The sequence below is a fragment of the Cupriavidus sp. genome, from assembly GCF_057315035.1.
The window spans coordinates 1-52650 of the sequence record NZ_DBHKYV010000052.1 but is presented as its reverse complement, the minus strand read 5'-3'; the positions used below and the strand labels follow the sequence as shown (position 1 = coordinate 52650).

Below are 52650 nucleotides of genomic sequence, written 5' to 3'. Positions count from 1 at the left end.
GCTCTTATACCCAGAACCCCCAAGCCCTAAAAGCTTGGGGGTTTTGCTTTTGGGCGAACGGTCTGCGAACAGCTCCCGCCGAGGCGCAAAAACCTTTCCCGGCAACCCCTATAGGGTGAGAGCGTCGATTTCAGATCGATGATTCTGGTCAGCAAGCACGGCCTGTACGGCGCGCTCGCAGGCCACCAGGGCAAGCCGCAAAGGCGCTAACCGCAACGGAAAGTGCTTGACAGCCCAGGTGAGCTAGACCATAATCACAAGTTCTCTGCGGAGAGGTGCCCGAGTGGCTAAAGGGGGCAGACTGTAAATCTGTTGGCTTACGCCTACGCTGGTTCGAATCCAGCCCTCTCCACCAGAATGCAATGCAGTGACCAGGCGAAAGCCGGTGAGGCAGGAAGAAGTAACCGGGCGGGTGTAGCTCAATGGTAGAGCAGAAGCCTTCCAAGCTTACGACGAGGGTTCGATTCCCTTCACCCGCTCCAGTACCTCGGTCGCCGTTGAAGAAGTAAGTCAAGTTTCGCCCATGTGGCTCAGTGGTAGAGCACTCCCTTGGTAAGGGAGAGGTCGGCAGTTCGATCCTGCCCATGGGCACCATCTATACCCGCACTGGCAATTGCTACCGAGACAGGAGTCACGAAATGGCAAAAGAAAAGTTCGAGCGGACCAAGCCGCACGTGAACGTTGGTACGATTGGTCACGTTGACCACGGCAAGACGACGCTGACGGCAGCGATTGCCACGGTGCTGGCTGCAAAGTTCGGTGGCGCCGCCAAGAAGTACGACGAGATCGACGCAGCGCCGGAAGAGAAGGCACGCGGCATCACGATCAACACCGCGCACGTGGAATACGAAACGGCGAACCGCCACTACGCCCACGTTGACTGCCCGGGCCACGCTGACTATGTGAAGAACATGATCACGGGCGCTGCGCAGATGGACGGCGCAATCCTGGTTTGCTCGGCCGCTGACGGCCCGATGCCGCAAACGCGTGAGCACATCCTGCTGGCCCGCCAGGTTGGCGTGCCGTACATCATCGTGTTCCTGAACAAGTGCGACATGGTGGACGACGCCGAGCTGCTCGAGCTGGTGGAAATGGAAGTGCGCGAGCTGCTGAGCAAGTACGACTTCCCGGGCGACGACACGCCGATCGTGAAGGGTTCGGCCAAGCTGGCGCTGGAAGGCGACAAGGGCGAACTGGGCGAAGTGGCGATCATGGCCCTGGCCGACGCGCTGGACACGTACATCCCGACGCCGGAGCGCGCTGTGGACGGTACGTTCCTGATGCCGGTGGAAGACGTGTTCTCGATCTCGGGCCGCGGTACCGTGGTGACCGGCCGTATCGAGCGCGGTGTGGTGAAGGTTGGTGAGGAAATCGAAATCGTGGGTATCCGCCCGACGGTCAAGACGACCTGCACCGGCGTGGAAATGTTCCGCAAGCTGCTGGACCAGGGTCAGGCAGGCGACAACGTGGGTCTGCTGCTGCGCGGCACGAAGCGCGAAGACGTCGAGCGTGGTCAAGTCCTGTGCAAGCCGGGCTCGATCAAGCCGCACACCCACTTCACCGGTGAGGTGTACATTCTGTCGAAGGACGAAGGTGGTCGTCACACGCCGTTCTTCAACAACTACCGCCCGCAGTTCTACTTCCGTACGACCGACGTGACTGGCTCGATCGAGCTGCCGAAGGACAAGGAAATGGTCATGCCGGGTGACAACGTGTCGATCACCGTCAAGCTGATCGCCCCGATCGCCATGGAAGAAGGCCTGCGCTTCGCAATCCGCGAAGGTGGCCGTACCGTCGGCGCCGGCGTTGTGGCAAAGATCCTCGACTAATTAACTAGTCGAACTGGCGAGCGCGGCACCAACCAGCCGCGTTCGTTTGCCAGAGGGGTTGGCATTAGCCGACCCCGAAGTTGTTTTAGGGGTATAGCTCAACTGGCAGAGCGTCGGTCTCCAAAACCGAAGGTTGGGGGTTCGATTCCCTCTGCCCCTGCCAAATCAATCAGCCGCGTCGCGAGGAATAATCGTGACGCGGCTTAGTCTCGTTTGCGAAACATGGCTAATCCCAATGTTGAAACCGTAGGCGCCTCGAGCGGCAAGTGGATGCTCGTCGTGGCCGTGCTCCTGGTGGTAGCCGGAGTCATCGGTTTCTACGCGCTGGCCCAGCAGCCTTCGTACGTACGTGGCGCTGCACTCTTTGCCGGGCTTGCGCTCGGCGTGGTCGTGGCGCTTGTCTCGGCTCCGGGCAAGGACTTCGTGGGATTCGCGCGTGAGTCGTATCGGGAAGTTCGCAAGGTCGTTTGGCCGACGCGCAAGGAAGCCGGACAAATGACGGGGCTCGTGTTTGCCTTCGTCGTGATCATGGCACTGTTCCTGTGGTCGGCTGACAAGCTCATCGAGTGGGTGATTTTCTCGCTCGTGCTGGGCTGGAAATAAGAGGTAGGACATGACGGATAACGCCCAGCAGGAAACCACGGCCTCGGAATCGCCTTCGTCGAAGAAGCGCTGGTACGTGGTGCACGCTTACTCCGGCATGGAAAAGAGCGTGCAGCGCGCTCTGCAGGAGCGCATCGAGCGCGCCGAGATGCAAGACAAGTTCGGTCGCATTCTGGTGCCCTCGGAAGAAGTCGTGGAAATCAAGGGCGGGCACAAGTCCGTGACCGAACGTCGTTTCTTCCCCGGCTACGTGCTGGTGGAAATGGAAATGACCGACGAAACGTGGCACCTGGTCAAGAACACCAGCAAGGTCACCGGCTTCGTTGGTGGTGCGCGTAACCGCCCGAGCCCGATTTCGCAACGCGAAGTCGACAAGATCATGACCCAGATGCAGGAAGGGGTCGAGAAGCCGCGTCCCAAGACGCTGTTTGAAGTGGGCGAAATGGTGCGCGTCAAGGACGGCCCGTTCACCGACTTCAATGGCAACGTCGAGGAAGTGAACTACGAGAAATCGCGCCTGCGCGTGACCGTAACGATCTTCGGACGTGCAACGCCGGTCGAACTCGAATTCGGCCAGGTCGAGAAGGTTTAAGGATCATGGTCGTCGCTGCCCTTAACGGGCGGCGGCGGGCAGACAGGGCAAGTCGGAAGACTCGCCCGAAGAGGAGCGTGAGGTCGTGTCTCGGCATGGCGATAGCGCGTTACGACTCAACAGGATCTGAATTCCGAAACAGGAACGGATCCGGATTGGAGTAAAGATGGCCAAGAAGATTATTGGCTTTATCAAGCTGCAGATTCCGGCTGGTAAGGCAAATCCCTCCCCGCCCGTTGGTCCCGCACTGGGTCAGCGCGGTCTGAACATCATGGAGTTCTGCAAGGCGTTCAACGCCCAGACCCAGGGTATGGAACCCGGTCTGCCGGTGCCGGTGGTGATTACCGCCTTCGCCGACAAGAGCTTCACCTTCGTGATGAAGTCGCCGCCGGCGACCGTGCTGATCAAGAAGGCAGCAGGCATCACCAAGGGTTCGCCGAAGCCCCACACCGACAAGGTTGGCAAGATCACCCGCGCCCAGGCTGAAGATATCGCCAAGGCCAAGAACGCTGACCTCACCGCCGCTGACCTCGACGCCGCCGTGCGTACGATCGCAGGTTCGGCGCGTTCGATGGGCATCACCGTGGAGGGTCTGTAAATGGCTAAGGTTTCCAAGCGCGTCGCCGCCAACAAGGCGAAGATCGAGCGTACCAAGTTCTACCCGATCGACGAGGCCCTGGGCCTGGTGAAGAGCTGCGCTTCGGCGAAGTTCGACGAATCGATCGACGTGGCCGTGCAACTGGGCATCGACGCCAAGAAGTCGGACCAAGTGGTGCGCGGTTCGGTAGTGCTGCCGGCTGGTACCGGCAAGTCGGTCCGTGTGGCCGTGTTCGCCCAAGGCGAGAAGGCCGAAGCCGCCAAGGCCGCCGGTGCTGACATCGTTGGCATGGAAGACCTGGCCGAGCAAGTGAAGGCCGGTAACCTGAACTTCGACGTCGTGATCGCTTCGCCGGACACGATGCGTATCGTCGGTACGCTGGGCCAGATCCTCGGCCCGCGCGGCCTGATGCCGAACCCGAAGGTTGGCACCGTGACGCCCGACGTCGCCCAGGCAGTGAAGAACGCCAAGGCTGGTCAGGTGCAATTCCGTGTCGACAAGGCCGGTATCATCCACGCCACCATCGGTCGTCGCTCGTTTGAAGACGCCGCGCTGAAGAGCAACCTGGCCGCCCTGCTGGACGCCCTGGTCAAGTCCAAGCCGGCAACGAGCAAGGGTGTGTACCTGCGCAAGATCGCCGTGTCGTCCACCATGGGCGTTGGCGTTCGCGTTGAACAGACCTCGCTGGCAGCCTGAGCTGACGGCAACCACCTGACCGGAACCCGATAACTCCGGCCAGGGCAGGAATTGAAGATCGCGGCGTTGCCGCGGTTGGCTCCCGATTCGAACAGATGACGGAGCAAGGCTTTGGGCAGTAGCACTCGCCACGCGATGACGCGAAGCAGGTGCTGCTGGTTATCAAAGACCGCTGGTGTTCACACCGCCCATGGCAGCGTGGACTTAATCGGTCGGCACATACGGGGTTCGCTCCGATGGCAGTCGGCCCGCCAGCGCAGATGGCGCACCCGAAGGGATTGATGAAGCCAGGTACTGCCTGGCCGATTCGGGCCAATCGGACGCCGTTCGTTTGGACTGATGTGTTTGCGCCGGTTTTTCCGGTGCGTTCGCATCGTTTTGGAGCTTAACCGTGCCACTTAATATTGAAGATAAGAAGGCCGTCGTTGCTGAGGTTTCGGCGCAAGTCGCCAAGGCCCAGACCATCGTCGTTGCCGAATATCGCGGCATTGCGGTTGGCGATCTGACCAAGCTGCGTGCTACCGCTCGTCAGCAAGGCGTGTACCTGCGCGTTCTGAAGAACACGCTGGCTCGCCGTGCCGTCGAAGGTACGCCGTTTGCAGGCCTCGCAGAGCAAATGACGGGTCCGCTGATCTACGGTATTTCCGAAGATGCAGTGTCCTCGGCCAAGGTTCTGAACGACTTTGCCAAGACCAACGACAAGTTGGTTCTGCGCGCTGGGTCGTACGACGGTAAGGTTCTCGATGCTGGCGCCGTCAAGGCCCTGGCTTCGATCCCGAGCCGTGACGAACTGATTGCTCAGCTGCTTGGCGTGATGCAAGCGCCGGTGTCGGGCTTTGCCCGCCTGCTGGCCGCACTGGCTGCCAAGAACGCCGAAGGCGCTCCCGCGGAAGCGGAAGCAGAAGCCCCGGCTGCCTGAGCTGTCTCATATACAGATCGCAATACCGATCCCGAATCAAATCTAGTAGGAGTAATCCAAATGGCAATCACTAAAGACGACATCCTGGAAGCCGTAGGCGCGATGTCCGTGATGGAACTGAACGACCTGGTCAAGGCGTTCGAAGAGAAGTTTGGCGTGTCGGCTGCTGCCATGGCTGTGGCTGCTGCCCCGGGCGCTGGTGCCGCCGCTGTTGAAGAAAAGACCGAATTCAACGTGATTCTGGCCGAAGTTGGCGCCAACAAGGTTGGCGTGATCAAGGCCGTTCGCGAAATCACCGGTCTGGGCCTGAAGGAAGCCAAGGACCTGGTCGATGGCGCACCGAAGGCTGTCAAGGAAGGCGTGGACAAGGCTGCTGCAGACGAAGCCAAGAAGAAGCTGGAAGACGCTGGCGCGAAGGTCGACGTCAAGTAAGTGGTACCGCGCGTGCCCCCGTGGCACGCGGAGGGGCTGGCAAAGGGAAATTCCCGGCGCCAGCCTTTTTGCGCTTCTGTGGGGTGTGTTTGAAGGTGCACCTGAAAGCGGCGCAATACGGCCCGGATGGGCGAGATGTGAAGTAAGCTATGCTTGGCGAGCGATAATCGATCGCTGCCTCAGCAGAAGCCAAACATCAGTGGCACACTAGGTGGTTGCTGATGTTTGTCTTCTGAACCGACTGCAGAAGACAAGTTTGGTCGGGTGCCCCCCGGACGTGTGCAGGCATTGCGCCGTGCAATGACCACACCGTCCGCAGCGTGCGGGTACCGTCAGCCAGAGGTTGGTAGCGGCCAACCGCCAAATCCCCTCCCAGTCGCTGAACACCTCAGGTGCCGGCCAGGTCCAGCCAGCCCTGCGATGATTCGGAGATCCCATGGCGTACAGCTTCACCGAAAAGAAGCGCATTCGCAAATCCTTTGCGAAGCGCGCGACGGTTCATCAGGTTCCATTCCTGCTTGCCACACAGATTGAATCCTACACCCAGTTCTTGCAAGCGGAAACGCCGACCGCGCGTCGCAAAAGCGAGGGTCTGCAGGCCGCTTTCAACGCGATCTTCCCAATTTCCTCCCATAACGGGCTTGCCCGTATGGAGTTTGTCTCGTATCACCTGTCCAACCCGCCGTTCGACGTCAAGGAATGCCAGCAACGTGGCCTGACGTTCCACTCGGCGCTGCGTGCGAAGGTTCGCCTGATCATCAACGATCGCGAGAACCCGGGCAAGGTAAAGGAAGTGAAGGAGCAGGAAGTCTACATGGGCGAAATTCCGCTCATGACCTCGACCGGTTCTTTCGTCATCAACGGCACCGAGCGTGTCATCGTCAGCCAGCTGCACCGTTCGCCGGGCGTGTTCTTCGAGCACGACAAGGGCAAGACGCACAGCTCGGGCAAGCTGCTGTTCTCGGCTCGGATCATTCCGTACCGTGGCTCGTGGCTCGACTTCGAATTCGATCCGAAGGACATCCTGTACTTCCGCGTCGACCGCCGCCGCAAGATGCCGGTGACGATCCTGCTGAAGTCGATCGGCCTGACGCCGGAACAGATCCTGGCTCACTTCTTCGTATTCGACAACTTCACGCTGCAGAGCGAAGGCGCGCAACTCGAGTTCGTGCCCGAGCGCCTGCGCGGTGAAGTCGCGCGCTTCGACATCGCCGACAAGAACGGCCGCGTCGTCGTGGAGAAGGACAAGCGGATCAACGCCAAGCACATTCGCGACCTGGACTCCGCCGGTACCAAGCTGATCAGCGTGCCGGAAGACTACCTGCTGGGCCGCGTGCTGGCCAAGAACATCATCGATCCGGATACCGGTGAAGTGATCGCCAACGCCAACGACGAGCTGACCGAAACGCTGCTGGAAAACCTGCGCGAAGCCGGTGTCAAGCAGATCCAGACGCTGTACACGAACGACCTCGACCAAGGTCCGTACATCTCGCAGACCCTGCGTGTGGACGACACCGCCGACCAGACCGCCGCGCGTATCGCCATCTACCGCATGATGCGTCCGGGCGAGCCGCCCACCGAAGACGCCGTGGAAGCACTGTTCCAGCGTCTGTTCTACAGCGAAGAATCGTACGACCTGTCGCGTGTTGGCCGTATGAAGGTCAACAGCCGCCTGTCGCGCCCGAGCGGCGAAGGCAGCATGGTGCTGCAGGACGAGGACATCCTCGAAACGATCAAGATCCTCGTCAACCTGCGTAACGGCAAGGGCGAAGTCGACGATATCGATCACTTGGGCAACCGTCGTGTGCGTTGCGTCGGCGAGCTGGCTGAAAACCAGTTCCGCGCGGGCCTGTCGCGCGTGGAGCGTGCTGTCAAGGAACGTCTGGGCCAGGCCGAGACTGAGAACCTGATGCCGCACGACCTGATCAACTCGAAGCCGATTTCGTCGGCGATTCGCGAGTTCTTCGGTTCGTCGCAGCTGTCGCAGTTCATGGACCAGACCAACCCGCTGTCGGAAATCACCCACAAGCGCCGTGTTTCGGCCCTTGGCCCGGGCGGTCTTACGCGCGAGCGCGCCGGCTTTGAAGTCCGCGACGTGCACCCGACCCACTATGGCCGCGTGTGCCCGATCGAAACGCCGGAAGGTCCGAACATTGGTCTGATCAACTCGCTGGCTCTGTATGCTCGCCTGAACGAATACGGCTTCCTGGAAACGCCGTACCGCAAGGTCGAGAACAGCAAGCTGACCGACCAGGTGGACTACCTGTCGGCCATCGAGGAAGGCAAGTACGTGGTGGCCCAGGCCAACGCGACTGTCGACGCCGACGGCACCCTGATCGACGAACTGGTGTCGTCCCGCGAAGGTTCCGAGCGTGAAACTCGTATGGTCACGCCGGACCGCGTCCAGTACATCGACGTGGCGCCGTCGCAGATCGTGTCGGCCGCTGCCTCGCTGGTGCCGTTCCTCGAACACGATGACGCGAACCGTGCACTGATGGGCGCGAACATGCAGCGTCAGGCCGTGCCTTGCCTGCGTCCGGACAAGCCGCTGGTGGGTACCGGCGTCGAGCGCACCGTGGCCGTTGACTCGGGTACGGCGGTGCAGGCGATGCGTGGCGGCGTGGTTGACTACGTCGACGCAATGCGTGTGGTGATTCGTGTGAACGACGACGAAGCCGTGGCCGGTGAAGTTGGCGTGGACATCTACAACCTGATCAAGTACACGCGTTCGAACCAGAACACCAACATCAACCAGCGTCCGATGGTGAAGGTTGGCGATATCGTTGCCCGCAACGACGTGATCGCCGACGGCGCTTCGACCGATCTGGGCGAGCTGGCTCTGGGCCAGAACATGCTGGTCGCGTTCATGCCGTGGAACGGCTACAACTTCGAGGATTCGATCCTGATCTCGGAGCGTGTGGTTGCCGAAGACCGCTACACCTCGATCCACATCGAGGAACTGTCGGTCGTCGCCCGCGACACGAAGCTCGGACCTGAAGAAATCACGCGCGACATCTCGAACCTGGCCGAAGCGCAACTGGCGCGTCTGGACGAGTCGGGCATCACGTACATTGGCGCCGAAGTGGAAGCCGGTGACGTGCTGGTGGGCAAGGTCACGCCGAAGGGCGAGACCCAGCTGACGCCGGAAGAGAAGCTGCTGCGCGCGATCTTCGGTGAGAAGGCTTCGGACGTGAAGGACACGTCGCTGCGCGTGCCGTCGGGCATGAGCGGTATCGTGATCGACGTGCAGGTCTTCACGCGTGAAGGCGTGACGCGCGACAAGCGCGCCCAGTCGATCATCGACGACGAACTGAAGCGCTACCGCCTGGACCTGAACGACCAGCTGCGTATCGTGGAAGGCGATGCATTCCAGCGTCTGGAACGCCTGCTGCTCGACAAGACCGTCAACGGCGGTCCGAAGAAGCTGGCCAAGGGCGCCAAGCTGACCCGCGAATACCTGGCCGACCTGGACAAGTACCACTGGTTCGACATCCGTCCGGCCGACGAGGAAGTGGCTGCCCAGCTGGAAGCCGTGAAGGAAGCCATCGAGCAGAAGCGTCACGAGTTCGACCTCGCCTTCGAGGAAAAGCGCAAGAAGCTCACGCAGGGCGACGAACTGCCGCCGGGCGTGATCAAGATGGTCAAGGTGTACCTGGCCGTCAAGCGCCGCCTGCAGCCTGGCGACAAGATGGCCGGCCGTCACGGTAACAAGGGTGTGGTGTCGAAGATCGTGCCGATCGAAGACATGCCGTACATGGCTGACGGTACGCCGGCAGACATCGTGCTGAACCCGCTGGGCGTGCCGTCGCGGATGAACGTGGGCCAGATTCTGGAAACCCACCTGGGCTGGGCCGCTCGCGGTCTGGGCCAGCGTATCGGCGACATGCTCAAGGCCCAGGCCAAGGCGCAGGAACTGCGTCCGCTGCTCGCGCAGATCTACAACGAGAGCGGCAAGGCCGAAGACCTGGACAGCCTGTCCGACGCCGAAGTGCTCGAGCTGGCCGGCAACCTGAAGAAGGGTGTGCCGTTTGCCACGCCGGTGTTCGACGGTGCGCACGAAGACGAAATCCGCCGCATGCTCGACCTGGCTTATCCGGACGAGATCGCCAAGGAGAAGGGCCTGACCGCTTCGAAGCAACAGGTCACGCTGCACGACGGCCGTACTGGCGAAGCGTTCGAGCGTCCGGTCACGCTGGGTGTGATGCACATGCTGAAGCTGCATCACCTGGTGGACGACAAGATGCACGCCCGCTCGACCGGCCCGTACTCGCTGGTGACGCAGCAGCCGCTGGGCGGTAAGGCCCAGTTCGGTGGCCAGCGTTTCGGTGAGATGGAAGTCTGGGCACTGGAAGCCTACGGCGCATCGTACGTGCTGCAGGAAATGCTGACGGTCAAGTCCGATGACGTGAACGGCCGTACCAAGGTCTACGAGAACATCGTCAAGGGCGAGCACTCGATCGATGCCGGCATGCCGGAATCGTTCAACGTGCTGGTTAAGGAAATCCGCTCGCTGGGTATCGATATCGACCTGGATCGTTACTGATCCGGTTGATCGGGGAGGCAGCCGCGGCCGCCTCCCACCAGCGCAGGTTTTCCACAGGATTGAATGCCGCTGTTCCGGACAGACTCCGGACCGGCGGCGATACAAGGAGTTGCAATGAAAGCATTGCTCGATCTCTTTAAGCAGGTACAGCAGGAAGAGCAGTTCGACGCGATCAAGATCGGCCTGGCCTCGCCCGAGAAGATCCGTTCGTGGTCGTACGGTGAAGTGAAGAAGCCGGAAACGATCAACTACCGTACGTTCAAGCCGGAACGCGATGGTCTGTTCTGCGCCAAGATCTTTGGCCCGATCAAGGACTACGAGTGCCTGTGCGGCAAGTACAAGCGCCTGAAGCACCGTGGCGTGATCTGCGAGAAGTGCGGCGTCGAAGTGACGCTGGCCAAGGTGCGCCGCGAGCGCATGGGCCACATCGAACTGGCCGCGCCGACCGCGCACATCTGGTTCCTGAAGTCGCTGCCGTCGCGTCTGGGCATGGTGCTCGACATGACGCTGCGCGACATCGAACGCGTGCTGTACTTCGAAGCATTCGTGGTGCTGGAACCTGGCATGACGCCGCTCAAGCGCAGCCAGATCATGTCGGAAGACGACTACATCGCGAAGTGCGATGAGTACGGCGAAGGCGAATTCGTGGCGATGATGGGTGCCGAGGGCATCCGTGAACTGCTGCGCGGCATCGACATCGAGAAGCAGATCGAACAGATCCGCGCCGAGCTGCAAGCCACTGGTTCCGAAGCCAAGATCAAGAAGTTCGCCAAGCGCCTGAAGGTGCTGGAGGCGTTCCAGCGTTCGGGTATCAAGCCCGAGTGGATGATCCTGGAAGTGCTGCCGGTGCTGCCGCCCGAACTGCGTCCGCTGGTTCCGCTCGATGGCGGCCGTTTCGCCACGTCGGACCTGAACGACCTGTATCGCCGCGTCATCAACCGTAACAACCGTCTGAAGCGCCTGCTGGAGCTGAAGGCCCCTGAAATCATCGTGCGCAACGAAAAGCGCATGCTGCAGGAAGCCGTCGACTCGCTGCTGGACAACGGTCGTCGCGGCAAGGCGATGACTGGCGCCAACAAGCGTCCGCTGAAGTCGCTGGCCGAGATGATCAAGGGTAAGGGCGGTCGTTTCCGTCAGAACCTGCTGGGCAAGCGCGTGGACTACTCGGGCCGTTCGGTGATCGTGGTGGGTCCGACGCTGAAGTTGCACCAGTGCGGTCTGCCCAAGCTGATGGCGCTGGAACTGTTCAAGCCGTTCATCTTCCACAAGCTGGAAACGATGGGCATCGCCACCACCATCAAGGCGGCGAAGAAGGAAGTGGAAAGCCAGACGCCGGTGGTGTGGGACATCCTCGAAGAGGTGATCCGCGAGCACCCGGTGATGCTGAACCGCGCGCCGACGCTGCACCGCCTGGGTATCCAGGCGTTCGAGCCGGTGCTGATCGAAGGCAAGGCCATCCAGCTGCATCCGCTGGTCTGCGCGGCATTCAACGCCGACTTCGACGGTGACCAGATGGCCGTTCACGTGCCGCTGTCGCTGGAAGCCCAGATGGAAGCCCGCACGCTGATGCTGGCTTCGAACAACGTGCTGTTCCCGGCCAACGGCGACCCGTCGATCGTGCCGTCGCAGGACGTGGTGCTGGGTCTGTACTACACGACCCGCGACAAGATCAACGGCAAGGGTGAAGGCATGACGTTCGCTGACATCAGCGAAGTCATCCGCGCCTACGAGAACAAGGAAGTCGAACTCGCTTCGCGCGTGAACGTGCGGATCACCGAGTACGAACTCGTCGACAAGGACGCGGTGGGCGATGCCCGCTTCGCGCCGCGGATCCGCCTGCAGGCCACCACGGTCGGCCGCGCGATCATGTCCGAGATCCTGCCGAAGGGCCTGCCGTTCTCGGTGCTGAACAAGCCGCTGAAGAAGAAGGAAATCTCGCGCCTGATCAACACTGCGTTCCGCAAGTGCGGTCTGCGCGAAACCGTGATCTTCGCCGACAAGCTGCTGCAGTCGGGCTTCCGCCTGGCTACGCGCGCCGGTATCTCGATCGCCATCGACGACATGCTGGTGCCGCCGCAGAAGGAGAAGATCATCTCCGACGCGGCCGCCAAGGTGAAGGAATACGACAAGCAGTACATGTCGGGTCTGGTGACGGACCAGGAGCGTTACAACAACGTCGTGGACATCTGGGGCGCCGCTGGTGACCAGGTGGGCAAGGCGATGATGGAGCAGCTCCAGCACGAAGACGTGGTTGATCGTACTGGCGCAACCGTCAAGCAGGAATCGTTCAACTCGATCTACATGATGGCGGACTCGGGTGCTCGCGGTAGCGCGGCCCAGATTCGTCAGCTGGCTGGTATGCGTGGCCTGATGGCCAAGCCGGATGGCTCGATCATTGAAACGCCGATTACGGCGAACTTCCGTGAAGGCCTGAACGTTCTGCAGTACTTCATCTCGACCCACGGTGCACGTAAGGGTCTGGCTGATACGGCACTGAAGACCGCGAACTCGGGTTACCTGACGCGTCGTCTGGTCGACGTGACGCAGGATCTGGTCGTGGTGGAAGACGATTGCGGTACCTCCAACGGCGTGGCCATGAAGGCCCTGGTCGAAGGCGGTGAAGTGATCGAAGCCCTGCGCGACCGTATCCTGGGTCGTGTGACGGTGGCTGACGTGGTGAACCCTGAAACCCAGGAAACCGCGATCGAAACCGGCACGCTGCTGGACGAAGACCTGGTCGAGCTGATCGACAGCATCGGCGTGGACGAAGTCAAGGTCCGCACGCCACTGGCATGCGACACGCGCTACGGCCTGTGCGCCATGTGCTACGGCCGTGACCTGGGCCGCGGCGTGCTGGTGAACTCGGGCGAAGCGGTGGGTGTTATCGCTGCGCAGTCGATCGGTGAGCCGGGTACCCAGCTGACCATGCGTACGTTCCACATCGGTGGTGCGGCATCGCGTGCGGCAGTGGCGTCGAGCGTGGAAGCCAAGGCAACCGGTACGGTGCGCTTCACGGTGACCATGCGTTACGTGACCAACGCCAAGGGCGAACTGATCGTGATCTCGCGTTCCGGCGAGGCACTGATCACGGACGACCACGGCCGCGAGCGCGAACGCCACAAGATCCCGTACGGCGCCACGCTGCTGGTGCAGGACGGCCAGGCCATCAAGGCTGGTACGCAGCTGGCCACGTGGGACGCACTGACTCGTCCGATCGTTTCCGAGTACTCGGGCACGATCAAGTTCGAGAACGTGGAAGAAGGCGTGACCGTCGCCAAGCAGATGGACGAAGTCACGGGCCTGTCGACCCTCGTGGTGATCGACGCCAAGCGCCGTACGGCTGCCACCAAGGGCCTGCGCCCGCAGGTGAAGCTGCTCGACGCCAACAACCAGGAAGTGAAGATCCCGGGCACGGACCACTCCGTGACCATCGGCTTCCAGGTGGGCGCGCTGATTACCGTGAAGGACGGTCAGCAGGTGCACGTGGGTGAAGTGCTGGCACGTATCCCCACCGAATCGCAGAAGACCCGTGACATTACCGGTGGTCTGCCGCGTGTGGCCGAGCTGTTCGAAGCCCGTTCGCCGAAGGACGCCGCCGTGCTGGCGGAAGTTACCGGTACGGTATCGTTCGGCAAGGACACGAAGGGCAAGCAGCGCCTGGTGATTACGGACCTGGACGGCAACGCCCACGAGTTCCTGATCGCCAAGGAAAAGCAGGTGCTGGTGCACGACGGCCAGGTGGTGAACAAGGGCGAAATGATCGTGGAAGGTCCGGCGGATCCGCACGACATCCTGCGCCTGAAGGGCATCGAGGAGCTGGCGCACTACATCGTGGACGAAGTGCAGGACGTGTACCGTCTGCAGGGCGTGAAGATCAACGACAAGCACATCGAAGTGATTGTTCGTCAGATGCTGCGCCGTGTGCAGATCCAGGACGTTGGCGATACCAAGTTCATCCCGGGTGAACAGGTGGAGCGTTCGGAGCTGCTCGACGAGAACGACCGTGTGATCGCCGACGGCAAGCGTCCGGCCATGCACGAGAACCTGCTGCTGGGTATTACCAAGGCGTCGCTGTCGACCGACAGCTTCATCTCGGCGGCATCGTTCCAGGAAACGACGCGCGTGCTGACCGAAGCCGCAATCATGGGCAAGACCGACGACCTGCGTGGTCTGAAGGAAAACGTGATCGTGGGTCGTTTGATCCCGGCCGGTACCGGCCTGGCCTACCACCGTGCCCGCAAGGCACGCGAGGCGTCCGAGCGCGAACGCGCCCAGGCGATCAGCGACGAAGAACAATCGCTGTTCATCGAGCCGCCGGTAGTGCAGGCGACCGAAGGTGACGGCGACGCGGTCTGATCGCTAGTGCGCAGTAGTAGACGTTGAAGTTAGGAAAACCCGGCTCATTCGAGCCGGGTTTTTTTTCGCGTGCACGCTGGCTAGCCAAACACTTAAACAGCTTCTGATTTGCGATGCATCAACCATGCGCGCGCCGCCGGGGCCTAGGGTTGGCATGTGTCCACCCTCAATGCATGCACGTCATGCCGAATCGATATGCCAGCACTGGTTGCATTTGTCGTAGTAGCCTTGGGAATGGCATGGGCGACGGCCATTGCGTCGCCCATGAGCGGTATGTCGCTCGATGTCGGCAACGCACAGTTGCGGCCAATACCTGACGACGAAGACCGCGAGCGTTACGTGTGGCACTTCGAATGCCTGGCGGGGCGGGGCAATGCAAGCCTTTGCGACAAGCTGGAGCAGCAGGCGCGACAGAAGCAGGTTGAGAAGCTGCGCGAGAGTGTGTCTCCGGCACCCATACCCAAGCCATTCTTGCCCGAAAACACTTCGCAAGGCAGTGTTCCGCTGTATCCGTCGCCGCCCGATCAACCAACGCCTTTCGAAATTCCCACTGGGAAATAGCCAGCGCAGCGGCTTCAACGTTGCACCGGCAAGCTGTCAGTGCTGCAGCAACGCAGACACATACAGCCCTGGCACGCTGTGAGTGGTATGGTTACGCCTTTCCAGCTTTTCCGGATTCCGCTGTCCCATGTCGCGCGCCCTGGCGATCCTCAAAGAAGTGTTTGGCTACCACGCCTTCCGTGGCCGCCAGGCCGAGATCATCGACCATGTGGCGGACGGTGGTGACTGCCTGGTGCTGATGCCGACTGGTGGCGGGAAATCGCTTTGCTACCAGATTCCCGCGTTGCTGCGGCAGCAGGCAGGGCATGGCGTAGGCATCGTGGTGTCGCCGCTGATCGCGCTGATGCAGGACCAGGTGGCGGCGTTGACGGAGGCAGGCGTACGGGCCGCCGTGCTCAATTCCACGCTGAGCAGCAGTGAGGCCTCGGCCGTCGAGCGTGACTTGCTGGCCGGCAGGATCGACGTCCTGTATGTGGCACCCGAGCGCCTGATGACGCCGCGCTTCCTTGATCTGCTAGATCGCACGCGCGTGGGTTTGTTCGCTATCGACGAAGCGCACTGCGTATCGCAGTGGGGGCATGACTTCCGGCCCGAATACATTCAACTGTCGGTCCTGCACGAGCGCTTTCCGAATGTGCCGCGCATCGCGCTTACGGCCACGGCCGATGCGCTGACGCGCGACGAGATTGTCGAGCGGCTGGCGCTGGACGATGCCCGTGTCTTCGTATCGAGCTTCGATCGGCCAAATATCCGCTATCGCATCGTCGAAAAGGATAATGCTCGCCAGCAGTTGCTCGCGTTTATCAAGGCCGAGCACATGAACGGCGATGGCGGGCACGATAGTGGCATCGTCTATTGCCTGTCGCGCAAGAAGGTCGAGGATACCGCGGCGTGGCTGTCGGGGCATGGCATCAAGGCGCTTGGCTACCATGCCGGCATGGATGCTCAGGTACGGCAGCATCACCAGGCCCGTTTCCGCGAGGAGGAGGGCATCGTGATGGTGGCCACGATTGCGTTCGGCATGGGCATCGACAAGCCCGATGTGCGCTTCGTGGCCCACCTCGACCTGCCCAAGAGCATGGAAGGCTATTACCAGGAAACCGGGCGCGCGGGCCGTGACGGTTTGCCGGCCAATGCCTGGATGGCCTACGGGCTGGGCGACGTCGTGCAGCAAAAGCGGATGATCGACGAGTCTGAAGCGGACGATGCGCATAAGCGGGTGTCGTCGTCCAAGCTCGATGCATTGCTGGGTTTGTGCGAAACGGCTGGCTGCAGACGGGTGCGGATCCTGGCCTATTTCGACGAGACCGCCCAACCGTGCGGTAACTGCGATACGTGCATCGAGCCGCCATCTACCTGGGATGGCACGCGTGAAGCCCAGATGGCGCTGTCATGCGTGTACCGCACCGCACAGGCCAGCCGCGTGCATTTTGGCGCGACGCATCTGATCGACGTATTGCGCGGCAATGCCAGCGAGAAGATCCGCCAGTGGGGCCACGACAAGGTGTCGACATTCGGCATCGGCAAGGATCGCTCGGTATCGGAATGGCACGCGGTGTTCAGGCAACTGATTGCGCACGGCCTGCTGATGATCGACCATGGCGGCCACGGCGCACTGCTGCTGGGAGAATCCGCGCGCGCCGTGCTCAAGGGCGAGCAGTCGATCACGCTTCGCCGCCAGGTCAGCAAGCCAGGCAAGGCAGGCGAGCGCGCGGCGCGCGGTGGAGCCCGCACCGACCACACCGCGACGATGGATGCCGACACGCTGGCCAACTGGGAAGCGTTGCGGCGCTGGCGCACGGCTACCGCCAAGGAACACGGCGTCCCGGCCTATGTGATCTTTCACGATGCCACGCTGGCAGAGCTGGCGCGCAGTGCACCGGAGTCGCTGGATGAACTGGCCGAGGTGCCTGGTATTGGCGCATCGAAACTCGAGCGCTACGGCGAGGAGCTTCTGGAAGCATTGCGCAGTGTCTGACCGACGGGTCAACCAAGGGCGGACAGGGCGATGCCGGTACCATGCGCACCATGCGTATACGTCGCGTATACCCCTTGACCGTTGTCAAGGTGACTGCTAGAGTGCCAGATTCGAGTTTTTGGCTTTGGATTTCGCTCGTCCGTCTGATATGTGCCTTCATGTGCGCAACCGGGCAAGGCGACAGCGGGATCCGGGCGAGCTCGCGCTCTTTGGCAAGTCTGTCACTTCACAGCCCTTCCTTCAGAGCGTTCGCTCACCTTTCCCGTCCAAAACCCGTAGTTGCCTCTTGGCCAGACATTGGCGAAGGGGTGTTTTTTGTAAAACCAAGCTGGATTGAACAATGCCAACTATCAACCAACTGGTTCGCAAGCCGCGCGTCTCTGAAGTCATCAAGAGCAAGAGCCCGGCGCTTGAGAACTGCCCGCAGCGTCGCGGCGTGTGCACCCGCGTGTACACCACGACGCCGAAGAAGCCGAACTCGGCACTGCGTAAGGTCGCAAAGGTGCGCCTGACCAACGGTTTCGAAGTCATTTCGTACATCGGCGGTGAAGGCCACAACCTGCAGGAACACTCGGTCGTGCTGATTCGCGGCGGCCGTGTGAAGGATCTGCCGGGTGTGCGTTACCACATCGTCCGTGGTTCGCTGGATCTGCAAGGCGTGAAGGACCGCAAGCAGGCCCGTTCGAAGTACGGTGCGAAGCGTCCGAAGGCTGCCTAAGCTTCTACGCAAAGCAATATCCGACAGCTGTGGCGCAAGTCATGGAGCTGTCACCAGGCGGCGGTAAAACGGAGCGTTTTTTGTGCGCCGTGCCGTCGAGTAAGTGGTCACCCGGCGAATTTGCCCAAGAGTCGGCAAGCTAGTTGGTGGCCGGAGACGCGGAAATATTGACCCGCCTCTCAACTGAATCTAAAGGAAAGAAGATGCCACGTCGTCGTGAAGTCCCCAAGCGGGATGTTTTGCCTGATCCGAAGTTCGGTAACGTTGAAGTTGCCAAGTTCATGAACGTGCTGATGCTGGACGGCAAGAAGTCGGTTGCCGAACGTATCGTGTACGGTGCATTCGACCAGATCGAAAAGAAGGCAGGCAAGGCCCCCATCGAAGTGTTCTCCGTTGCCATCAACAACGTGAAGCCGGTGGTGGAAGTGAAGAGCCGTCGCGTGGGCGGCGCCAACTATCAGGTTCCGGTCGAAGTCCGTCCGTCGCGTCGTTTGGCATTGGCGATGCGTTGGCTGCGTGAGGCCGCGAAGAAACGCAGCGAGAAGTCGATGGCGCTGCGCCTGGCAGGTGAGCTGCTGGAAGCTTCAGAAGGCCGCGGTGGCGCAATGAAGAAGCGCGACGAAGTGCACCGCATGGCCGAAGCCAACAAGGCGTTCTCGCACTTCCGCTTCTAAGGCGCGCGAAAAACGCTGTTGGTTGCCGGGCGGGTTGTGTTTTCACACATCTCGCCCGTTTGTGTTAAGGGCGCAGACCATGAGATGTCTGCGCCTCACGGACGAATAGAGGATTAAAGTGGCTCGTAAGACTCCCATTGAGCGCTACCGTAACATCGGTATTTCGGCTCACATTGACGCGGGTAAAACCACCACGACCGAGCGGATCCTGTTCTACACCGGTGTGAACCACAAGATCGGTGAAGTGCATGATGGCGCGGCCACCATGGACTGGATGGAGCAGGAGCAGGAGCGTGGCATCACGATTACCTCCGCTGCTACCACCGCCTTCTGGAAGGGCATGGGCGGCAACTACCCCGAGCACCGCTTCAACATCATCGACACCCCGGGCCACGTGGACTTCACCATCGAGGTGGAGCGTTCCATGCGCGTGCTGGACGGCGCCTGCATGGTCTACTGCGCAGTGGGTGGCGTGCAGCCGCAGTCGGAAACCGTGTGGCGTCAGGCCAACAAGTACGGTGTGCCGCGTCTGGCCTTCGTGAACAAGATGGACCGTACCGGCGCCAACTTCTTCAAGGTCTACGACCAGCTGAAGACCCGCCTGAAGGCCAACCCGGTGCCCGTCGTGGTGCCGATCGGCGCTGAAGACGGCTTCCAGGGCGTCGTCGATCTGCTGGAAATGAAGGCGATCATTTGGGACGAAGCCAGCCAGGGCGTGAAGTTCGAGTACCAGGACATCCCGGCCGAACTGAAAGACACCGCTGACGAATGGCGCGAGAAGATGGTCGAGTCCGCCGCCGAAGCCAGCGAAGAGCTGATGGAAAAGTACCTGGGCGGCGAAGAGCTGACCCGCGCCGAGATCGTCAAGGCGCTGCGTGACCGTACCATCGCCGGCGAAATCCAGCCGATGCTGTGCGGCACCGCGTTCAAGAACAAGGGCGTGCAGCGTATGCTCGACGCCGTGATCGACTTCCTGCCGTCGCCGGTCGACATTCCGCCGGTCAAGGGCGTGGACGAAAACGACGACGAGAAGAAGCTCGTGCGCAAGGCTGACGACAACGAGAAGTTCTCGGCGCTGGCGTTCAAGATCATGACCGACCCGTTCGTTGGTCAGCTGATCTTCTTCCGCGTGTACTCGGGCAAGATCAATTCGGGCGACACCGTGTACAACCCGGTGAAGCAGAAGAAGGAGCGTCTGGGCCGTATTCTGCAGATGCACGCCAACCAGCGCGAAGAAATCAAGGAAGTGCTGGCAGGCGACATCGCCGCCGCGGTGGGCCTGAAGGATGCCACCACGGGCGATACGCTGTGCGATCCGGCTGCACCGATCGTGCTCGAGCGCATGATCTTCCCGGAGCCGGTGATCTCGCAGGCTGTTGAGCCGAAGACCAAGGCTGACCAGGAAAAGATGGGCATCGCCCTGAACCGCCTGGCCGCTGAAGATCCGTCGTTCCGCGTGCGTACCGATGAAGAATCGGGCCAGACCATCATTTCGGGCATGGGCGAGCTCCACCTCGAAATTCTGGTCGACCGCATGAAGCGCGAATTCGGCGTGGAAGCCAACATCGGCGCACCGCAGGTGGCTTACCGCGAAACCATTCGCAAGAAGGCCGAAGACGTCGAAGGCAAGTTCGTCAAGCAGTCGGGCGGCCGCGGCCAGTACGGTCACGCCGTGATCACGCTGGAACCGCAAGAGCCGGGCAAGGGCTTCGAGTTCATCGACGCCATCAAGGGCGGTGTGATTCCTCGCGAATACATCCCGGCGGTCGAGAAGGGTATCGTCGACACGCTGCCGGCCGGTATCCTGGCGGGCTTCCCGGTGGTGGACGTGAAGGTCACGCTGACGTTTGGTTCGTACCACGACGTGGACTCGAACGAAAACGCGTTCCGCATGGCCGGCTCGATGGCTTTCAAGGAAGCCATGCGCAAGGCCAGCCCGGTTCTGCTCGAGCCGATGATGGCCGTGGAAGTGGAAACGCCGGAAGACTACACGGGTACCGTGATGGGCGACTTGTCGTCCCGCCGCGGCATCGTGCAGGGCATGGACGACATGGTTGGCGGCGGCAAGATCATCAAGGCCGAAGTCCCGCTGTCGGAAATGTTCGGTTATTCCACGTCGCTGCGCTCGGCCACGCAAGGCCGCGCCACGTACACCATGGAATTCAAGCACTACGCAGAGGCGCCGAAGAACATCGCCGAAGCCGTGATGACCGCCAAGGGCAAGTAATAAAAGCTTTGCTGCCACGCCTTACCCGGCGTGGCAGCATGAAGAATTGAATCTGACTGTATTCCATTAGGAGCTGAAACATGGCAAAGGAAAAGTTCGAGCGGACCAAGCCGCACGTGAACGTTGGTACGATTGGTCACGTTGACCACGGCAAGACGACGCTGACGGCAGCGATTGCCACGGTGCTGGCTGCAAAGTTCGGTGGCGCCGCCAAGAAGTACGACGAGATCGACGCAGCGCCGGAAGAGAAGGCACGCGGCATCACGATCAACACCGCGCACGTGGAATACGAAACGGCGAACCGCCACTACGCCCACGTTGACTGCCCGGGCCACGCTGACTATGTGAAGAACATGATCACGGGCGCTGCGCAGATGGACGGCGCAATCCTGGTTTGCTCGGCCGCTGACGGCCCGATGCCGCAAACGCGTGAGCACATCCTGCTGGCCCGCCAGGTTGGCGTGCCGTACATCATCGTGTTCCTGAACAAGTGCGACATGGTGGACGACGCCGAGCTGCTCGAGCTGGTGGAAATGGAAGTGCGCGAGCTGCTGAGCAAGTACGACTTCCCGGGCGACGACACGCCGATCGTGAAGGGTTCGGCCAAGCTGGCGCTGGAAGGCGACAAGGGCGAACTGGGCGAAGTGGCGATCATGGCCCTGGCCGACGCGCTGGACACGTACATCCCGACGCCGGAGCGCGCTGTGGACGGTACGTTCCTGATGCCGGTGGAAGACGTGTTCTCGATCTCGGGCCGCGGTACCGTGGTGACCGGCCGTATCGAGCGCGGTGTGGTGAAGGTTGGTGAGGAAATCGAAATCGTGGGTATCCGCCCGACGGTCAAGACGACCTGCACCGGCGTGGAAATGTTCCGCAAGCTGCTGGACCAGGGTCAGGCAGGCGACAACGTGGGTCTGCTGCTGCGCGGCACGAAGCGCGAAGACGTCGAGCGTGGTCAAGTCCTGTGCAAGCCGGGCTCGATCAAGCCGCACACCCACTTCACCGGTGAGGTGTACATTCTGTCGAAGGACGAAGGTGGTCGTCACACGCCGTTCTTCAACAACTACCGCCCGCAGTTCTACTTCCGTACGACCGACGTGACTGGCTCGATCGAGCTGCCGAAGGACAAGGAAATGGTCATGCCGGGTGACAACGTGTCGATCACCGTCAAGCTGATCGCCCCGATCGCCATGGAAGAAGGCCTGCGCTTCGCAATCCGCGAAGGTGGCCGTACCGTCGGCGCCGGCGTTGTGGCAAAGATCCTCGACTAAGCAAACTTCCTGGGACATGCCCCTGGCATGTCCCCTATAATCCGGGCGCGTTGCCCATCGCTCTTTTAAGGAACAATCATGCAGAACCAGAAGATCCGTATCCGCCTGAAGGCTTTCGACTATCGCCTGATCGACCAGTCGGCCGCCGAAATCGTGGATACCGCCAAGCGTACCGGCGCGATCGTCAAGGGCCCGGTGCCCCTGCCGACCCGCATCCAGCGCTTCGACATCCTGCGTTCGCCGCACGTCAACAAGACCAGCCGCGATCAGTTCGAGATCCGCACGCACCAACGTCTGATGGATATCGTCGACCCGACGGACAAGACCGTTGATGCGCTGATGAAGCTCGACCTGCCGGCAGGCGTCGACGTCGAGATCAAGGTGTAAGTATGTTTCGGGCCGGGATCCCGGCCTGATGCAGCAGGAAACGGCGGACGCAAGTTCGCCGTTCTTGTTTTCCGGGCAGCATTCGCAGTTCGATTTCTCCGGAAAACCACATGATCGGCATGCAATGTGCCGTATCGGGCTTCGATTTCATGCCCAACAGCTGTCGCTGCTACAAAAAGCGCGGCACTGCTTGTCCTTTCAAAATTACTGCGATATAGTGTAAGGCTACCCATTTGTATGGGTAGTGGGGACCGTTTTGGTCATGCGCAATCCTTTTCGCGCAACCCGCAAATCGCACAGTTTTCGTGTATCAATCAGCCCCGGCCAATCGCAGCTGGGAATGGAGCAAACCATGAGCCTTGGCCTTGTAGGTCGCAAGGTTGGCATGACCCGTATTTTCACGGACGACGGTGATTCGATTCCCGTTACCGTGGTCGAGGTCGGCGACAACCGCGTGACGCAAATCAAGACGGACGAGACCGACGGTTATACCGCGGTTCAAGTCACCTTCGGCAGCCGCCGCGCAAGCCGCGTTACCAAGCCGCTGGCGGGTCATCTCGCCAAAGCCGGTGTGGAAGCTGGTGAAGTCATCAAAGAATTCCGCATCGATGCAGCCAAGGCTGCCGAACTGCAAGCTGGCGGTTCGCTGTCTGTCGACCTGTTCCAGGTTGGCCAGAAGATCGACGTGCAGGGCGTGAGCATCGGTAAGGGCTACGCCGGTACCATCAAGCGCTACCACTTCGCATCGGGTCGTGCCACCCACGGTAACTCGCGTTCGCACAACGTGCCGGGTTCCATCGGTATGGCGCAGGATCCGGGTCGCGTGTTCCCTGGTAAGCGCATGACGGGTCACCTCGGTGACGTTACCCGTACCGTTCAAAACCTCGAGATCGCCAAGATCGACGCAGAGCGCAAGCTGCTGCTGGTCAAGGGCGCCATCCCCGGTTCCAAGGGCGGCAAGGTCATCGTGACCCCGGCCGTCAAGGCCAAAGCTTAAGGAGCGTATGTAATGGAACTCAAGCTCCTCCAGGACAACGGTCAAATCGGCGCCGGCGTGAACGCGTCGCCCGAAGTGTTCGGCCGTGACTACAACGAAGCACTGGTTCACCAGATCGTTGTTGCATATCAGGCGAACGCCCGTAGCGGTAACCGTAAGCAGAAGGACCGCGAAGAAGTCAAGCACACGACCAAGAAGCCGTGGCGCCAGAAGGGTACGGGCCGCGCTCGTGCCGGTATGTCGTCCTCGCCTCTGTGGCGTGGCGGTGGCCGTATCTTCCCGAATTCGCCGGAAGAGAACTTCAGCCAGAAGGTCAACAAGAAGATGTTCCGTGCCGGTATGCGCTCGATTTACTCGCAGCTCGCACGTGAAGGTCGTATCAACGTCGTGGACGGTTTCGCTGTCGACGCGCCCAAGACCAAGCTCTTGGCCGACAAGTTCAAGGCCATGGGCCTGGACTCGGTGCTGATCATCACCGACAGCCTCGACGAAAACCTCTACCTGGCTTCGCGCAACCTGCCCAACGTGGCAGTCGTGGAGCCGCGCCACGCTGATCCCCTGTCGCTCGTGCACTACAAGAAGGTGCTCGTGACGAAGGCAGCTGTCGCGCAGATCGAGGAGTTGCTGAAATGACGCAAGTAGCCAAGAACGATCATCGTTTGATGCAGGTGCTGCTCGCGCCGGTGGTTTCCGAAAAGGCAACCCTGGTCGCCGACAAGAACGAACAGGTTGTGTTCGAAGTGGCTCGCGATGCCAACAAGGCAGAAGTGAAGGCCGCAGTTGAACTGCTGTTCAAGGTCGAGGTGCAGTCCGTTCAGATCCTGAACCAGAAGGGCAAGCAAAAGCGCTTTGGCCGCTTCATGGGCCGTCGCAACCACGTAAAGAAAGCTTACGTGTCGCTGAAGCCGGGTCAGGAAATCAATTTTGAAGCGGAGGCCAAGTAATCATGGCACTCGTCAAGACCAAGCCGACTTCCCCGGGCCGTCGCTCGATGGTGAAGGTCGTTAACCGCGACCTGCACAAGGGTGCCCCGCACGCTCCGCTGCTGGAAAAGCAATTCCAGAAGTCGGGTCGTAACAACAATGGTCACATCACCACCCGTCACAAGGGCGGTGGTCATAAGCACCACTACCGCGTGGTCGACTTCAAGCGTAACGACAAGGACGGCATCGCCGCCAAGGTCGAGCGCCTGGAATACGATCCGAACCGCAGCGCAAACATCGCGCTGGTGCTGTTCGCCGACGGCGAGCGCCGCTACATCATCGCCACCAAGGGCATGGTAGCTGGCCAGGCCCTGATGAACGGCTCGGAAGCGCCGATCAAGGCCGGTAACAACCTGCCGATCCGCAACATCCCGGTGGGTACCACGATCAACAACGTGGAAATGCTGCCGGGCAAGGGCGCGCAAATCGCGCGTGCTGCTGGCGGTTCCGCCGTGCTGCTGGCCCGTGAAGGCCTGTACGCCCAGGTTCGTCTGCGCTCCGGTGAAGTGCGTCGCGTGCATATCGAATGCCGCGCCACCATCGGTGAAGTGGGCAACGAAGAGCACAGCCTGCGCGTTATCGGCAAGGCCGGTGCAACTCGCTGGCGCGGTATTCGCCCGACCGTTCGCGGTGTGGTGATGAACCCGGTGGACCACCCGCACGGTGGTGGTGAAGGCAAGACTGCTGCTGGTCGTGATCCGGTGTCGCCGTGGGGTACCCCGGCCAAGGGTTACCGTACTCGCAGCAACAAGCGCACGGACAGCATGATCGTCCAGCGCCGCCACAAGCGCTAATCGGTAGGTAGGAGCTAAAGATATGACTCGTTCCGCAAAAAAGGGTCCGTTCTGCGACGACCACCTGCTGAAGAAGGTGGAAACGGCCGTAGCCGGCAAGGACAAGAAGCCCATCAAGACATGGTCGCGTCGTTCGACGATCATGCCTGATTTCATCGGCCTGACGATCGCCGTGCACAACGGCCGTCAACACGTGCCGGTGTACGTGACGGAAAACATGGTTGGCCACAAGCTCGGCGAATTTGCGATCACTCGCACGTTCAAGGGCCATGCGGCTGACAAGAAAGCGAAGAGGTAAGGTGCCATCATGGAAGTGAAAGCGATTCATCGCGGTGCCCGTATCTCCGCCCAGAAGACGCGTCTGGTCGCTGACCAGATCCGCGGTCTGCCGATCGAGCGCGCGCTCAACGTCCTGGCATTCAGCCCGAAAAAGGCTGCCGGGATCGTGAAGAAGGTGGTCGAATCGGCCATCGCCAACGCCGAGCACAACGAAGGTGCCGACATCGACGAACTGAAGGTCAAGGCCATCTTCGTCGACAAGGCAACCTCGCTCAAGCGCTTCACCGCACGGGCGAAGGGCCGCGGCAACCGCATCGAGAAACAAACCTGTCACATCACTGTGACGCTCGGCAACTAAGGAGTCACGATGGGACAGAAGATTCATCCGACTGGCTTCCGTCTGGCCGTCAGCCGTAACTGGGCTTCGCGTTGGTACGCCAACAACACGAAGTTCGCCGGCATGCTGAAAGAAGACATCGAAGTTCGCGAGTTCCTGAAGAAGAAGCTCAAGAACGCATCGGTTGGCCGCGTCGTGATCGAGCGCCCTGCCCGCAATGCACGTATCACCATTTATAGCTCGCGTCCGGGCGTGGTGATCGGCAAGAAGGGTGAGGACATCGAACTGCTGAAGGCCGAACTGCAACGTCGCATGGGTGTGCCCGTGCACGTGAACATCGAAGAAATCCGCAAGCCGGAAACCGATGCGCAGCTGATCGCCGATTCGATCACGCAACAGCTCGAGCGCCGCATCATGTTCCGTCGCGCCATGAAGCGCGCGATGCAGAACGCCATGCGTCTGGGTGCCCAAGGCATCAAGATCATGAGCTCGGGTCGTCTGAACGGTATCGAAATCGCACGTACCGAGTGGTACCGCGAAGGCCGTGTGCCCCTGCACACCCTGCGTGCCGACATCGACTACGGCTTCTCCGAAGCCGAAACCACCTACGGCATCATCGGTGTCAAGGTGTGGGTCTACAAGGGTGATCACCTGGGCCGCAATGACGCGCCCGTGGTGGAAGAGCCGCAAGAAGACCGTCGTCGTCGTCCGGGTCGCCCGGAAGGCCGCCGCCGTGAAGGCGAAGGCCGTCCGTCGGGTAACCGCCGCGGTGGTGCCGGTGCTGGTCGTCGTGCTGCGCCTGGTGCAGACGCGAAGAGTGGAGAATAACAATGCTGCAACCCAAGCGTAGGAAGTATCGCAAGGAGCAGAAGGGCCGCAACACGGGTAAGGCTACCCGTGGCAACGCCGTGTCTTTTGGCGAATTCGGCCTGAAGGCAATGGGCCGTGGCCGTCTGACCGCTCGTCAGATCGAGTCGGCACGTCGTGCGATGACCCGTCACATCAAGCGTGGCGGCCGCATCTGGATCCGGATTTTCCCGGACAAGCCGATTTCGAAGAAGCCTGCCGAAGTCCGTATGGGTAACGGTAAGGGCAATCCGGAATACTACGTGGCTGAAATCCAGCCGGGCAAGATGCTGTACGAAATGGATGGCGTGAGCGAAGAGCTGGCGCGTGAGGCGTTCCGCCTCGCGGCCGCCAAGCTGCCGATCGCCACGAATTTCGTGGTGCGTCAGGTCGGTACGTAAGGAGAGATTGGGATGAAAGCATCCGAACTGCGCGGCAAGGACGCCGCTGGCCTGAATCAGGAGCTCTCCGAGCTGCTGAAGGCTCAATTTAGCCTGCGCATGCAAAAGGCCACCCAACAGCTGCAGAACACCAGCCAGCTGAAGAAGGTGCGCAAGGACATCGCGCGTGTGCAAACCGTGCTGAACGAGAAGGCGGACGCGAAATGACTGAAGCTGCGAAGACTGAAGCGTCGCTTCGCCGGACCCTCGTGGGCCGTGTCGTGAGCGACAAGATGGACAAGACCGTGACGGTCCTGATTGAAAACCGCGTCAAGCATCCTCTGTACGGCAAGTACGTGCTGCGTTCGAAGAAGTACCACGCACACGACGAAGCCAACCAGTACAAGGAAGGCGACAAGGTCGAGATCCAGGAAACCCGTCCGCTGTCGCGGACCAAGTCCTGGGTTGTTTCCCGGCTGGTAGAAGCTGCTCGCGTCATCTAAGCACAACAGTGCATTGATGACTTGCAAGTCCAGGATTGTGTTGCTATAATCCTGGACTTCCGCTTTATTGCGTTCGCTTAAGCAGTATCAAACGAGCGGACCGACGAGGCGAGCCAGAGTCTGGTATCCCGCAGTAACGGGGGTGGCAGGCACTACCGACTTCCAAGTTGATCAACCCAAGCGGTGCTGGCGCAATGCCTGGCTCCGACGGGACCAAGACTGACCGGCAGGCTTCATATCGAAGTTCTGGCGGATTAAGTTGGGAAGATAACACCATGATTCAGACAGAAAGCCGGCTCGAAGTGGCCGATAACACCGGTGCGCGCGAAGTGCTGTGCATCAAGGTACTGGGTGGGTCCAAGCGCCGCTATGCGAGCGTGGGCGACATCATCAAGGTGACCGTGAAGGACGCAGCGCCGCGCGGTCGCGTGAAGAAGGGCGACATCTACAACGCAGTGGTCGTGCGCACCGCCAAGGGCGTGCGTCGCGCTGACGGTTCGCTCGTCAAGTTCGACGGCAATGCTGCCGTCCTGCTGAACAACAAGCTCGAGCCGATCGGCACCCGTATCTTCGGGCCGGTGACTCGTGAACTCCGTACCGAGCGCTTCATGAAGATCGTGTCGCTCGCTCCGGAAGTGCTGTAAGGAGCCGCCATGAACAAGATTCGCAAAGGCGACGAAGTCATCGTGCTGACCGGTAAGGACAAGGGCAAGCGCGGTCTCGTGCAAGCAGTGCAGGGCGACAAGCTCGTGGTTGAAGGCGTGAACGTTGCCAAGAAGCATGCTCGCCCGAACCCGATGCTCGGCACCACCGGTGGTGTGGTCGACAAGCTGATGCCGCTGCATATTTCCAACGTTGCGCTCGTGGATGCCAATGGCAAGCCGTCGCGTGTCGGTATCAAGGTCGAAGACGGCAAGCGTGTACGCGTGCTGAAGACGACCGGTGCCGTCCTGGCCGCTTGATTCTGGGCACAGATAGGAGTTGAGCATGACAGCACGTCTGCAAGAGTTTTACAAAGAACAAGTTGTGCCGGCGCTGATGAAGCAGTTCGGCTACAAGTCGGTCATGGAAGTGCCGCGTTTCACCAAGATCACCCTGAACATGGGTCTGGGTGAAGCGATCAATGACAAGAAGGTCATTGAGCTGGCCGTTGGCGACCTGACCAAGATTGCCGGTCAGAAGCCCGTGGTGACGAAGGCCAAGAAGGCCATCGCCGGCTTCAAGATCCGTCAGGGTTACCCCATCGGTGCGATGGTGACCCTGCGCGGTGAGCGCATGTTCGAATTTCTCGATCGTTTCGTGACCGTGGCACTGCCGCGTGTGCGTGACTTCCGTGGTGTGTCGGGCCGTTCGTTCGATGGTCGTGGCAACTACAACATCGGTGTGAAAGAGCAGATCATTTTCCCCGAAATCGAGTACGACAAGATCGACGCACTGCGTGGTCTGAACATCAGCATCACGACGACGGCTAAGAACGACGAGGAAGCCAAGGCTCTCCTGAACGCGTTCAAGTTCCCGTTCCGTAATTAAGGAATAACCGTGGCTAAACTGGCTCTGATTGAACGTGAGAAGAAGCGCGCAAAGCTCGTGGCGAAGTACGCCGACAAGCGCGCAAACCTCAAGGCCATTATTGACGACCAAGAAAAGTCGGAAGAAGAGCGTTACCTCGCGCGTCTCGAGCTGCAAAAGCTCCCGCGCAACGCTAACCCGACCCGCCAGCGTAACCGCTGCGCGATCACCGGTCGTCCCCGCGGTACGTTCCGCAAGTTTGGCCTGGCGCGTAACAAGATCCGTGAGATCGCCTTCAAGGGCGAAATTCCGGGTCTGACGAAAGCCAGCTGGTAATTACGCACAGGCTACAGGAGAAACAGTATGAGCATGAGCGATCCTATCGCCGATATGCTGACGCGCATCCGCAACGCCCAAGGCGTGCAGAAGGCGTCGGTGGTCATGCCCTCGTCGAAACTGAAGGTTGCGATCGCCAAGGTCCTCAAGGACGAAGGCTACGTCGACGACTACTCGGTCCAGGAAGATGGCGGCAAGGCGCAACTGACCATTGGTCTCAAGTATTACGCTGGCCGTCCGGTCATCGAGCGCATCGAACGCGTCTCGAAGCCCGGTCTGCGCGTGTACAAGGGCCGCAGCGACATCCCCCAAGTGATGAACGGCCTGGGTGTGGCGATCATTTCGACCCCGCAGGGTCTGATGACCGACCGCAAGGCACGTGCCACTGGCGTGGGCGGTGAAGTTCTCTGCTACGTCGCGTAAGGAGCAAACATGTCCCGTGTAGGTAAGGCTCCCATCGCGCTGCCGAAAGGCGCAGAAGTCAACGTGGCGGCTGGCGTGCTCTCCGTTAAGGGCCCGCTTGGTACGCTGACCCAGTCGATTCACAACCTGGTCAAGGTCAACGTTGCCGACGGCACGCTGACGTTCGCCCCGGCTGACGAATCGCGTGAAGCAAACGCCCTGCAAGGCACCATGCGCGCCCTGGCGGCAAACATGGTCAAGGGTGTGACCACCGGTTTCGAGCGCAAGCTGCAGCTGGTTGGCGTGGGTTACCGCGCTCAACTGCAAGGCGCCGCGCTGAAGCTTCAGCTTGGTTTCTCGCACGACGTGATTCACGAAATGCCGGAAGGCGTGAAGGCCGAAACGCCGACGCAGACGGAAATCGTGATCAAGGGTGCTGACAAGCAGAAAGTCGGTCAGGTTGCCGCGGAAGTCCGCGCGTACCGTCCGCCTGAGCCCTACAAGGGCAAGGGTGTTCGTTACGCCGACGAGCGCGTCATCCTGAAGGAAACCAAGAAGAAGTAAGGGGTCCAATGATGAACAAGAAAGACGCTCGTTTGCGCCGTGCACGTCAGACCCGCGCCAAGATCGCGGAACTGAAGATCAATCGTCTGACCGTGTTCCGTACGAATTCGCATATTTACGCTCAGGTGTACTCGCCGTGCGGCACGCAAGTGCTGGCGTCGGCTTCGACCGCCGAGGCAGAAGTGCGCAAGGAACTGACTGGCAGCGGTGCTACCGTTGCCGCCGCCACCGCAGTTGGCAAGCGCGTTGCCGAGAAGGCAAAGGCTGCTGGCGTGGAGACCGTAGCGTTCGATCGTGGCGGCTTCCGCTTCCACGGCCGCGTGAAGGCCCTGGCTGATGCCGCGCGTGAAGCCGGCCTCAAGTTCTAAGCGCTCAGAGAGAGATACGTCATGGCAAAGATGCAAGCAAAAGTCCAGCAGGACGAACGCGACGACGGCCTCCGCGAGAAGATGATCTCGGTCAACCGTGTCACCAAAGTGGTGAAGGGTGGCCGTATCCTCGGTTTCGCTGCGCTGACCGTGGTAGGTGACGGCGATGGCCGCATCGGCATGGGCAAGGGCAAGGCCAAGGAAGTACCGGTGGCCGTGCAGAAGGCAATGGACGAAGCCCGTCGCAAGATGGTCAAGGTCGCCTTGAAGAACGGCACGCTGCAACACGAAGTTGTTGGCAAGCATGGCGCCGCCAAGGTGCTGATGATGCCCGCCAAGGAAGGTACCGGCGTGATCGCCGGCGGCCCGATGCGCGCGATCTTCGAAGTAATGGGTGTGACGAACGTTGTGACGAAGTCGCACGGTTCGACGAACCCTTACAACATGGTTCGTGCCACCCTCGATGGTCTGAGCAAGATGAGCACGCCGGGCGAAATCGCCGCCAAGCGTGGCAAGTCGGTCGAAGACATCCTCGGCTAAGGTGAACGAAATGTCGCAGAAAACCGTAAAAGTGCAACTCGTGCGCAGCCTGATCGGCACGCGCGAGGATCATCGTGCCACCGTCCGTGGCCTGGGCCTGCGTCGCCTGAACTCCGTTTCGGAGCTGCAGGACACGCCCGCCGTGCGCGGCATGATCAACAAGGTCTCGTACCTGGTCAAGGTTCTGGCCTGATCTGGACTCGGAGAGCAACATGCAACTGAACAACCTGAAACCGGCTGACGGTTCGAAGCACGCCAAGCGTCGCGTCGGCCGCGGTATCGGCTCCGGCCTGGGCAAGACGGCTGGTCGCGGTCACAAGGGTCAGAAGTCGCGTTCGGGCGGCTTCCACAAGGTGGGCTTCGAAGGCGGTCAAATGCCGCTGTATCGTCGTCTGCCGAAGCGTGGTTTCACCTCGCTGACCAAGGCCTTCAACGCCGAAGTGACCCTGCGCGACATCGAGCGCCTGGAAGCTGCTGAAGTGGACCTGCTGGTCCTGAAGGCAGCTGGCCTGGTGGGCGATCTGGTCAAGAGCGCAAAGGTCATCAAGGCTGGCGAACTGTCCCGCAAGGTGACGATCAAGGGTCTGGGTGCCACCGCTGGCGCCAAGGCTGCGATCGAAGCCGCTGGCGGCCAGATCGAAGCGTAATTACGCAGTAGCATTCGCAGCATAGGCGAAGTCACAGTCGGAGCATCGTTTGGCCACGGCGAAACCCAATGCAAGCACGCAGGCCAGGAACACGGCGAAGTACGGCGATTTGAAGCGCCGGCTGATGTTCCTGGTGCTGGCTTTGATCGTCTACCGCATCGGTGCACATATTCCGGTGCCGGGGATCGATCCGGACCAGCTTGCGAAGCTTTTCCAGAGTCAGTCGGGTGGCATCCTCGGGATGTTTAACCTGTTCTCGGGCGGTGCGCTGTCGCGCTTTACCGTCTTCGCGCTCGGCATCATGCCGTACATCTCGGCGTCGATCATCATGCAGTTGCTGACGATCGTGCTGCCGCAGCTGGAGTCGTTGAAGAAGGAAGGGCAGGCGGGGCAACGGAAAATCACGCAATACACGCGTTACGGTACGGTGGTCCTGGCCACGTTCCAGGCGCTGTCGATTGCAGTGGCGCTGGAGTCTCAGCCGGGTCTGGTTATCGACCCGGGCCTGATGTTCCGGGCGACGGCTGTGATCACGTTGGTGACCGGCACGATGTTCCTGATGTGGCTGGGTGAGCAGATCACCGAGCGTGGTCTGGGCAACGGCATCTCGATCATCATCTTTGGCGGTATCGCGGCGGGCTTGCCCAATGCGATCGGCGGACTGTTTGAACTGGTCCGCACGGGTTCCATGAGCATCATCGCGGCGATCCTGATCGTGGCGATCGTGGCTGGTGTGACCTACGCCGTGGTGTTTATCGAGCGTGGTCAGCGCAAGATCCTGGTGAACTATGCCAAGCGTCAGGTCGGCAACAAGGTGTACGGCGGTCAGTCGTCGCACCTGCCGCTGAAGCTGAACATGGCAGGGGTGATTCCGCCGATCTTTGCATCGTCGATCATTCTGTTCCCGGCGACGATTGCGGGCTGGTTCACGTCTGACTCGACGGGCGCGGTTGGCCGGTTCATCAAGGACCTGGCAGCCACGTTGTCGCCGGGCCAGCCGGTCTACATCCTGCTGTATGCGACTGCGATTGTATTCTTCTGCTTCTTCTATACGGCCCTGGTCTATAACAGCCGGGAAGTAGCGGATAACCTGAAGAAAAGTGGAGCCTTCATTCCGGGCATCCGTCCGGGCGAGCAAACGACGCGCTATATCGACAAGATCCTGGTGCGCCTGACGCTGGCTGGTGCGATTTACATCACGCTAGTCTGCCTGTTGCCGGAATTCCTGGTGCTGCGCTGGAACGTTCCGTTCTATTTCGGCGGAACCTCGTTGCTGATCATCGTGGTCGTCACGATGGACTTCATGTCACAGGTACAGTCCTATGTCATGTCGCAGCAATACGAGTCGCTGCTGAAGAAGGCGAATTTCAAGGGTAACCTGACCTTGCGCTGACAAAGCCGGGGTCGGGACGGGCACCAGGTATGGCAAAAGACGACGTCATCCAGATGCAGGGGGAGGTCCTGGAAAATCTCCCCAACGCGACGTTCCGCGTCAAGCTTGAAAACGGCCACGTAGTACTGGGCCATATCTCAGGCAAGATGCGAATGAACTACATCCGGATTCTTCCGGGTGACAAGGTGACGGTTGAGCTGACTCCATATGATTTGTCGCGCGCACGTATCGTCTTCCGGACGAAGTGAAGCGAACAGGAATTGAAGGAAGAGGAAAATCATGAAAGTGCTGGCTTCTGTTAAGCGCATTTGCCGCAACTGCAAAATCATCAAGCGCAACGGTGTCGTGCGCGTGATCTGCTCGTCGGATCCCCGCCACAAGCAACGCCAAGGCTAATCGGAAAGAGGATTGACGAATGGCACGTATCGCAGGGGTTAACATCCCGAACCACAAGCATACCGAAATCGGCCTGACCGCCATTTACGGTATCGGCCGCTCGCGCGCCCGCAAGATTTGCGAGGCCACCGGTGTAGCGTTTGACAAGAAGGTCAAGGATCTGACCGACGGCGACCTTGAAAAGCTTCGTGACGAAGTGGGCAAGGTCACGGTCGAGGGTGACCTGCGTCGTGAAACCACGATGAACATCAAGCGTCTGATGGACCTTGGTTGCTATCGTGGCATGCGTCACCGCAAGGGCCTGCCGCTCCGTGGTCAGCGTACCCGCACCAACGCACGTACTCGCAAGGGTCCGCGTAAGGCCGGCGTGGCACTGAAGAAGTAAAGCCGAAGGCATAGGAAGAAACGAATGGCAAAAGGTCCGAATAACGCCGCCCAGCGCGCGCGTAAGAAGGTCAAGAAGAACGTTGCCGACGGCATCGCGCACGTCCACGCTTCGTTCAACAACACCATCATCACCATCACCGATCGCCAGGGCAACGCCCTGTCGTGGGCAACCGCCGGTGGCCAGGGCTTCAAGGGTTCGCGTAAGTCGACCCCGTTTGCTGCCCAGGTTGCTGCCGAGAACGCCGGCCGTGTGGCGCAAGACCAGGGTATCAAGAACCTGGAAGTGCGCATCAAGGGCCCGGGTCCCGGCCGTGAATCGGCTGTCCGTGCACTGAACGCACTGGGCATCAAGATTGCCATCATCGAAGACGTGACGCCGGTTCCGCACAACGGCTGCCGTCCGCCGAAGCGCCGCCGTATCTAAGCGCCAGGCTTACCGGGGATGCGGTTGGGGTTTTACCCCGGTCCCTGGGATGTGGTAGTATCGCGCGTTGACCTGCTGCAATTCATTGCGGCAGGTTTTCGTTTTGCGCCCGCGCAATGAGTCCTGCCGTTACGGCGGTGAGCTCGGTGAGGGCGATATTGTCATGCTTTTGCGTTACCTCCGTGCGGCTCGGCCGCTGCGGATGAAGAACCATAAGCCCACCGTCCGTCACAACTGGTGACGGACTCGCGGCGCGTCCTGATGGCGTCGCGATCGATCAAAGGAAGATAAAGTGGCACGTTATACCGGCCCGAAGGCCAAACTTTCCCGCCGCGAAGGCACAGATCTGTTCCTGAAGAGCGCCCGTCGCTCGCTGGCTGACAAGTGCAAGCTGGACAGCAAGCCTGGTCAACACGGCCGCACCTCGGGTGCCCGTACGTCGGACTACGGCAACCAGCTGCGCGAAAAGCAGAAGGTCAAGCGCATCTACGGTGTGCTCGAGCGCCAGTTCCGCCGCTACTTCGCCGAAGCCGATCGCCGCAAGGGCAACACCGGTGAAAAGCTGCTGCAACTGCTCGAGTCGCGTCTCGACAACGTCGTGTACCGCATGGGCTTTGGTTCGACCCGCGCTGAAGCGCGTCAGCTGGTTTCGCACAAGGCGATCCTGGTGAACGGTCAAGCCCTGAACGTGCCGTCGGCCCAGATCAAGGCTGGTGACGTTGTGTCGATCCGCGAACAGTCGAAGAAGCAGGTTCGTATCGCCGAAGCGCTCTCGCTGGCCGAGCAGTCGGGCTTCCCGACCTGGGTGAACGTTGATTCGAAGAAGTTCGAAGGCACGTTCAAGCAAGCTCCGGATCGCGCCGATATCGCTGGCGACATCAACGAAAGCCTGATCGTCGAATTGTATTCGCGTTAATCGCGGATCGGGATTCGAACGATTCAGCGCTTGCCTTTCGTACAAGGCTACGCTTTCAGCCCGGCGCGCTTTGCGGCGCGCCGGGCTTATTGCCCATCGTGCGATGGGCTTTCTCAGGTTCCAAACGTCAGCCTTATCGGTGTAACGAGCCGAGGGTATTGAAAAGGACTACCTAATGCAAACAGCACTCCTCAAGCCAAAAATCATCGCCGTAGAACCGCTGGGCGACCACCACGCCAAAGTCGTGATGGAGCCGTTTGAGCGCGGTTACGGGCATACGCTTGGTAACGCCCTGCGTCGGGTACTGCTGTCGTCGATGGTCGGCTATGCCCCGACCGAAGTCACGATCGCTGGGGTCGTCCACGAGTATTCCACCATCGACGGCGTGCAGGAAGACGTCGTTAACCTGCTCCTCAACCTGAAGGGCGTGGTGTTCAAGCTGCACAACCGTGATGAAGTCACGGTGTCGCTGCGCAAGGATGGCGAAGGCGTGGTCACGGCTGCCGACATCGAGCTGCCGCACGACGTCGAGATCATCAATCCGGGTCACGTGATTGCCCACCTGTCCGCAGGCGGCAAGCTCGACATGCAGATCAAGGTCGAGCAAGGCCGTGGTTATGTGCCGGGCAACGTGCGCAAGTTTGGCGACGAAGCTGGCAAGGTAATCGGCCGCATCGTGCTGGACGCCTCGTTCTCGCCGGTCCGCCGCGTGTCGTACGCAGTGGAATCGGCTCGTGTGGAACAGCGTACCGACCTGGACAAGCTGGTGATGAACATCGAAACCGACGGCGTGATCTCGCCGGAGGAAGCGATTCGCCAGTCGGCCCGCATCCTGGTGGACCAACTGTCGGTGTTCGCCGCACTGGAAGGCACTGAATCGGCTGCTGAAGCTGCTTCGAGCCGCGCACCGCAGATCGATCCGATCCTGCTGCGTCCGGTGGACGATCTGGAACTGACGGTGCGTTCGGCCAACTGCCTGAAGGCCGAAAACATCTACTACATCGGCGACCTGATCCAGCGTACCGAGAACGAACTGCTCAAGACCCCGAACCTGGGTCGCAAGTCGCTCAACGAGATCAAGGAAGTCCTGGCTTCGCGTGGCCTGACCCTCGGCATGAAGCTCGAGAACTGGCCGCCCGCAGGTCTGGAGAAGTAATTGACGGTGCGGGGTTGCGGCAACGCGGCCCCGCATGTCATTAGTGCCAACGGCAATCTCGCCCTGGCATCGAAGCACTACCGGCCCGCGCCGTTGCCTGTATTGCGGACGAATTCGCCGCAGTTGCAGCAGTTGCGATAGAAGAGCTGGTCAAACACTGTAATCGAAAGGAATCATCATGCGTCACCGTCATGGTTTGCGGAAACTGAACCGCACCTCGTCGCACCGTCTCGCGATGCTGCGCAACATGTCCAACTCGCTGTTCCAGCACGAGCTGATCAAGACCACCCTGCCCAAGGCCAAGGAACTGCGCAAGGTTGTCGAGCCCCTCATCACGCTGGCCAAGAAGGACACCGTTGCCAACCGCCGTCTGGCATTTGCCCGTCTGCGCGACCGCGACATGGTTACGAAGCTGTTCAACGAACTGGGCCCGCGCTACGCCACCCGTCCGGGCGGCTACACCCGCATCCTGAAGTTCGGCTTCCGTCAGGGCGACAATGCGCCGATGGCGCTGGTCGAGCTGGTGGATCGTCCGGAAATCACCGAAGCCCCGGCCGAAGAAGCCGCGGAATAAGTGATGACCGCGCCCGTCCTCGCTGACGGGTGAGCGGACACCGCACTACAATCGAGCCAGGCTAATGCCTGGCTCTTTTGTTTTGTGCCCTCATCCACTCATCATCACTCATGACTGCTTCACAACCAACGCATGGCGGAGCGCAGCCCGAATTCGCGGATGCGGTCTGGATGGCCATGACCAACCTGCCTGACGAAGCCTCTGCCGCCCGGGTTGCGCGGCGCGTGCTCGAGGCGCGGGTGGCGGCCTGCGTGAACCGCCTGGCGCCTTGCCAGTCGGAGTACTGGTGGCAAGGGCAGTTGGAGCAGGCGCAGGAGTGGCCGTTGCTGATCAAGACCACACAGCGGCATTATGCGGCGCTGGAAGCGTTGATCCGGGCCGAGCACCCTTACGACGTGCCAGAACTCGTTGCGTGGCCTCTGACGGCCGGATTGCCAGCCTATCTGGGCTGGGTACGCGACGAAACCACAGGGGCGGCAGCCAAGCCCTGAAGTACAACAAGCATCGGAACATCCTTATGGGAACGACGGCGGGAACAACGGCAGGCAGCATCGGCGCGGCATGGAAAAATGGTGACGCAAACGGCAATTGCGTGCGTTCGGGTGTGCAAACAGGTATGCGACATATAGCCGCATTCGTACTGGCCGTCCTCGCCTGTCTTTTCGTGTGGAGCGGTGCACACGCCGCCACCGAGGACGACTTCCTGCCGCCCGAACAGGCGTTCCGCTTTGCCGCGAAGCAGGTCGATCCGACCACCATTGAAGTCCGCTTCGACGTAGCCGACGGCTACTACCTCTATCGCGAGCGATTTGCGTTTGCGGCCCAGCCTGAAGGCGTCCGGCTTGGAAAGCCCGCGATGCCGCAAGGCAAGGTCCACTTTGACGAAACGTTCGGCAAGGACATGGAAACCTACCGGGGCGCCATCGTGGTCCGGATCCCGGTCGAGCAAGCGCCCGCCGATGGGCGATGGACGCTGGTAGTGACCTCGCAAGGCTGCGCGGACAAGGGACTGTGCTACCCGCCGATGGAAAGCCTGTACAAGGTGGGTGGGTCCGCGCTTGGCAACCTGTTCGGTGACCGCGGCGCGTCGGCCAAATCAAGCCCTGCGGTACCTCAGGCCGGCAATGCCGCCGAACAGTCTCCCGCCAACGAATCGCCGCGGGCAACGGGCGCGCGCGTGGTGCAGGGCGACGACAACGACCGGATTGCCGGCGCGCTTGCCAGCCGCAACCTGGCCCTGATCGCGGGCCTGTTCTTCGGATTGGGACTGTTGCTGACGTTCACGCCATGTGTGCTGCCGATGGTGCCGATTCTGTCGTCGATCGTGGTGGGCGAGCATGTGACGCGTGGTCGCGCTTTCATGGTGTCGCTGGCCTATGTGCTCGGCATGGCCGTGGTTTATACGGCGGTGGGGGTTGCCGCCGGGCTGGCCGGCGAGGGCCTGTCGGCGGCGCTCCAGACGCCTTGGGTGCTGGGCGTGTTTGCGCTGTTGATGGTCGCGCTGTCGTTGTCGATGTTCGGTCTCTACGAGCTGCAACTGCCGCAGCGCTGGCAGACGCGCCTGACCGAGTCGTCCAATCGCCGGCGCAGCGGGCAGATGGTGGGCGCGGCGGCGATGGGTGCGATTTCAGCCTTGATCGTCGGACCTTGTGTAACCGCACCGCTTGCCGGTGCGCTGGCGTATATCGCCCAGACCGGCGATGCACTGACCGGCGGCGCGGCGCTGTTGGCGATGTCACTCGGCATGGGCATGCCACTGCTGCTGGTGGGCGTTGGGGCCGGTAATTTGCTGCCGCGTGCCGGCAAGTGGATGGAGGCCACCAAGCGCTTCTTCGGCTTTGTGTTGCTGGGTGTGGCGATCTGGATGGTGACGCCGGTGCTGCCGGCCTGGATCGTGATGCTGGCGTGGGCGGCGTTGCTGGTGGTAGCGGCCGTGTACCTGGGCGCTTTCGATGCGCTGGGTCCGGATCCGCGCGGACTGATGCGGCTAGGCAAGGGTCTGGGCCTGCTTGCCGCGCTGGCCGGCGCGATCCAGATCGTTGGTGTGGCATCGGGCGGACGAGATCCGCTGCAGCCGTTGTCGCATCTCGGCAGCTTGTCCTTGGCCCCGGGCGCGCAGGCCGGCAAGGAAGCCGTGCGCTTCGAGCGCGTGCGCAGCGTGGCGGAACTCGATGCGCGTGTAGCGCAGGCCGCCGCAGCCGGACGGCCGGTATTGCTCGATTTCTATGCGGATTGGTGCGTCAGCTGCAAGGAGATGGAAAAGCTGACGTTTCCCGATGCCAAGGTACGGGCGCGACTGAGCAATGTGGTCCTGCTACAGGCCGATGTCACCGCCAACAATGCCGACGACAAGGCGCTGTTGAAGCGCTTTGGCCTGTTTGGACCGCCGGGCATCATCCTGTTTGGCGCGGATGGCCGTGAGCGTCCGGTAAGGGTGATCGGCTACCAGTCGGCGAACCGGTTCCTGGATAGTCTGGAGCGCGCATTCGGCAAGGCGCCGCAGACCTGAACCGGGTACCGGGGACGCAGTCAGCGATCGAGCCAGCGTCCCAGGCCCCAGATGCCGCCGATCGTGGCGACCACGGCGCCCATCAGCCCGATCGACCACCAGAAACCGTTTGGCTCCTGCAGCCACGGCATGCGGGTGAAGTTCATGCCGAATACACCGGTGATCAGTGTGAGCGGCATGAACAGCGCGGTAATGATGGTCAGCGCGCGCATGGTCCGGTTGGTACGGTGCGCGACGGCGGAGAAATGGATCTGTACCGCCGATTCGATCGAGTCTTCCAACCGCCGTGCGTGGGCGAGCACGCGCAGGATGTGCTCCATCAGGTCGGTCAGGCGTACCAGCAGTACTTCGTCGCGACTGGCCGCCGCAGTGTCGCCATCCTCATCGGTGCTGTAGCGATTGTCGAGCAGGCTGTCGCGGAATTCCTGCAAGGCGTCGCGTTGCTCTTCACTAAGATGCTCGAGCCGACGCAGCTGGATCCGCGCATCGAGCAGCCCTTCCCAACTCGAAAAACTCTGCCTCGAACTCAACAAAGCGCGTTGCCATCGGTCGAGCTGCCGGGTCAGCGGTGCTCGCAGGTCCAGATAGCGGTCAACCATCGCGTTCAGCAGCCGCAGCATCAGGTCTTCCGGCCGCGTCGGCGGGCGTACCCCGTGCAATAGCGACGTAGCACCATTGGCGCGCGGGGCTGCGGTACGTGGCGCGCCGCAGGTATCGAGCAGCCGCTGCCGTACCTGATCGATCGTGCGGGACGGCGATGGGCGTACGGTGACCAGCACATTGTCGAACACGAAGAACGCCACCGGCTGGGTGTCGATGCGTGCCAGCGCGGGAAGGAAGCCTGGCGCGTACTTGCGGGCTGCCTTGCGTGGCGCCGGCATTGACGGTGGTGCCGGCGGTGCTGGCTGTGCCGATGGTGTCGGCGGCGCGGGCGGCTCGCCGCTGGTGGCCGCATGCGCGGCCTCGGCTTCCGCAAACTGCCGGCTCGTTTCAAACGTGAGCTTGCGGAAGATCACCATATCGTACGCATTGGTCGTATCGAAGAACGACGGATGCGCGGGATTGGTGGCGTCGGCCAGATGCAGGTCCAGGATCGGCGCGCCGGTCAGCGCGGCCAGGCTGTCACGCCACGCGCCGGGCGCGGGCGTGACTTCGTCGGTACCGAAGTCGGCCCACACGAAGCGGGCCGCCGCGTTTTCCGCGAGGAATTCCCGCGCAGCATCCAGCGTCGCGAGCGGGTGAACCTGGCTGGCCGAGAAGCCGAGCAGTTGCATGCGGTGCGTGCTCAGGCCTGCAGCAGGCGAGCAGCGTCGCGCGCGAAGTAGGTAAGGATGCCATCCGCGCCGGCACGGCGGAATGCCAGCAGCGATTCCATCATCACCTTGTCGTGGTCGAGCCAGCCGTTCTGAGCCGCGGCCTTGAGCATCGCGTACTCGCCGCTGACCTGGTAGACATAGGTGGGAAAGCGGAACTCGTCCTTCACGCGGCGCACGATGTCCAGATAGGGCATGCCGGGCTTCACCATGACCATGTCGGCGCCTTCCATGATGTCCTGCGCCACTTCACGCAAGGCTTCATCGGTGTTCGACGGGTCCATCTGGTAGGTCATCTTGTTGCCCTTGCCCAGGTTGGCCGCCGAGCCCACCGCATCGCGGAACGGGCCGTAGAAGGCCGATGCGTACTTGGCCGAGTACGCCATGATGCGCGTATGGATGTGGCCGGCATCTTCCAGCGCGGCGCGCACGGCGCCGATGCGGCCATCCATCATGTCCGATGGCGCCACGATGTCGACCCCGGATTCCGCCTGCACCAACGCCTGCTTGACGAGGATCTCGACCGTGATGTCGTTGATGACGTACCCGTTGTCGTCCAGCACGCCATCCTGGCCGTGGCTCGTGTACGGGTCCAGCGCCACGTCGGTCAGCACGCCGAGTTCGGGGAAGCGATCCTTCAGCGCGCGCACCGCGCGCGGCACCAGGCCTTCGGGGTTGGTGGCCTCGATGCCGTCTGGCGTCTTGATGGCCGGGTCGATGACCGGGAACAGTGCGATCACCGGAATGCCAAGCTTCACGCAGTCTTCGGCAATCGGCATCAGCAGGTCCACCGACACGCGCTCCACGCCAGGCATCGACGCCACCACTTCGCGCTGGTTCTGGCCTTCCAGGATGAATACCGGGTAGATCAGGTTGTCGGGCGTCAGGCGATTTTCGCGCATCATGCGGCGCGAGAAATCGTCACGACGCATGCGGCGGGGACGGTACTCGGGGAACGTGGACATGGCTTGAATCGGGAGGGAGAAAAGTCGTGGACAAATGAGCGGCGCGCGTCACCGCGATGATCGTTGGTCGACCCGGCGATCGAAGACGACCACCATGCGCCGAAAGAAAAGCGAACTTTTGTACGTGCCCGCTATCATACTCGCGGATACCTTGTGTTGCTTCGCGCAGCGCGGTGTCCCCCGCTACTCCTCCCTGAGCGGGTACCCGCCCTGAACCGGTGGGAAAGTTCGTCCCCGTTGCTTGCAACGGGGCTTTTTTTTGTGCGCCCGGCTGGGCGCACTCACATCCGGTTGGCGGAGAAAGCGTACCTAGCCCTGCGAGGTGCCCGGCGCTTCGGCCGGAGGCTGCGCCTCGGGCAGCGCCAGCCAGCCGGCCACCACACGTTGCGCTTCCTCGATCCCGCGTCGCTTCAGGCTCGAGAACAGCTGCGCGGTCATCGGCGGCGGGTTCTCCATCTGGCTCGCGTACTCGGCCAGCATCCGCTTGGTCTCGCGCAGTGCCAGCGCGTTGTCGCTGTTGGTGAGCTTGTCGGCCTTGGTCAGCAACACGTGGATCGGCTTGCCGGTGGGCAGGAACCACTCGACCATCTGGCAATCGAGGTCGGTGAATGGCCGGCGCGCGTCCATCATCAGGATCAGGCCCATCAGCTGCTGGCGGGTCTGCACGTAGTCGGACAACAGGCCTTGCCAGTGGAACTTGGCACTGCCGGAAACCTCGGCGTACCCGTAGCCGGGCAGGTCCACCAGGAAGGCGATCGGATCGGGCGCCTTGACCGGGGCCACGTTGAAGTAATTGATGTGTTGCGTGCGACCAGGCGTGCGCGACGAAAACGCCAGGCGCTTCTGGTTGCAGAGCGTGTTGATGGCCGTCGACTTGCCGGCGTTGGAGCGGCCGGCGAACGCCACCTCGGGCACGGCCGTGGCGGGCAGGTCGCGCAGATGGTTGACGGTGATAAAGAAGCGGGCCTGATGTAGGAGAGACATGCGCAAATGCGTTGAAGTGGGCAGACGCGTAAGCAGACTGCGGGGCACTGGCAGGGGGCCAGTGCCGACGTCGCCACAGAGACTGACCTAAGTCAATCCGGAAAGCGATTTATTGTACAATAACCCGGTTTACGGTCTCCTGAGCGGGTGACGTGTGGCATCCTTGCCGGATGTCATCGGCGATATCCTAAAACTGGTCGGGTTCATTGTCCCCGATCAAATCCGGATGTCGCGCATACCCGTTGCAGGCTCCTGCCCCCAAGGCGCTTCCTCACCGCCGGGCAGGGGATAACCGGCATGCATTACGGTGTTCATAACAATTCTGACAAGGTGTAAGAATGAACCGCATTGCGAAACTTTTGGGTGTCATGGCGCTGGCTGTTCCGCTGGGTGCAATGACAGGGCTGGCATCTGCCGCAGAGCAGGCCGCCGCCGCGAAGGCTGATCCCGCCAAGGGCGAGACGCTCTATACGCAAGGCGTACCCGATCGCAATGTCCCTGCATGCTTCTCATGCCACGGCACCGCCGGCAACAGTAGCGCCGCCGCCAATCCGAAGCTGGCGGGCCAGCAGGCCGATTACGTGCACAAGCAACTGGTCGATTTCAAGGCCAAGTCGCGCGACAACGCAATCATGTCACTTTATGCCGGCGCATTGAGCGACCAGGACATGAAGGACATCGGCGCCTATCTGGCCAAGCAGCAGCTCAAGCCTGCCACGGCCAAGAACAAGGATACGATCGAGCAGGGCCAGAAGATCTACCGTGCAGGTATTGCCGCCAAGGGCGTGCCGGCCTGCGCAGCCTGTCACGGTCCGACCGGCGCCGGGATTCCGGCACAGTATCCGCGCATTGGAGGTCAGTATTCCGAGTACACCGAAGCGCAACTGGTGGCGTTCCGCCAGGGCACCCGCAAGAACAATTCGGTCATGAGCACCATTACCGCCAGGATGTCGGACGCCGAGATCAAGGCGGTGGCGGACTACGTTGCTGGCGTTCGGTAAGCTGTCGCCAGCATCAGTCAGCTCGTAGCTCTGGCCCGCGCGTCCGGACATTCCCGCAGGGGATGAACCGGCGGCACGGGCGACAATCGAAGAGGGTGGCCTGCTTGCCAAAGCATGTCCACCCTTTTTCATTTCCGGCACCACGGCATGGCGTCACACCGGCGTGCAACACTCGCGCCAGGATTAGCGCCCAACCGGCCTTCAGGCTTTACCGCATTTACCGCACATGTCGACCCCCTCCACTTCAGGGCTGCACCTGAAGACACATCACCGCGTGCTGCGCGAAGCCGTCGAGCTGCTGTCGTCGATGCGCTTCGCCATCACGCTGCTCACGGTGATTGCCATCGCCAGCATCATCGGCACCGTGCTCAAGCAGAACGAGCCATATCCGAACTATGTCAATCAGTTCGGGCCGTTCTGGGCGGACCTGTTCCATGCGCTGTCCCTGCAGAAGGTGTATGGCTCGTGGTGGTTCCTGCTGATCCTCGCGTTCCTGGTGATCTCCACCTCGTTGTGTATTTCACGCAACGGTCCGAAGATGATTATCGAGATGCGTTCGTGGAAGGACCACGTGCGCGAGCGCAGCCTGCGTGCGTTCCATCACCGCGGGGAATACGACGCACCGCGCGCACGGGCCGAGTCCGTCGGACGGTTGGGTGCGCTGCTGCGCAACCGTGGCTACCGCATCAAGCCCGTGGAGCATGAGGGCGCCACGTTGCTGGCCGCCAAGGCCGGTGCGGCCAACAAGCTGGGCTATATCCTCGCGCATACCGCCATCGTCGTGATCTGCATTGGCGGATTGCTCGATGGCGACATGCTGATCCGCGCGCAGATGTGGTTCGGTGGCAAGTCTCCAATCGACGGCAATGCCATCATCAGCGAAATCCCCGCCAAGCATCGCCTGTCCCCAGGTAACCCCGGATTTCGCGGCAACGCATTCGTACCGGAAGGCGCCACCGTATCGACGGCCATCCTGAATGTGGCCGACGGCGCGCTGGTGCAGGACCTGCCGTTCACGATCATGCTCAAGAAGTTCAAGGTCGATTACTACTCGACCGGCATGCCGAAGCTGTTTGCGTCCGACGTGGTGGTGACCGATCGTGCCACGGGCAAGCAGACCGAGGCGACAATCAAGGTCAACGAGCCGCTGATCGTCGATGGCGTAGCCATCTACCAGTCGAGTTTCGAGGATGGTGGCTCGCGGCTGAAGTTCGTTGGCTATCCCATGGCCGGCAGTGCGCACGGCACCTTCCCGATCGCGGGGACGGTGGGTGGCAATGTCCAACTGAGCGGCACCGGCACCGCTGCCGACCAGGACAACCTGACCATCGAGTTCAGCGACTTCCGGCAGATCAACGTGGAAACGGTGACCGATGCATCGGGCAAGGCCGACGTGCGTGGCGTGGCCCGGAAGTCGTCACTGGGTACGACGTTGGGAACGCTCGAGCAGCATCTTGGCGCCGCCGCGAGCGTGGACAAGGACAAGAACCTGCGCAACGTGGGTCCGTCCGTCCAGTACAAGCTGCGCGACCGCAATGGCCAGGCGCGCGAGTTCAACAACTACATGCTGCCGGTGCAACTCGACGGCCAGACCGTGTTCCTGGCCGGCATGCGTGATTCCCCGAGCGAACCGTTCCGCTACCTGCGCATTCCCGCCGACGACCAGCACAGCGTGGCCGACTGGATGCGCCTGCGTGCGGCCCTGCAGAACAGTGCGTTGCGTGGCGAGGCCGCGCGGCGCTTTGCAGAGATCTCGATGCCCGGCGCCGACAAGGATGCGCTGCGCAAGCAACTGGCCGAAAGCGCGTTGCGCGCGATGGACCTGTTTGCGGGCGCCACGCGTGCGTCTGCCGATGGCCCGCCTGGAGGCTTTACCGCGATTGCTGCGTTCCTCGAGAAATCGGTCCCGCAGAGCGAGCAGCAGAAGGCAGCCGACGTGCTGCTGAAGATCCTGAATGGCTCGATGTGGGAATTGTGGCAACTGGCGCGTGAGCAGGACAAGTTGCCCGTGGTCCCGAACGATGCCAAGAGCGGTGTGTTCCTGCAACAGGCCATCAATGCCTTGTCGGATGGTTTCTTCTACGCGGCGCCGGTGTTCCTGCAGCTCGATGACTTCCAGGAGGTCAAGGCAAGCGTGTTCCAGATGACCCGTGCGCCGGGCAAGAACATCGTGTATCTTGGCTGCTTGCTGCTGGTACTGGGCGTATTTGCGATGTTCTACATCCGCGAACGCCGGGTCTGGATCTGGATCAGGGACGCAGACGCCGCCAGGGACCGCAGCCATGTGCTGATGGCGATGTCGACGCAGCGCCGCACGATGGATTTCGAGAAGGAATTCACGGCCTTGCGCGACGATATCGGGCGCGCGCTGGGCGCGGAAGTGATCGCCCCGCCTACCGGACCGGCAGCGCCAATGGCGCACCCGGCACCGCAATCGGGTGCATCAGTGCCCGATGATAAAAGCGGGTCATCGCTATAGTACAAAGTCAGCGCATACCGGCCGCGCGCATGCGCCGGCCGTGCCAGCCGACACAGCAAATACAACAGGTGCATCACACCGCAGCGCAGGAATGCCATGTCCTCCAATCTGAACCACGCCACTCCAGGCTTGACGCCGCGACATACTGTCGCAGCCAACGATGCGCCAAATGACGCGGCCCATCTTGATGCCGACTATCTCGAACCTTCGTTCCTGCGCCGGCTGAGCTGGGTCGATTGGGCATTCGCGGTACTGCTGGCGGTCGGCGCGGGGTTTGCGCTGATGCAGTATGGCCACTGGATGAATGTGTACGACAAGGCCGTGCTGATTGCGGCGGTGCCCACGTTTGCATTGCTGGGCTGGCACTGGAAGCCCGTGCGGCCGCTGATGGTCGGCATCACGGTCCTGTCGCTGTTTGCGATCCAGCTATATCAAGGCAATCTGGCGCGCGCGGAGCAGGCATTCTTCCTCAAGTACTTCCTGTCGAGCCAGTCCGCCATTTTGTGGATGAGCGCTCTGGTGTTCCTGTCCACACTGTTCTATTGGGTCGGGTTTGCCTCGCGCTCGGCAACCGGATCGAGCATCGGCAGCAAGCTTTGCTGGGCAGCCGTGGTACTCGGCTTTACGGGCATGATGGTGCGTTGGTACGAGTCCTACCTGATTGGCGCGGACATCGGCCACATTCCAATTTCGAACCTCTATGAGGTATTCGTCCTCTTTACGCTGATCACTTCATTGTTCTACCTGTACTACGAACGCCGCTACGCCACGCGCGCGCTGGGGCCGTTCGTGATGCTCGTGGTGTCCGCCGCGGTCGGCTTCCTGCTGTGGTACACGGTGAGCCGCAATGCGCAGGAGATCCAGCCGCTGGTGCCGGCGCTGCAAAGCTGGTGGATGAAGATTCACGTGCCGGCAAACTTCATCGGCTACGGTACGTTTGCGCTGGCAGCGATGGTGTCGGTCGCGTATCTGCTCAAGCAGCGCGGCATCCTGGCGGAACGCCTGCCGTCGCTGGAACTGCTCGACGACGTCATGTACAAGGCGATCGCGGTCGGCTTCGCGTTTTTCACGATCGCCACGATCCTGGGCGCGTTGTGGGCGGCCGAAGCCTGGGGCGGCTACTGGAGCTGGGACCCGAAGGAAACCTGGGCACTGATTGTCTGGCTCAACTATGCGGCATGGTTGCATATGCGCCTGATGAAGGGGCTGCGCGGCACGGTAGCGGCGTGGTGGGCACTGGTCGGCTTGCTGGTAACGACCTTTGCGTTCCTTGGTGTGAACATGTTCCTGTCGGGCCTGCACAGCTACGGCGAACTCTGAAAGCGCATGATCCGAACGTGAAAAAGGCCTGTCCACACGACAGGCCTTTTTACTTGTTGCGTGCTCAGAGATAGACCAGCGAGATGGTCGCCAGGCCGTCCAATGGCACGACATCGGTCAGCGAGGGCATGTTCTGCTTGCCGATCAGCATCGGTCGCACCGCTAGCGGCACCACCACGCTCCTGTAAGCCAACGGCACGGTGCCGGCGGCCGACCACGACAGCAGGTATCCGCTGCGGGCGGAGACCTGTGGATAGTCGAGGTTCATCTGCAGCCACGAGTTACTGCGCGTGTACTCGATGGTGCCCACATCGTCGCCATTGGCCGTCACACTGTCGGAAGTCCGCACGAGCTGGAATGCGCCGAGCGGTTTGCCATCGATTTCCCCGAGCCCAAACCAGGCTTCTGACGACAGCGTCGGATCCCCTTCGCTACCGGCACGGTTGTCACCAAATGCCAGTGCCGTCACTGTCGGCGCATCGCAGGAAATCGTTACTGAAAGCGGCATGTACGGAAGCGGCGTCAATGCCGTGTCGCTGAGCGCTCCGGCGGGAATGGTGCCGTAGTCGATGGTGGCTGGCGACAGAGAAATCGCACATGCGCTCGGAAGAATGGTGCCGCTGATGTAGAGGTCCGAGGATTCGGCTGCGTTGGCGCTCAACGCGATAGCTAACGACAAGGCCGCGGCGAGCGCGGCTCGGTTGTGGGGGCGCATGACAAGACTCCTGATGCGGTGTTTCTTGTTTTCGTCGGTCTGCGATGCGCGATGGGCTCTTTGGTAGCCAATCAGCGGAATTGCAGCGCCCGACCTCCCAACATTAGGTCCATCAGGGACTGGTTCGAATGGCGATTTACCTAGATTGCCGAACTGCCAATGTCGATGCGCGTGTGCCGACCTGCCATGGCCGACGTGGCAACGTTTAATGCCCATTTCATTACCCCTCGTTTACGCGTTGGGGTCGTGTCCGACCAGACCTCGGATATTTCCGGTCTCTTGTTGTCTGATTCGACGTCAGTCCACGCCCCTTGAGTGAACTTCCTTGTGATTTTTGGACAGACTACGCGCGTGTTGCCGCGTCAGGCATCGTCGATGACTTAAAAGGCGCTTTTGAGCGATTGAGCCACTTTTTTTTGATGCGTTCGGAATAAACACGTCACATCGGGTGTTTACTGGGAGTGAACGGCGCCGACTGTCGGTACCGCCCCGGAGAAGGAGACTCAAAGATGGCTAATCGTCACACCGCTGTATCCGCGCTTCGTCCGATCGCCCTGGCACTTGGCGCTGCAACTGTCCTGCTGGCTGGCTGTTCCGGAATGGGAATGGGCGGAGGCGGAGGAGACATGCCACCGACTGTGAAGGTCACGGGTGGCGTGCTGACCGATCCGCAAGGGCTGACGCTTTACACGTTCGACCGCGATCCCGCCAACGGCGGCAAGAGCGTCTGCAATGGCATGTGCGCCACCAACTGGCCGCCACTGCTGGCGGAGCCGGGCAAGACCGCATCGGGCAAATACTCGGTCATTACGCGCGATGACGGTACGCGCCAGTACGCCTACAACGGCATGCCGCTGTATCGCTTTGCAAAGGATGCCAAACCGGGCGACAAGAGCGGTGACAACCTCAACAATGTCTGGCACGTAGCCAAGCCCTGATCGTTCCGGGAACCGAGCGCACGGCAATCATGGAAGGGTTCGAGCGCCAGTTGGTAGCGCTGGCGCCGCGTCTGCGGCGCCATGCGCGCGGCCTGACCGGCGACACCGCGCTGGCTGACGATCTGGTGCAGGACACGCTCGAGCGTGCCCTGCGCTATCGCTGGCGCTTCCGCCTGCGCCCGGGCGCATTCTGGGGCGATGGTGCCGACGGCCTGCTGCCCTGGTTGCTGACGCTGATGCACCGGCTACGCCTCAATGCCTTGCGCAAGGTTGATCTTGTGATGTCGACCGACGATCCTCCCGATGTGGCCGCACCCGCGACAGATCCCGGCTTGCGCCGCGACCTGCTGCAGGCGCTCGGCGCATTGCCGGAGGCGCAGCGAGCCGTGTTGCTGCTGGTCAGCCTGGAGCAGTTTTCCTATGCGGAAGCCGCCCAGGTGCTGGAGGTGCCAATCGGCACCGTGATGTCCCGGCTGGCGCGAGCGCGTGAACACATGCGCCGCCTGCTGGATGGCGGTGCGAAGGACGTTGCCGCGCCCGCCGCGCTGCAACGGGTCAAATGATGAGCCTCCCTACTCCCGTGAGCGAAGCGGACCTCCATGCCTATGCGGATGGTCATCTGCATGGCCCGCGCCGTGCGGAGGTCGAGGCTTTTCTCGCTGCGGACCCGGATGCCGGGCGCAGGGTCGAGGCATGGCGGCAGCAGGCCGCTGCGCTGCATGGCGCGCTCGATGGCGTGCTGAATGAAGCCGTGCCGCTGGCAGCGCTGCCGCGCGAGTTGCACGGACCTCGCGATCGCTCAGTCATCTGGCGGCCGGCCTGGCCGCTGGCGCTGGCCGCCAGCGTGTGCGCGTTGTTGGTGGGCGGCGCCGGAGGCTGGTACGCGCATGATCGTCTTGGTGGCGAAGTCGCCGCGGCGCCACCGGTGGAGCGCTTTGCGCGTGAGGCGCTGGCCAGCCACGTGGTCTATGCCCCCGAGGTGCGGCACGTAGTGGAAGTGCCGGCCAGCGACGAGGCACATCTGATTGCCTGGCTGTCGAAGCGGCTTGGTGCACCGCTGCAGGTACCCGACCTTCATGCGCAGGGCTTCCGTCTGATTGGCGGGCGCCTGGGCGCATCGGAGGGCGGCCCGATGGCCATCCTGATGTACGAAAGCGATGACGGCACGCGGCTGTCGCTGCAACTGCGCCGCATGGCGCAGGGCACGCCCGATACCGCGTTCCGGCTCGAACGCATGCCGCCGGCGAATCCGGTGCGCTCGTCCGCCGGGCGCGCTGCGATGGCGTTCTACTGGGTGGACCACGACCTTGGCTTTGCGCTGGCGGGCCCGTTGGAGCGGGAGCGCTTGCTGGCGCTGGCGCAGGCGGTCTACCAGCAATACCAGCGGGGGTAGCGGCGCGTCGATGCGATTGCCCTACACCCATGCACCTATGCACCCATGCACTTTTGCCCGGCATTGGCGGTCCAATGCTGCAAGACATGCCCAACGCGGTGAATCATGCTGATCCCTTCTCCCAAATGGCTACGTGGCGATGACATCGCCGCATCCGATATCACGCCGCAAGCGGTGTACCTGTCACGCCGGCGCCTGTTGGCGCTTGCCGGTGCCGGTACCGCGGGCAGCCTGCTGTCACCGTGGGCCGCCCGGCAGGCCATGGCGCAGGAAGCCCCTGGCAAGCTGGCGAAGCTGCCGGCCACGCCGAACAACGCGTTCGTCGTGACGGAAAAGCGCACGCCGTATGCGGATGTCACGACCTACAACAACTTCTACGAGTTCGGCACCGACAAGTCCGATCCCGCGCGCAATGCGGGCACGCTGCGGCCGCGTCCGTGGCAGGTGGCTGTGGAAGGCTTGGTCAAGCAGCCCAAGGTCTACGATCTCGACGAACTGATGAAGCTCGCGCCGATGGAAGAGCGCGTCTATCGTCTGCGCTGCGTTGAAGGCTGGTCGATGGTCATTCCGTGGATCGGCTACCCGCTGGCCGAGCTGATCAAGCGGCTCGAACCGCAGCCCGGTGCCAGGTACGTGCAATTCATCACGCTGGCCGACAAGAAGCAGATGCCAGGCATCGGCAGCCGCGTGCTCGACTGGCCGTATAGCGAAGGGCTGCGTCTCGACGAGGCAATGCATCCGCTGGCGCTGCTGACGTTCGGCCTCTATGGCGAGGTGCTGCCGAACCAGAATGGCGCGCCGGTACGAATGGTGCTGCCGTGGAAGTACGGCTTCAAGAGCGCCAAGTCGATCGTGAAGATCCGCTTTGTCGACAAGCAGCCGCCAACCAGTTGGAATATTGCCGCACCCAGCGAGTATGGCTTCTACTCCAACGTGAATCCCGACGTCGACCATCCGCGCTGGAGCCAGGCGACCGAGCGTCGCATTGGCGAGGACAAGGGCGGTGGCGGATTCTCCGCGCTGTTTGCGCCCAAGCGCAAGACGCTGCCATTCAATGGCTATGGCGCGCAGGTGGCATCGCTTTACCAGGGCATGGACCTGAGGAAGAACTTCTGATGGCGGAGCGCGAGCTGCCGGCGGCAAGCGCGCGGACAACCGTGCCGGTCATGCTCGCGCCGGTCCACGTGCGGCGCTTGAAAATCATCGTATGGTTGCTTGCGCTGCTGCCATTCCTGCGCTTGCTCTATCTCGGATCGACCTCGCAGTTCGGCGCAAATCCGCTGGAATTCGTGACCCGGTCCACCGGTACCTGGACGTTGGTCATGCTGTGCGTGACGCTGGCCATTACGCCGCTGCGCCGCATTACCGGCTGGCACTGGCTGCTACGCCTGCGCCGCATGCTCGGGCTGTTCACGTTCTTCTACGCCGTGCAGCATTTCCTGCTCTGGCTGGCCGTGGACCGCGGCTTCGACGTGGCCTACATGATCAAGGACATTGGCAAGCGACCGTTCATAACCGTGGGGTTTGCCGCGTTCGTGCTGATGGTGCCGCTGGCGCTTACCTCGGCCAACGTGATGGTGCGCTGGATCGGCGGCAAGCGCTGGCAGGCCCTGCATCGCGCGATCTATGCGATTGCCGTGCTGGCAATCCTGCACTACTGGTGGCACAAGGCCGGCAAGAACGATTTCGGCGAAGTATCGATCTACGCCGCAGTGGTGTTCGTGCTGCTGGGGATGCGGGTATGGTGGTGGGGCAGGGGACGCTGATTGCGCTGGTGTTCTCCCCTCGCCCGCATGGCGGGAGAGGGGCCGGGGGAGAGGGCGGGCGGTTCAAATAGCGCCGAGTGGCAAGCAGAGCCGCTTACCCTCTCCCCCAACCCCTTGTATGTCGCACAATTCGATCTGGATGCATTAGATCG

At 61.5% G+C, this 52650-nt stretch carries 58 protein-coding genes and 4 tRNA genes; 58 read left to right on the top strand and 4 right to left on the bottom strand.

The annotated features are described in order from the left end of the window. The first annotated feature begins 269 nt into the window (after positions 1 to 269). The 50 genes from ACO550_RS35710 to dsbD all read left to right on the top strand — a co-directional run bounded on the left by ACO550_RS35710 (position 270) and on the right by dsbD (position 39624). Positions 270 to 355 (top strand) — tRNA-Tyr (locus tag ACO550_RS35710). A gap of 53 nt (positions 356 to 408) precedes the next feature. Next, positions 409 to 482, top strand: a tRNA-Gly gene (locus ACO550_RS35705). A 37-nt stretch (positions 483 to 519) separates the two neighbouring features. Further along, positions 520 to 594, top strand: a tRNA-Thr gene (locus tag ACO550_RS35700). Positions 595 to 638: 44 nt separating this feature from the next. Then, on the top strand, positions 639 to 1829 hold the full coding sequence (gene tuf / locus ACO550_RS35695) for an elongation factor Tu (protein ID WP_485995116.1): 1191 nt from the start codon (positions 639 to 641) through the stop codon (positions 1827 to 1829). A gap of 87 nt (positions 1830 to 1916) precedes the next feature. Then, a tRNA-Trp gene (locus ACO550_RS35690) sits at positions 1917 to 1992 on the top strand. Positions 1993 to 2051: 59 nt separating this feature from the next. Next, positions 2052 to 2432, top strand: coding sequence for a preprotein translocase subunit SecE (gene secE, locus ACO550_RS35685; RefSeq protein ID WP_066734350.1), 381 nt, complete (start codon positions 2052 to 2054; stop codon positions 2430 to 2432). 10 nt (positions 2433 to 2442) lie between these two features. Further along, entirely contained in the window at positions 2443 to 3024 is a 582-nt protein-coding gene (gene nusG, locus ACO550_RS35680; RefSeq protein ID WP_130393161.1) for a transcription termination/antitermination protein NusG, read from the top strand. A gap of 166 nt (positions 3025 to 3190) precedes the next feature. Further along, positions 3191 to 3622 (top strand): 50S ribosomal protein L11, encoded by a 432-nt coding sequence (gene rplK / locus ACO550_RS35675; RefSeq protein WP_144200261.1) that lies wholly within the window; start codon positions 3191 to 3193, stop codon positions 3620 to 3622. Next, a complete protein-coding gene (gene rplA / locus ACO550_RS35670; protein ID WP_315598592.1) occupies positions 3623 to 4318 on the top strand; it encodes a 50S ribosomal protein L1 in 696 nt (231 codons plus the stop codon). A gap of 391 nt (positions 4319 to 4709) precedes the next feature. Continuing rightward, positions 4710 to 5237, top strand: a complete 528-nt coding sequence (gene rplJ, locus ACO550_RS35665) for a 50S ribosomal protein L10 (protein ID WP_315598591.1) — start codon at positions 4710 to 4712, stop codon at positions 5235 to 5237. A gap of 60 nt (positions 5238 to 5297) precedes the next feature. Then, positions 5298 to 5669: a 50S ribosomal protein L7/L12 gene (rplL, locus tag ACO550_RS35660; protein WP_315598590.1), complete on the top strand. Its 372-nt coding sequence runs from the start codon at positions 5298 to 5300 to the stop codon at positions 5667 to 5669. Between the two features lie 436 nt (positions 5670 to 6105). After that, positions 6106 to 10212, top strand: a complete 4107-nt coding sequence (gene rpoB / locus ACO550_RS35655) for a DNA-directed RNA polymerase subunit beta (RefSeq protein ID WP_315598589.1) — start codon at positions 6106 to 6108, stop codon at positions 10210 to 10212. Positions 10213 to 10326: 114 nt separating this feature from the next. Next, complete coding sequence (rpoC, locus tag ACO550_RS35650; protein ID WP_315598588.1) at positions 10327 to 14568, top strand: DNA-directed RNA polymerase subunit beta'; 4242 nt, start codon at positions 10327 to 10329, stop codon at positions 14566 to 14568. Positions 14569 to 14763: 195 nt separating this feature from the next. Next, a complete protein-coding gene (locus tag ACO550_RS35645; RefSeq protein ID WP_315598587.1) occupies positions 14764 to 15129 on the top strand; it encodes a hypothetical protein in 366 nt (121 codons plus the stop codon). Between the two features lie 127 nt (positions 15130 to 15256). Continuing rightward, positions 15257 to 17107 carry a DNA helicase RecQ gene (gene recQ, locus ACO550_RS35640; protein ID WP_315598586.1) on the top strand — a complete coding sequence of 617 codons (1851 nt, stop codon included), beginning with the start codon at positions 15257 to 15259 and terminating at the stop codon, positions 17105 to 17107. A gap of 340 nt (positions 17108 to 17447) precedes the next feature. Further along, positions 17448 to 17825, top strand: coding sequence for a 30S ribosomal protein S12 (rpsL, locus tag ACO550_RS35635; RefSeq protein WP_006576501.1), 378 nt, complete (start codon positions 17448 to 17450; stop codon positions 17823 to 17825). Between the two features lie 203 nt (positions 17826 to 18028). Then, positions 18029 to 18499 carry a 30S ribosomal protein S7 gene (gene rpsG, locus ACO550_RS35630; protein WP_010810459.1) on the top strand — a complete coding sequence of 157 codons (471 nt, stop codon included), beginning with the start codon at positions 18029 to 18031 and terminating at the stop codon, positions 18497 to 18499. A gap of 118 nt (positions 18500 to 18617) precedes the next feature. Beyond that, positions 18618 to 20726, top strand: coding sequence for an elongation factor G (fusA, locus tag ACO550_RS35625; RefSeq protein WP_315598585.1), 2109 nt, complete (start codon positions 18618 to 18620; stop codon positions 20724 to 20726). 80 nt (positions 20727 to 20806) lie between these two features. Then, entirely contained in the window at positions 20807 to 21997 is a 1191-nt protein-coding gene (gene tuf / locus ACO550_RS35620) for an elongation factor Tu (RefSeq protein WP_485995116.1), read from the top strand. Positions 21998 to 22075: 78 nt separating this feature from the next. Further along, positions 22076 to 22384 carry a 30S ribosomal protein S10 gene (gene rpsJ, locus ACO550_RS35615; RefSeq protein WP_006160488.1) on the top strand — a complete coding sequence of 103 codons (309 nt, stop codon included), beginning with the start codon at positions 22076 to 22078 and terminating at the stop codon, positions 22382 to 22384. Positions 22385 to 22736: 352 nt separating this feature from the next. Then, positions 22737 to 23381, top strand: a complete 645-nt coding sequence (gene rplC / locus ACO550_RS35610) for a 50S ribosomal protein L3 (RefSeq protein ID WP_315598152.1) — start codon at positions 22737 to 22739, stop codon at positions 23379 to 23381. 12 nt (positions 23382 to 23393) lie between these two features. Then, the gene (rplD, locus tag ACO550_RS35605) at positions 23394 to 24014 is read left to right on the top strand and encodes a 50S ribosomal protein L4 (RefSeq protein WP_315598151.1); all 621 of its coding nucleotides are present in this window, start codon (positions 23394 to 23396) and stop codon (positions 24012 to 24014) included. Further along, on the top strand, positions 24011 to 24325 hold the full coding sequence (gene rplW, locus ACO550_RS35600; protein WP_006576245.1) for a 50S ribosomal protein L23: 315 nt from the start codon (positions 24011 to 24013) through the stop codon (positions 24323 to 24325). The genes rplD and rplW overlap by 4 nt, the downstream gene beginning before the upstream one ends. A gap of 2 nt (positions 24326 to 24327) precedes the next feature. Beyond that, on the top strand, positions 24328 to 25158 hold the full coding sequence (rplB, locus tag ACO550_RS35595; protein ID WP_315598150.1) for a 50S ribosomal protein L2: 831 nt from the start codon (positions 24328 to 24330) through the stop codon (positions 25156 to 25158). Between the two features lie 22 nt (positions 25159 to 25180). Further along, entirely contained in the window at positions 25181 to 25456 is a 276-nt protein-coding gene (gene rpsS, locus ACO550_RS35590) for a 30S ribosomal protein S19 (RefSeq protein ID WP_092602200.1), read from the top strand. A 9-nt stretch (positions 25457 to 25465) separates the two neighbouring features. After that, positions 25466 to 25795, top strand: a complete 330-nt coding sequence (rplV, locus tag ACO550_RS35585) for a 50S ribosomal protein L22 (protein ID WP_315598149.1) — start codon at positions 25466 to 25468, stop codon at positions 25793 to 25795. Positions 25796 to 25804: 9 nt separating this feature from the next. Continuing rightward, complete coding sequence (rpsC, locus tag ACO550_RS35580) at positions 25805 to 26602, top strand: 30S ribosomal protein S3 (RefSeq protein ID WP_066731250.1); 798 nt, start codon at positions 25805 to 25807, stop codon at positions 26600 to 26602. A gap of 2 nt (positions 26603 to 26604) precedes the next feature. Continuing rightward, positions 26605 to 27021 carry a 50S ribosomal protein L16 gene (rplP, locus tag ACO550_RS35575; RefSeq protein ID WP_006576240.1) on the top strand — a complete coding sequence of 139 codons (417 nt, stop codon included), beginning with the start codon at positions 26605 to 26607 and terminating at the stop codon, positions 27019 to 27021. A 12-nt stretch (positions 27022 to 27033) separates the two neighbouring features. Further along, complete coding sequence (gene rpmC / locus ACO550_RS35570) at positions 27034 to 27228, top strand: 50S ribosomal protein L29 (RefSeq protein ID WP_137925260.1); 195 nt, start codon at positions 27034 to 27036, stop codon at positions 27226 to 27228. Further along, positions 27225 to 27503 carry a 30S ribosomal protein S17 gene (gene rpsQ / locus ACO550_RS35565; RefSeq protein ID WP_315598148.1) on the top strand — a complete coding sequence of 93 codons (279 nt, stop codon included), beginning with the start codon at positions 27225 to 27227 and terminating at the stop codon, positions 27501 to 27503. Before rpmC ends, rpsQ begins: the two co-directional genes overlap by 4 nt. Positions 27504 to 27778: 275 nt before the next feature. Then, positions 27779 to 28147: a 50S ribosomal protein L14 gene (rplN, locus tag ACO550_RS35560; protein WP_006576237.1), complete on the top strand. Its 369-nt coding sequence runs from the start codon at positions 27779 to 27781 to the stop codon at positions 28145 to 28147. A gap of 9 nt (positions 28148 to 28156) precedes the next feature. Continuing rightward, entirely contained in the window at positions 28157 to 28465 is a 309-nt protein-coding gene (gene rplX / locus ACO550_RS35555) for a 50S ribosomal protein L24 (protein WP_315598147.1), read from the top strand. Between the two features lie 25 nt (positions 28466 to 28490). Further along, complete coding sequence (gene rplE, locus ACO550_RS35550) at positions 28491 to 29033, top strand: 50S ribosomal protein L5 (RefSeq protein WP_019451027.1); 543 nt, start codon at positions 28491 to 28493, stop codon at positions 29031 to 29033. 9 nt (positions 29034 to 29042) lie between these two features. Next, on the top strand, positions 29043 to 29348 hold the full coding sequence (gene rpsN / locus ACO550_RS35545; protein ID WP_008642942.1) for a 30S ribosomal protein S14: 306 nt from the start codon (positions 29043 to 29045) through the stop codon (positions 29346 to 29348). Positions 29349 to 29375: 27 nt separating this feature from the next. Next, entirely contained in the window at positions 29376 to 29771 is a 396-nt protein-coding gene (rpsH, locus tag ACO550_RS35540; protein ID WP_019451029.1) for a 30S ribosomal protein S8, read from the top strand. Between the two features lie 9 nt (positions 29772 to 29780). Then, on the top strand, positions 29781 to 30314 hold the full coding sequence (gene rplF / locus ACO550_RS35535) for a 50S ribosomal protein L6 (protein WP_315598146.1): 534 nt from the start codon (positions 29781 to 29783) through the stop codon (positions 30312 to 30314). A gap of 11 nt (positions 30315 to 30325) precedes the next feature. After that, complete coding sequence (rplR, locus tag ACO550_RS35530; RefSeq protein ID WP_315598154.1) at positions 30326 to 30682, top strand: 50S ribosomal protein L18; 357 nt, start codon at positions 30326 to 30328, stop codon at positions 30680 to 30682. Positions 30683 to 30703: 21 nt separating this feature from the next. Then, positions 30704 to 31222, top strand: coding sequence for a 30S ribosomal protein S5 (rpsE, locus tag ACO550_RS35525; RefSeq protein ID WP_315598145.1), 519 nt, complete (start codon positions 30704 to 30706; stop codon positions 31220 to 31222). Positions 31223 to 31232: 10 nt separating this feature from the next. Further along, positions 31233 to 31415, top strand: coding sequence for a 50S ribosomal protein L30 (gene rpmD, locus ACO550_RS35520; RefSeq protein ID WP_008642953.1), 183 nt, complete (start codon positions 31233 to 31235; stop codon positions 31413 to 31415). A 19-nt stretch (positions 31416 to 31434) separates the two neighbouring features. Next, positions 31435 to 31869, top strand: a complete 435-nt coding sequence (gene rplO, locus ACO550_RS35515; RefSeq protein WP_315598144.1) for a 50S ribosomal protein L15 — start codon at positions 31435 to 31437, stop codon at positions 31867 to 31869. Between the two features lie 49 nt (positions 31870 to 31918). After that, positions 31919 to 33262 (top strand): preprotein translocase subunit SecY, encoded by a 1344-nt coding sequence (gene secY / locus ACO550_RS35510; protein WP_315598143.1) that lies wholly within the window; start codon positions 31919 to 31921, stop codon positions 33260 to 33262. Positions 33263 to 33291: 29 nt separating this feature from the next. Then, the gene (gene infA, locus ACO550_RS35505) at positions 33292 to 33510 is read left to right on the top strand and encodes a translation initiation factor IF-1 (protein ID WP_010812378.1); all 219 of its coding nucleotides are present in this window, start codon (positions 33292 to 33294) and stop codon (positions 33508 to 33510) included. Between the two features lie 31 nt (positions 33511 to 33541). Then, entirely contained in the window at positions 33542 to 33658 is a 117-nt protein-coding gene (gene rpmJ / locus ACO550_RS35500) for a 50S ribosomal protein L36 (protein WP_008642959.1), read from the top strand. A 19-nt stretch (positions 33659 to 33677) separates the two neighbouring features. Continuing rightward, positions 33678 to 34043, top strand: a complete 366-nt coding sequence (rpsM, locus tag ACO550_RS35495) for a 30S ribosomal protein S13 (RefSeq protein WP_315598142.1) — start codon at positions 33678 to 33680, stop codon at positions 34041 to 34043. A 24-nt stretch (positions 34044 to 34067) separates the two neighbouring features. Continuing rightward, a complete protein-coding gene (gene rpsK, locus ACO550_RS35490; RefSeq protein ID WP_130393144.1) occupies positions 34068 to 34469 on the top strand; it encodes a 30S ribosomal protein S11 in 402 nt (133 codons plus the stop codon). A gap of 292 nt (positions 34470 to 34761) precedes the next feature. Further along, positions 34762 to 35385: a 30S ribosomal protein S4 gene (gene rpsD / locus ACO550_RS35485; RefSeq protein WP_315598141.1), complete on the top strand. Its 624-nt coding sequence runs from the start codon at positions 34762 to 34764 to the stop codon at positions 35383 to 35385. A 175-nt stretch (positions 35386 to 35560) separates the two neighbouring features. Next, positions 35561 to 36541 (top strand): DNA-directed RNA polymerase subunit alpha, encoded by a 981-nt coding sequence (locus ACO550_RS35480; RefSeq protein ID WP_061956534.1) that lies wholly within the window; start codon positions 35561 to 35563, stop codon positions 36539 to 36541. Between the two features lie 178 nt (positions 36542 to 36719). Further along, positions 36720 to 37115, top strand: a complete 396-nt coding sequence (rplQ, locus tag ACO550_RS35475; RefSeq protein ID WP_315598140.1) for a 50S ribosomal protein L17 — start codon at positions 36720 to 36722, stop codon at positions 37113 to 37115. 110 nt (positions 37116 to 37225) lie between these two features. Further along, complete coding sequence (gene cutA, locus ACO550_RS35470) at positions 37226 to 37606, top strand: divalent cation tolerance protein CutA (protein WP_315598139.1); 381 nt, start codon at positions 37226 to 37228, stop codon at positions 37604 to 37606. Positions 37607 to 37731: 125 nt separating this feature from the next. Further along, positions 37732 to 39624 (top strand): protein-disulfide reductase DsbD, encoded by a 1893-nt coding sequence (gene dsbD, locus ACO550_RS35465; protein ID WP_315598138.1) that lies wholly within the window; start codon positions 37732 to 37734, stop codon positions 39622 to 39624. A gap of 20 nt (positions 39625 to 39644) precedes the next feature. Here dsbD and ACO550_RS35460 read toward each other — a convergent pair whose 3' ends face one another. The 3 genes from ACO550_RS35460 to yihA form a co-directional block, all read right to left on the bottom strand. Further along, a complete protein-coding gene (locus ACO550_RS35460) occupies positions 39645 to 40898 on the bottom strand; it encodes a CorA family divalent cation transporter (RefSeq protein ID WP_315598137.1) in 1254 nt (417 codons plus the stop codon). Positions 40899 to 40909: 11 nt separating this feature from the next. Beyond that, positions 40910 to 41902, bottom strand: coding sequence for a porphobilinogen synthase (gene hemB / locus ACO550_RS35455; RefSeq protein ID WP_315598136.1), 993 nt, complete (start codon positions 41900 to 41902; stop codon positions 40910 to 40912). Between the two features lie 309 nt (positions 41903 to 42211). After that, positions 42212 to 42886, bottom strand: a complete 675-nt coding sequence (gene yihA / locus ACO550_RS35450) for a ribosome biogenesis GTP-binding protein YihA/YsxC (protein ID WP_315598135.1) — start codon at positions 42884 to 42886, stop codon at positions 42212 to 42214. Between the two features lie 338 nt (positions 42887 to 43224). On the opposite strand from yihA, the gene ACO550_RS35445 reads away from it, so the two are divergent. From ACO550_RS35445 to ccsB, 3 genes are all read left to right on the top strand, one after another. Then, entirely contained in the window at positions 43225 to 43887 is a 663-nt protein-coding gene (locus ACO550_RS35445) for a c-type cytochrome (RefSeq protein WP_315598134.1), read from the top strand. A 226-nt stretch (positions 43888 to 44113) separates the two neighbouring features. Continuing rightward, the gene (locus ACO550_RS35440) at positions 44114 to 46366 is read left to right on the top strand and encodes a cytochrome c biogenesis ResB family protein (protein WP_315598133.1); all 2253 of its coding nucleotides are present in this window, start codon (positions 44114 to 44116) and stop codon (positions 46364 to 46366) included. A gap of 96 nt (positions 46367 to 46462) precedes the next feature. Beyond that, positions 46463 to 47686, top strand: a complete 1224-nt coding sequence (gene ccsB, locus ACO550_RS35435; RefSeq protein WP_315598132.1) for a c-type cytochrome biogenesis protein CcsB — start codon at positions 46463 to 46465, stop codon at positions 47684 to 47686. A gap of 64 nt (positions 47687 to 47750) precedes the next feature. Here ccsB and ACO550_RS35430 read toward each other — a convergent pair whose 3' ends face one another. Then, the gene (locus ACO550_RS35430) at positions 47751 to 48401 is read right to left on the bottom strand and encodes a DUF1120 domain-containing protein (RefSeq protein ID WP_315598131.1); all 651 of its coding nucleotides are present in this window, start codon (positions 48399 to 48401) and stop codon (positions 47751 to 47753) included. A gap of 509 nt (positions 48402 to 48910) precedes the next feature. On the opposite strand from ACO550_RS35430, the gene ACO550_RS35425 reads away from it, so the two are divergent. From ACO550_RS35425 to msrQ, 5 genes are all read left to right on the top strand, one after another. Next, positions 48911 to 49339, top strand: coding sequence for a hypothetical protein (locus ACO550_RS35425; RefSeq protein WP_315598130.1), 429 nt, complete (start codon positions 48911 to 48913; stop codon positions 49337 to 49339). Positions 49340 to 49368: 29 nt separating this feature from the next. After that, complete coding sequence (locus ACO550_RS35420) at positions 49369 to 49902, top strand: RNA polymerase sigma factor (RefSeq protein ID WP_315598129.1); 534 nt, start codon at positions 49369 to 49371, stop codon at positions 49900 to 49902. After that, the gene (locus tag ACO550_RS35415) at positions 49902 to 50732 is read left to right on the top strand and encodes an anti-sigma factor (RefSeq protein ID WP_315598153.1); all 831 of its coding nucleotides are present in this window, start codon (positions 49902 to 49904) and stop codon (positions 50730 to 50732) included. The genes ACO550_RS35420 and ACO550_RS35415 overlap by 1 nt, the downstream gene beginning before the upstream one ends. Positions 50733 to 50837: 105 nt before the next feature. Further along, positions 50838 to 51848 carry a protein-methionine-sulfoxide reductase catalytic subunit MsrP gene (msrP, locus tag ACO550_RS35410; RefSeq protein WP_315598128.1) on the top strand — a complete coding sequence of 337 codons (1011 nt, stop codon included), beginning with the start codon at positions 50838 to 50840 and terminating at the stop codon, positions 51846 to 51848. Then, entirely contained in the window at positions 51848 to 52498 is a 651-nt protein-coding gene (gene msrQ, locus ACO550_RS35405) for a protein-methionine-sulfoxide reductase heme-binding subunit MsrQ (RefSeq protein WP_315598127.1), read from the top strand. Before msrP ends, msrQ begins: the two co-directional genes overlap by 1 nt. Positions 52499 to 52650: the final 152 nt, after the last annotated feature.

Coding starts and splice junctions, on each gene's coding strand:
- tuf (WP_485995116.1), top strand. CDS start 639: ATGGCAAAAGAAAAGTTCGAGCGGACCAAGCCGCACGTGAACGTTGGT.
- secE (WP_066734350.1), top strand. CDS start 2,052: ATGGCTAATCCCAATGTTGAAACCGTAGGCGCCTCGAGCGGCAAGTGG.
- nusG (WP_130393161.1), top strand. CDS start 2,443: ATGACGGATAACGCCCAGCAGGAAACCACGGCCTCGGAATCGCCTTCG.
- rplK (WP_144200261.1), top strand. CDS start 3,191: ATGGCCAAGAAGATTATTGGCTTTATCAAGCTGCAGATTCCGGCTGGT.
- rplA (WP_315598592.1), top strand. CDS start 3,623: ATGGCTAAGGTTTCCAAGCGCGTCGCCGCCAACAAGGCGAAGATCGAG.
- rplL (WP_315598590.1), top strand. CDS start 5,298: ATGGCAATCACTAAAGACGACATCCTGGAAGCCGTAGGCGCGATGTCC.
- rpoB (WP_315598589.1), top strand. CDS start 6,106: ATGGCGTACAGCTTCACCGAAAAGAAGCGCATTCGCAAATCCTTTGCG.
- rpoC (WP_315598588.1), top strand. CDS start 10,327: ATGAAAGCATTGCTCGATCTCTTTAAGCAGGTACAGCAGGAAGAGCAG.
- ACO550_RS35645 (WP_315598587.1), top strand. CDS start 14,764: ATGCCAGCACTGGTTGCATTTGTCGTAGTAGCCTTGGGAATGGCATGG.
- recQ (WP_315598586.1), top strand. CDS start 15,257: ATGTCGCGCGCCCTGGCGATCCTCAAAGAAGTGTTTGGCTACCACGCC.
- rpsL (WP_006576501.1), top strand. CDS start 17,448: ATGCCAACTATCAACCAACTGGTTCGCAAGCCGCGCGTCTCTGAAGTC.
- rpsG (WP_010810459.1), top strand. CDS start 18,029: ATGCCACGTCGTCGTGAAGTCCCCAAGCGGGATGTTTTGCCTGATCCG.
- tuf (WP_485995116.1), top strand. CDS start 20,807: ATGGCAAAGGAAAAGTTCGAGCGGACCAAGCCGCACGTGAACGTTGGT.
- rpsJ (WP_006160488.1), top strand. CDS start 22,076: ATGCAGAACCAGAAGATCCGTATCCGCCTGAAGGCTTTCGACTATCGC.
- rplC (WP_315598152.1), top strand. CDS start 22,737: ATGAGCCTTGGCCTTGTAGGTCGCAAGGTTGGCATGACCCGTATTTTC.
- rplD (WP_315598151.1), top strand. CDS start 23,394: ATGGAACTCAAGCTCCTCCAGGACAACGGTCAAATCGGCGCCGGCGTG.
- rplW (WP_006576245.1), top strand. CDS start 24,011: ATGACGCAAGTAGCCAAGAACGATCATCGTTTGATGCAGGTGCTGCTC.
- rplB (WP_315598150.1), top strand. CDS start 24,328: ATGGCACTCGTCAAGACCAAGCCGACTTCCCCGGGCCGTCGCTCGATG.
- rpsS (WP_092602200.1), top strand. CDS start 25,181: ATGACTCGTTCCGCAAAAAAGGGTCCGTTCTGCGACGACCACCTGCTG.
- rplV (WP_315598149.1), top strand. CDS start 25,466: ATGGAAGTGAAAGCGATTCATCGCGGTGCCCGTATCTCCGCCCAGAAG.
- rpsC (WP_066731250.1), top strand. CDS start 25,805: ATGGGACAGAAGATTCATCCGACTGGCTTCCGTCTGGCCGTCAGCCGT.
- rplP (WP_006576240.1), top strand. CDS start 26,605: ATGCTGCAACCCAAGCGTAGGAAGTATCGCAAGGAGCAGAAGGGCCGC.
- rpmC (WP_137925260.1), top strand. CDS start 27,034: ATGAAAGCATCCGAACTGCGCGGCAAGGACGCCGCTGGCCTGAATCAG.
- rpsQ (WP_315598148.1), top strand. CDS start 27,225: ATGACTGAAGCTGCGAAGACTGAAGCGTCGCTTCGCCGGACCCTCGTG.
- rplN (WP_006576237.1), top strand. CDS start 27,779: ATGATTCAGACAGAAAGCCGGCTCGAAGTGGCCGATAACACCGGTGCG.
- rplX (WP_315598147.1), top strand. CDS start 28,157: ATGAACAAGATTCGCAAAGGCGACGAAGTCATCGTGCTGACCGGTAAG.
- rplE (WP_019451027.1), top strand. CDS start 28,491: ATGACAGCACGTCTGCAAGAGTTTTACAAAGAACAAGTTGTGCCGGCG.
- rpsH (WP_019451029.1), top strand. CDS start 29,376: ATGAGCATGAGCGATCCTATCGCCGATATGCTGACGCGCATCCGCAAC.
- rplF (WP_315598146.1), top strand. CDS start 29,781: ATGTCCCGTGTAGGTAAGGCTCCCATCGCGCTGCCGAAAGGCGCAGAA.
- rplR (WP_315598154.1), top strand. CDS start 30,326: ATGAACAAGAAAGACGCTCGTTTGCGCCGTGCACGTCAGACCCGCGCC.
- rpsE (WP_315598145.1), top strand. CDS start 30,704: ATGGCAAAGATGCAAGCAAAAGTCCAGCAGGACGAACGCGACGACGGC.
- rpmD (WP_008642953.1), top strand. CDS start 31,233: ATGTCGCAGAAAACCGTAAAAGTGCAACTCGTGCGCAGCCTGATCGGC.
- rplO (WP_315598144.1), top strand. CDS start 31,435: ATGCAACTGAACAACCTGAAACCGGCTGACGGTTCGAAGCACGCCAAG.
- infA (WP_010812378.1), top strand. CDS start 33,292: ATGGCAAAAGACGACGTCATCCAGATGCAGGGGGAGGTCCTGGAAAAT.
- rpmJ (WP_008642959.1), top strand. CDS start 33,542: ATGAAAGTGCTGGCTTCTGTTAAGCGCATTTGCCGCAACTGCAAAATC.
- rpsM (WP_315598142.1), top strand. CDS start 33,678: ATGGCACGTATCGCAGGGGTTAACATCCCGAACCACAAGCATACCGAA.
- rpsK (WP_130393144.1), top strand. CDS start 34,068: ATGGCAAAAGGTCCGAATAACGCCGCCCAGCGCGCGCGTAAGAAGGTC.
- ACO550_RS35480 (WP_061956534.1), top strand. CDS start 35,561: ATGCAAACAGCACTCCTCAAGCCAAAAATCATCGCCGTAGAACCGCTG.
- rplQ (WP_315598140.1), top strand. CDS start 36,720: ATGCGTCACCGTCATGGTTTGCGGAAACTGAACCGCACCTCGTCGCAC.
- cutA (WP_315598139.1), top strand. CDS start 37,226: ATGACTGCTTCACAACCAACGCATGGCGGAGCGCAGCCCGAATTCGCG.
- dsbD (WP_315598138.1), top strand. CDS start 37,732: ATGCGACATATAGCCGCATTCGTACTGGCCGTCCTCGCCTGTCTTTTC.
- ACO550_RS35460 (WP_315598137.1), bottom strand. CDS start 40,898: ATGCAACTGCTCGGCTTCTCGGCCAGCCAGGTTCACCCGCTCGCGACG.
- hemB (WP_315598136.1), bottom strand. CDS start 41,902: ATGTCCACGTTCCCCGAGTACCGTCCCCGCCGCATGCGTCGTGACGAT.
- yihA (WP_315598135.1), bottom strand. CDS start 42,886: ATGTCTCTCCTACATCAGGCCCGCTTCTTTATCACCGTCAACCATCTG.
- ACO550_RS35445 (WP_315598134.1), top strand. CDS start 43,225: ATGAACCGCATTGCGAAACTTTTGGGTGTCATGGCGCTGGCTGTTCCG.
- ACO550_RS35440 (WP_315598133.1), top strand. CDS start 44,114: ATGTCGACCCCCTCCACTTCAGGGCTGCACCTGAAGACACATCACCGC.
- ccsB (WP_315598132.1), top strand. CDS start 46,463: ATGTCCTCCAATCTGAACCACGCCACTCCAGGCTTGACGCCGCGACAT.
- ACO550_RS35430 (WP_315598131.1), bottom strand. CDS start 48,401: ATGCGCCCCCACAACCGAGCCGCGCTCGCCGCGGCCTTGTCGTTAGCT.
- ACO550_RS35425 (WP_315598130.1), top strand. CDS start 48,911: ATGGCTAATCGTCACACCGCTGTATCCGCGCTTCGTCCGATCGCCCTG.
- ACO550_RS35420 (WP_315598129.1), top strand. CDS start 49,369: ATGGAAGGGTTCGAGCGCCAGTTGGTAGCGCTGGCGCCGCGTCTGCGG.
- ACO550_RS35415 (WP_315598153.1), top strand. CDS start 49,902: ATGAGCCTCCCTACTCCCGTGAGCGAAGCGGACCTCCATGCCTATGCG.
- msrP (WP_315598128.1), top strand. CDS start 50,838: ATGCTGATCCCTTCTCCCAAATGGCTACGTGGCGATGACATCGCCGCA.
- msrQ (WP_315598127.1), top strand. CDS start 51,848: ATGGCGGAGCGCGAGCTGCCGGCGGCAAGCGCGCGGACAACCGTGCCG.